The following is a 57671-nucleotide window of genomic DNA, read 5'->3' as shown; positions in this document are numbered from 1 at the left end:
TCGGTGTCCTCGATGCGGAAGACGAGCGTGCCCTGGTGGTGCTTGGCGAACGCCCAGTTGAACAGGGCGGTGCGGACCAGGCCCACATGGGGGTTACCGGTGGGCGAGGGGCAGAAACGTACGCGGACGGGTGCGCTAGCCACGCTTGACAACCTTGTTGGTGAGAGTGCCGATGCCTTCGATGGTGACGGCGACCTCGTCGCCGACGGTGAGCGGCCCGACGCCTGCCGGGGTGCCCGTGAGGATCACGTCGCCGGGGAGTAGCGTCATGGCCTCGGAGATGTTGACGATCAGATCCTCGATCGGGTGGATCATCTCGCTGGTGCGGCCGAGCTGGCGCTGCTCGCCGTTGACCGTGAGCTGGATGGTCAGGTCGGCGGCCGTGTCGAGGGCCAGGTCCGTCTCCACCCAGGGGCCCAGCGGGCAGGAGGAGTCGAATCCCTTGGCCCGGGCCCACTGCTTCTCGCGCTTCTGGACGTCACGGGCGGTGATGTCGTTGGCACAGGTGAAGCCGAAGATCACGTCCTTGACGCGCTCACGCGGGACCTCCCGGCACATGCGGCCGATGACGACGGCCAGTTCGGCCTCGTGGTGGAGGTCCTCGGTGAAGGACGGGTACTGGATCTCGTCGCCGGGGCCGATCACCGAGGTGGACGGCTTGAAGAAGGCGAACGGGGCGTCGGGCACCTCGTTGCCGAGTTCGCGGGCGTGCTCGGCGTAGTTGCGGCCGAAGGCCACGACCTTGTTGGGGAGCACCGGCGGCAGCAGCCTGACCTTGCTCAACGGGACCTTGGTGCCGGAGAGCTCGAAGTCCGCGAACGGGATGCCCTTGATGATGTCGAGGACGAGCTCGTCCGGCTTGTCGCCCTCGACCGCGCCGAAGGCGACGTTCCCGTCGATGGAGAATCTGGCGATGCGCACGGGATGCTGCGCCCCTCACTTGAGCCGGCTGGAGTCTGACGCTCCAGGCTAACGCGGGGAGGGGCGGGCGCCTCGCGCATTAAGGCCGTGCGCGGGCGCTTTGAGTGATCCGGGGCCGGTGCGCGTACTACCCGGCGACGGAGGCCGTGGCGGGGGCCTCCATGAGGATGGTGCGCCTGGGGTTCGCGGTCTGGGTGGGGAGATCGACGGAGTGCTCCTGCTCCGGAACCTGAAGCGCGTCGGCGTCCTTGAGGTGCGCCAGCGTGGTGCGCCGCGGGTTGGCTATGTTGTGGAACATCATCGTCGTCTTCACGGTTCTACGTGACCCTGTCATGTCGGGGCGCCGGTGGAGCCTGGTCTCGCGCGGGCGCGGGGTTGTCAAAGTCTTACATCATGTAAAGCGTCAGGCTAAACACGCGGTTCCCCTCCGCAGTCGTGAAGACCCCTTGATCGGCATGTGAGTTTGCTCACGACTCCGAGGGCAAAATGGGCAATCCGGGCGGGCACTGCACCCCCACGAAACGGACATCAAGCACCTGAAGCCATCATTCCGCTCCTGATCATCGCGACTGGGACACCTCCCGCACCCGAGCGGCTCGCGGGCATAAGTCCGTTATGGCCCGGATCCGTTTCTACGGCAGGTAATCTCGCCCTCACGTGGTGTCACGTATGTCACGGCTCGGCCTACGGACCTTGTTGGAGATCCTGCACTGTGCTGGAATTCCACGGACCGCCGCAGGATCGAGCCGGCGCACAGGGGGCGCACCGAGCGCCTGGTGGCGGCGAGAAGGGGGAGCCAGCGCCGGTCACTCACGACCACCGGGGAGCGTATTCAGGACGCTTCCCATGACGCCGACACCGTGTCCGTCCGTTCACGCGGAGGGGCGCCTGGTCCAGAGGTTGCGACGCTAGTGCAGGGACGTTTCAAGAGGGATGGCAGCGCTTCGGCGGAGCCGGAGCACGGCGGGACCGACCGAGGTCCCTCGACCCAGCACGCCCAGAACCAGGGGCCGACCCCGTCCGTCGACGGCGGTGAGCGCTCCGGGCGCCCCGCCGTGTCGGCGTCCCCGGGGACGGCGAACCCTTCCGCGCCGGCCGCGAAGAAGGCCCCCAAGGGCGGTGGCTCCGGCACGCGAATAGCCCTGCGCAACTGGCGCATCTCCACGCGACTGGTGGCGCTGCTGACGCTCCCCGTCGTCGCGGCCACCTCGCTGGGTGCCCTGCGCATCAGCGACAACATGGACGACATCCAGCAGCTCGACAACATGAAGCTGCTGACGGACATGACCAAGCGGGCCACCGAGCTCGCCGCGGCGCTCCAGGAGGAGCGCGACCAGTCCGCCGGTCCGCTCGCACACGGCGCCAAGGCGACCGACTACACGGTCAAGGGCTACCGGGACAAGACGGACCGGGCCCGGGACAGCTTCATCGAGGCGTCCGAGGAGATCGACGACAACAGCAAGGACGGCAACCTCAAGGGCGTCCGCGAGAACCTCGTCCAGCTCGTCGGCGACCTGGGCTCCATCGCGAAGATCCGCAACACCGCCTACGAGGCCAAGGACAACTCCACGCAGACCGTGGAGGCCTACCACCGTCTGATCACCAACCTGCTCGGTCTCTCGCAGGACATGGCGGAGGCGACCAGCAACCCGGAGATGATCCAGAGCACGCGTGCCCTGGCGGCCTTCTCCACCGCCAAGGAGTACGCGTCCATCCAGCGCGCGGTCCTCGCGGCGGCACTGCCCGCCAACAACGACAGCGTCGGTGACCTCTCCGAGAACGACCGGCTCTACGCCGAGTCGGCGCTGACGAGCCAGCGGTCCGAACTGAAGAGCTTCCGGAGCATCTACGGCACCCAGGGCGCCGCCGACCTCCTCAAGTCCATCGAATCGGGCAACCCGACGATCACGGCCAGCGACAAGTACGCCAACCGCGCGCTCGGCAACCCCAACGCCCTCGACGACCTGGAGAAGCGCTCCTACCGGGACTGGGTCGACGACAGCACCACCAAGATCCAGCAGATGCGCGCCATCGAGACGACGCTGCTGGAGGACATGGAGCAGAAGGCCCGCGAGCTGCGCAACGAGTCGGAGCGCGAGGCGATCATCTCCGGTGCGCTGATCCTGCTCGTGCTCGGTGTCTCGCTGGTCGGTGCCTTCGTCGTGGCCCGCTCCATGATCCGCTCGCTGCGCCGCCTGGAGGAGACCGCCACCAAGGTCGCCCAGGACCGGCTGCCCGAGCTGGTCAAGCAGCTCTCCGAGTCGGACCCGCAGGACGTCGACACCTCCGTCGAGTCGGTCGGTGTGCACTCCCGGGACGAGATCGGCCAGGTGGCCGCGGCCTTCGACGACGTGCACCGCGAGGCGGTCCGCCTCGCCGCCGAGCAGGCGTTGCTGCGAGGCAACGTCAACGCGATGTTCACCAACCTCTCGCGCCGCTCGCAGGGCCTCATCCAGCGTCAGCTCTCGCTCATCTCCGAACTGGAGTCCCGCGAGGCCGACCCGGACCAGCTGTCCTCGCTCTTCAAGCTCGACCACCTCGCGACGCGCATGCGCCGTAACGGTGAGAACCTCCTCGTCCTCGCCGGTGAGGAGCCCGGCCGTCGCTGGACCCGCCCGGTCCCGCTGGTCGACGTGCTCCGTGCCGCCGCGTCCGAGGTGGAGCAGTACGAGCGCATCGAGCTGTCCTCGGTGCCGACCACCGAAGTGGCCGGCCGCGTGGTCAACGACCTCGTGCACCTGCTCGCCGAGCTGCTGGAGAACGCCACCTCGTTCTCCTCCCCGCAGACCAAGGTCAAGGTCACCGGTCACGCGCTGCCCGACGGCCGCGTCCTGATCGAGATCCACGACACCGGCATCGGCCTCTCCCCCGAGGACCTCGCCGCGATCAACGAGCGGCTCGCCTCGCCGCCCACCGTGGACGTCTCCGTCTCCCGCCGCATGGGCCTCTTCGTGGTCGGCCGGCTGTCGCAGCGGCACGGCATCCGCATCCAGCTGCGCCCCTCCGACTCCGGCGGTACGACCGCGCTGGTCATGCTGCCCGTCGATGTCGCCCAGGGCGGCAAGAAGCCCGCTCCGGGCAAGCCCGGTCCGGGCGGTCCCGGTGGTTCCGGTGGTCCGGCCGCCGCGCAGGCCGCCGCCGGTGCGGCTGCCGCCCGTCGCCAGGCCCAGGCCGGTGGCGGCTCCCTCGGCGCGGGTGCGCCGGGTGGCGGCGCCCTCGGTGCCGGCGCGTCCGGCGGAGGCCGGCTCGGTGCCGGTCAGGGACCGCGGGCCGCGCTGCCGGGACGTGACGGCGGCGGGCTTCCGGGCGGACCGGGTGCACCGCGTGGACCGCAGGGTCAGGGCGGCATGCCGCCGCAGGGCCGGCCGTCCCCCGCGGGTGCCGGCGCCGGCTTCGGTGGCCAGGCCCCGGGTGCTCCGCAGGGTCTCCAGGCCGCCGGTACGGGTCAGGACCCGTTCGGCGCGGGCCAGGACGCCTTCGGCGGCTCCCGTGGCGCGACTCCCGGCCGCGAGCAGTCCCGGCCGGGTGGACCGTCCGCGCCGCAGTCCCCGCCCCCGGGTGCCGAGAAGGGCCGACGTGGCCGCCAGCCGCAGCTTCCGCCGCGCGGTGGCCCGCGTGCCGAGCTGCCCGGCGGCAGCCAGCCCTCCCGCCCCAGCTGGAGCGACGAGAACGCGCAGCCGCCGGTGCCCCGTGCCTCGCTCGACGCCCCGCGCGGGCACGACGAGGACCCCGCACAGCAGACTTCCCGGATGCCGCGGGTCGACGACCGTCAGGGCCACGGCTCGACGGCCGCCACCTCGGAGTTCGCCCGCCCGGACTTCGACGCCCAGGCTCCGGGTGCGTACAACCCGCAGAGCACGGGCCAGTTCCCGGGCCCCGGCACGAACGAACCGCAGGGCACGGGCCAGTTCGTCCGCTCGGACGTCTTCGGCGCCCCGAACGGCCAGAACACCCCGTCGCAGCCGGGCCGGCCGACCGCTCCGCAGGCGTACGACGCCGGCTCGACCGGCCAGCACGCCCTGCCCGGCCGCCAGAACCCCGAATCCACCGGGCAGTTCGAGCGGCCCCAGGCCAACGGCACGTATGGCGGCGGTTCCGGCTTCGGTGCCCCGCAGCCCCCGGCCCCGGCCCCGGCGCGTCCGCAGCAGCGGCCCGCCCGGCAGGAGCCCGAGGCGCTGCCGCCGGCGACGGGTCCCGGTGACGGGCGTACGCCGCTGTACGACACGCTGGAGACCAACTGGTTCCACGGCGGCCCGCAGGGACGCCAGCCCGGTGCCAACGGCAACGGCTCGGCTCCGGCTTCCGCTCCGCAGGAGCCGCAGGCTCCCGCGGCTCCGCCGCAGCCCTCCTCCGCTCCCCAGCGGACCTCATCGACCGCCTGGCGCAGCTCGCCGAACGACGACCTCGTCCGGCAGGCGGAACGCGTCCGGCAGCCGGCCGCGGGCGGTGTCACCACCTCCGGCCTGCCGCGCCGGGTCCCCAGGGCGAACCTCGTCCCGGGTACGGCTCAGCAGCAACAGCACCAAGCCGGTCCGCAGGTCTCGCGTGCGCCTGACGACGTACGCGGCCGGCTGACCAATCTCCGTCGGGGTATCGCGCAGGGTCGTGAGGTCCGCAACGGCCAGACCGGCAGCTTCCCGAACCCCACTCACCAGCAGGAGCGTTAGTTGAGCCAGATGAGCCAGGCGGCACAGAACCTCAACTGGTTGATCACCAACTTCGTGGACAACACCCCCGGGGTGTCCCACACCGTCGTCGTATCCGCCGACGGTCTGCTGCTGGCGATGTCGGAAGGCTTCCCGCGCGACCGTGCCGACCAGCTGGCGGCCGTCGCGTCGGGCCTGACCTCGCTGACCGCAGGGGCCTCGCGGATCTTCGACGGCGGCAACGTGGCACAGACCGTGGTCGAGATGGAGCGGGGATTCCTCTTCCTCATGTCCGTCTCGGACGGTTCGTCCCTCGCCGTCCTGGCACACCCCGAATGCGACATCGGCCTTGTCGGCTACGAGATGGCGCTGCTGGTCGACCGGGCGGGCGCGGTGCTCACACCGGACCTGCGCGCCGAACTCCAAGGCAGTCTGCTCCACTGATCAGCCCCGGATCCACCCGTCTCACCAAATCACCGTCCGGCCGCCACAATCCCCGCACTGGCCCCCACCCAGACGGCTTGACTGACCGACTTGCTGTCCCCGCCCGGAGGATTCATGACCCCGCCCACCGCCTCTCATGATCCGTACGCGGAGCCGTACGAGGATGAGGGCGACCAGCCGCTGGTACGTCCGTACGCGATGACCGGCGGCCGGACCCGGCCGCGCTACCAGCTGGCCATCGAGGCCCTGATCAGCACCACGGCCGACCCGGCAGCGCTCATGGGGCTCCTCCCGGAGCACCAGCGCATCTGCCACCTGTGCCGTGAGGTGAAGTCGGTCGCCGAGGTGTCGGCGCTGCTGTCCATGCCGCTGGGTGTGGCCAGGATCCTCGTCGCGGACCTCGCGGAGGCCGGCCTGGTCGCCATCCACCAGCCGGGCGGCGACGAGAACAACGGCGGCGCTCCGGACGTGACGCTGCTCGAAAGGGTGCTCAGTGGACTTCGCAAGCTCTGAACCAGGCCGGGCGACCACCTCCGCGAAGATCGTGGTGGCGGGTGGCTTCGGCGTGGGCAAGACCACGTTCGTCGGCGCGGTCTCGGAGATCAACCCGCTGCGTACCGAGGCCGTGATGACGTCCGCGAGCGCGGGCATCGACGACCTCACTCACACCGGGGACAAGACCACCACCACGGTGGCCATGGACTTCGGTCGTATCACCCTGGACCAGGACCTGATCCTGTACCTCTTCGGTACGCCCGGCCAGGACCGCTTCTGGTTCATGTGGGACGACCTGGTGCGCGGCGCCATCGGCGCCGTCGTCCTGGTGGACACCCGCCGTCTCGCCGACTGCTTCCCCGCGGTCGACTACTTCGAGAACAGCGGGCTCCCGTTCGTCATCGCCCTCAACGGCTTCGACGGACACCAGCCCTACACACCCGACGAGGTGCGCGAGGCGCTGCAGATCGGCCCGGACGCGCCGATCATCACCACCGACGCCCGCCACCGGGCCGATGCCAAGAGTGCGCTGATCACGCTGGTGGAGCACGCGCTGATGGCGCGGCTGCGGTAGATCAAGTCCGTAGCGTCATACGGCAGTTGTCGTAGATGTACCGGAGCCGACTGTGGCCTTTGACACGGTCGGCTCCCTTGTTCATAACGTTTCGGCAGAGGAATCAGGTGGTACGGCCACTCGTCGCGGTCAAGCGGTGTCGCTGCGCGTACGAAAGCCCCGTCTTTTGACGGGGCTCGCTCTTTATGACCGTTTTATCTAGGGCTTACATCACTCGGAATCCTCCTCTTCCACTGTTTGGAAGAGCGCAGGCCGACGTGCTGGAATGCGAGAACTGCCCAATAGTCAAAGACGTACTCAGCAGTACTGCGTACTCCATGGCGAACTGGGCTCTGAGACACAGCGGCACATACGTAGGTGCCGACCCCGCCGGAAGGTTGTTGGTCGAGTGAGGCGAAGCAAGAGCAGTCCCGAGCCGTCGGCCCGGGGCAACTTCACCCCGCCGCCGCGCGGAGCGGCGCCCGCCCCTGTGCCCGGATCGGAACCAACGGCGGCGCCCGCGCCCAGCGGCGGCCGTCTCTCGCCGCGCAACTGGCGCGTGCCGACCCGGCTGAACGCGATCCTGCTCATACCCGTGCTGGTCGGCCTCGTCATGGGCGGCTTCCAGGTGAAGAGCTCGATCGACACCTGGCAGGAGGCCGAGGACGCGGAGAACACCGCGCGTCTGGTCGCCGCCGCACTGACCTACGGCGATGCCCTGCTGGAGGAGCGCGACTCGACCGCCGCTCCCCTGCTCCAGGGCAAGGGCGAGGACGACCCGGCGGTCGTGGCCGCCCGCAAGAAGACCGACGAGGCCGCCGACGCCTTCGACGCTGCCGCCCAGAACATGCCGGACCGGCCCAACCTCGTGCGCCGTCTGGAGCGCTTCCGTGAGGTCGAGCCCGAACTGACGGACCTCCGTGCGGCCGCCTACACCAGCAAGCTCAACGGCGTGGAGACCGAAGAGGGCTACGTCAACACCGAGCACCGGCTGCTGGAGTTCTCCAACGAGCTGGGCCTGGGCACCGGCAACATCACCAGCTACGGCCGTACCGTCTACGCCATCTCGCTGACCAAGGGCGCGCTCTCCCTGCAGCGCTCCATCGGCATGCACATGCTGGTCAAGCCCGGCCCCAAGGCGACGGACCTCGCCAAGCAGCGCGTGGCGCTCACCTCGTACGCCTACCTGGAGGGCATCGCCATCCAGGAGTACCAGAGCGGTGGCACCGAGGCGGACATCCAGAAGCTCCAGGACGCCACGGCGCAGGTCAAGGCCGACGGCGCCGCCATGTCCGCGGCGGCCAAGCAGAAGAACCCCGACTACGTGGCGCCGCCCGCCGACCCGACCAAGACGGTCAGCCTGCTGGCCCAGCTCAGCTCCACGGACACCAGCGAGCGGGCGGAGCTCGCCCAGCAGGGCATCACCGCCCAGAACTGGTGGGCGGCCAACACCCTCCGGTACAACGCCTACCGCGACATCGAGATGGACCTCGCCAACACCGCGGTGAACGAGGCCTCCGTCATCTCCGACGACGCCAAGCGTGACGCGCTGATCACCGGTGCCGCCGTCGTGGTCGCCCTGCTCGCCGCGTTCATCCTGGCCGGCATGGTCGCCCGCCAGATGTCCCGTGCGATGCGCCAGCTGCGCAACGCCGCCTTCGGTATCGCCGAGCAGCGCCTGCCGATGCTGGTCGACCAGCTCTCGCGCACCGACCCGGGCCGCGTGGACACCCGTGTCCAGCCCATCCCGATCAACACGCGCGACGAGATCGGCGAGGTCGCCCGCGCCTTCGACCAGGTCCACCGCGAGGCAGTCCGGCTCGCCGCCGAGCAGGCTCTGCTGCGGGGCAACATCAACGCGATCTTCACCAACCTGTCGCGCCGCAACCAGTCGCTGATCGAGGGCCAGCTGACCCTGATCACCGACCTGGAGAACAACGAGGCCGACCCGGACCAGCTGGAGAACCTCTTCAAGCTGGACCACCTCGCGACCCGTATGCGCCGCAACGGCGAGAACCTCCTGGTCCTCGCCGGCGAGGAGCCCGGCCGCCGCTGGGACCAGCCGGTCCCGCTGGTCGACGTGCTGCGCGCCGCCTCCTCCGAGGTGGAGCAGTACGAGCGCATCGAGCTCTCCGGCGTCCCGGAGGCCGAGATCCACGGCCGCGCCGTGACCGACCTCGTGCACCTGCTCGCCGAGCTCCTCGAGAACGCGACGACGTTCTCCTCCCCGCAGACCAAGGTTCGCGTGACCGCCACCCGTCTCCCCGACGGTCGGGTCATGATCGAGATCCACGACAAGGGCATCGGCCTCACCGCCGAGGACTTCGCCGACATCAACCACAAGCTGGCCAACCCGCCGACCGTGGACGCCGCGATATCCCAGCGCATGGGCCTGTTCGTGGTCGGCCGACTGTCCGACCGGCACGGCATCCGCGTCCAGCTCCGCCCCTCCGGCGAGCAGGCCGGCACCACCTCGCTGGTCATGCTGCCGGACGCGATCACGCACGGCGGTGGCGGCGAGCAGCAGCCGGCGCAGGACGAGTTCACCGTCTCGCAGATCATCCCGGAGCAGCACTTCCAGGGTGAGAACTTCAACCAGCCGCAGCTGCGCACGGCCGCCGAGCTGGGCTTCGACGACAGCCGCTACACCGAGGTCCCGGACGACCTGCGCGACCTGGACCCGGTCGGCCGCTCGCTGATGCGCGAGGAGCGCCGGGCGGCCCTGGAGGCCCAGAACCACGGCCAGCCGCCCGCCCTGGAGAACCCCGAGGCACCGGCGTACGACGACTTCACCGGTCAGCCGGCCTACGACGGCCGGGGCGGCTTCCCCGAGCAGTCCGGCGGGTACGACCAGCAGCCGGCCCAGCCGACGTACGAGGAACAGCGGCAGACGCAGTACGGGGAGCAGCAGCGCCCGTCGTACGACGACAGCTACTACGCGCCGAACGGCGGCCTGTCGCAGAACGACACCTTCTCGTCCCAGGGCGGCTACCCCGAGCCCTCCTATCCGGAGCCGGTCCGCGAGGAGCCCGCCACGGCGAGCGCCTCCGCCCCGGAGAGCTTCCCCGCCTTCGAGCAGCGGCGTCACCAGGACGACTGGCCGCAGCAGAACGGCTACCGCAGCGGCTACCAGGACCAGTACGCTCCGGAAACGGAATCCGCGCAGGCCGATGACGCGAGCGAGCGTGACCGCGTAGGCTTCGACCGTCCGGGACCGGCCTCCTCCGCCGCCCACGCCATGACCGACGCCGGGCTCCCCCGTCGCGGATCCGCCGCGAGCGGCACCAACGGCGCTCGGCCGGCGCGGCAGCAGGAATCACCGGCCCCCACGCCGGAGAGCAACGGCGACAGCAGCTGGCGTTCGGCGAACGACGACCGCTGGCAGCAGGCCGCGCAGCTCCGGAAGCCCAAGGCGGGCGGGGTCACCTCCTCCGGTCTGCCGAGGCGGGTACCCAAGGCCAACCTGGTCGAGGGAGCCGCCGAGACCACCCCCCAGGGAGGTCCACAGATCTCCCGCGCTCCCGAGGACGTCCGGGGCAGGCTGAGCAACCTGCGCCGCGGTGTCCAGCGGGGACGCAGCGCGGGAAGTGAAACGAACGGCCAGGCCACTAGGAATCAACACAGTGGTCCTGACAGCACCTACAACCAGGAGCGTTAGTGTGAGCCCGATGAGCCAGGCGGCACAGAACCTGAACTGGTTGATCACCAACTTCGTGGACAACACCCCCGGGGTGTCGCACACGGTGGTGGTCTCCGCCGACGGACTCCTTCTGGCGATGTCCGAAGGGTTTCCGCGCGACCGCGCCGACCAGCTCGCGGCCGTCGCCTCCGGTCTGACCTCGCTGACCGCGGGTGCCTCGCGGATCTTCGAGGGCGGCAGCGTGAACCAGACGGTTGTGGAGATGGAGCGCGGATTCCTCTTCATCATGTCCGTCTCCGACGGTTCCTCGCTCGCAGTACTCGCACATCCCGAGGCGGACATCGGTCTCATCGGGTACGAGATGGCGCTTCTGGTGGATCGTGCCGGTACGGTCCTCACGCCGGATCTGCGTGCGGAGCTCCAGGGCAGCCTGCTCAACTAACAGACAGTCGGTGCGTTTTGGCGTCCCGTAGCCGTAAGGTTTCGGGACGCGGCTCCACATGATGGGTGCCAGGCACAGTCGGAGGAGGAGAGAGAGTGGCAACACCCCCAGGCGGTTCATCGTCGGGTAATTGGTCGTACGGCCCCGGCCAGGGCCAGAACGACGGTTCCCAGAACCCGAACCGTTACAACTTCCCCTCCACGCCCAGCCAGCGTCAGCCGTACGCGCCCCAGGGTCCCGGACCCTCGCCGTACGACCAGCCGCCGGCACCGCGCATCCAGCCCGTGCAGCCGCAGCGACGTGCCCCTGAGCCGGCGCCCGCCGGGGCAGCGAACAACCCCCTGGTGCGCCCGTACGCCATGACCGGCGGCCGGACGCGCCCTCGCTACCAGCTCGCCATCGAGGCGCTGGTGCACACCACCGCGCAGCCGCATCAGATGCAGGGCCAGCTGCCCGAGCATCAGCGGATCTGCAACCTCTGCCGTGAGATCAAGTCGGTCGCCGAGGTCTCGGCCCTGCTGACGATCCCTCTCGGCGTGGCCAGGATCCTCGTCGCCGACTTGGCGGAGGCGGGACTGGTCGCGATCCATCAGCCCGGCGGCGACGAGAACGCCGGCGGCCAGCCAGACGTGACACTGCTCGAAAGGGTGCTCAGTGGACTTCGCAAGCTCTAGCGGCGGTCCTTCCCGCTCCACCACCTCGGCGAAGATTGTGGTGGCGGGCGGCTTCGGCGTGGGTAAGACCACGTTCGTCGGCGCCGTCTCGGAGATCAACCCGCTGCGCACAGAGGCCGTGATGACGTCAGCTTCGGCGGGCATCGACGACCTCACTCACACCGGGGACAAGACGACCACGACGGTCGCCATGGACTTCGGACGCATCACCCTGGACCAGGACCTGATCCTGTACCTCTTCGGTACACCCGGCCAGGACCGCTTCTGGTTCATGTGGGACGACCTCGTGCGCGGCGCCATCGGCGCGATCGTCCTGGTGGACACCCGCCGTCTCGCCGACTGCTTCCCCGCGGTCGACTACTTCGAGAACAGCGGCCTGCCCTTCGTCATCGCCCTGAACGGCTTCGACGGCAATCAGCCGTACAACCCGGACGAGGTCCGTGAGGCTCTCCAGATCGGTCCGGACACCCCGATCATCACGACGGACGCCCGCCACCGCGCGGACGCGAAGTCGGCGCTGATCACGCTGGTGGAGCACGCGCTGATGGCGCGGCTGCGGTAGTCCCGCGGCTTCGGCACGTTTTGGTTGCGGCCCCCGTTCCTCCTGTGGGAGGGATGGGGGCCGCAAGTCGTTTCGGGAGGGGATTCGAGGGTGATCGCGGAGACGGCCGCATTACGGCTGGGCACGACGGTGGCGAACACCGCGGCGCAGATCTGGCTCGGGGGCAGGCGGCGGGAGCAGGAGCGCCGGCTGTCCATCGAGGAGCTGGCCCGGGTGCGGGTGCCCGGGGTGAAGTTCTCGCGGAGTGTGAAGCGGCAGTTCGAGCAGATCGCCGACGCGGTCTTCGACCGTCTGGAGCCGTTCCTGGAACACGAGTTCAGGGGCCTGGAGGAGTCCGGGCGGCAGGCCGTGATCGACGCCGTGTGCGACACGTTCGCGGCGGCGGACCTCTCCGACGAGGCACTGCTCGCGGCGGACGCCCAGCCGGCCGAGCTGATCCGGCGGATCACCCGGGCGGGGCGGGCCCCGGTGGGGCTGGGCGAGGCGGAAGGCCGGTTGTACGAGCGGCTGTTCAGCGAGTGCGTGGAGTACTACGTCCGGATCGTGCGCGGGCTGCCGGTGTTCGAGGAGCGGGCGGCGGCGGAGCTGCTGGTGCGGACCTCCACCCTGGGCGGTGAGGTGGCCCGCGTCCTCGAACGGCTCCCGGACCGCTCCCTGTTCGCCCCGGACGGCTCGGACCAGGACACGGCGTTCCGGCGCCGCTATCTGGAGCTGGTCAGCGAGAGCCTGGACGAGGTGGAGCTGTTCCGGCGCGCCTCCGACCGCGCGGCCGCCCAGGTACGGCTGTCGGTGGCGTACGTCAGCCTGCGCGCCACCGGGGACGACGGCGCGTGGCGGCGTACGGCGCGCTCGCTGCCCCGGCTGCGGGCCGACATGAGCGACTGGGAGACCGCGGACGTCGAGGGCTCCGGGATGCGCGTGGAGGCCGCCTTGCGCGGTTCCTCCCGGGTCCTGCTGCGCGGCGAGGCGGGCTCGGGCAAGACCACGCTGCTGCGCTGGCTGGCGGTCACGGCGGCCCGGGGCGCCTTCACGGGCGAGCTGACGGACTGGAACGGCCTCACGCCGGTGTTCGTGAAGCTGCGGGAGTACAGCGGCCGTACGCTGCCCGCGCCGGAGGCCATGCTCGACGGTGTGGCCTCGCCGTTGACCGGGATCATGCCCAGGGGCTGGGTGGAGCGCCGGCTCGACAGCGGCCGGGCGCTGCTGCTGATCGACGGCGTGGACGAGCTGCTCGACCGGGAGCGGCGGGCGGTGCGGGACTGGCTGCGGCGGCTGCTGTCGACGTACGCCGAGGTGCGGGTGGTGGTCACCTCCCGGCCTGCCGCCGCGGGCGCGGACTGGCTGCGGCGGGAGGACTTCGCGGCGCTGCATCTGGACCGGATGACGCCGCCGGACCTCGCGGCGTTCGTCCGGCAGTGGCATCAGGCGGTGCGGGAGCTGGGCGACGAGTTGCCGTGCGCCGTGGACGAACTCCCGCAGTACGAGCAGTCGTTGCTGACGAGCCTGAAGGACCGGGCACATCTTCAGTCGCTGGCGGGGACGCCGTTGCTGGCGGCGATGCTGTGCGCGATGCATCTGAACCGGGGGCGTCAACTGCCCCGGGACCGGATGGAGTTGTACCGCAGCGCCTTGCACACGCTGGTCCACGACCGGGACGCCAACCGCAATGTGCCGAGCGCGGCGGACAGCGCGCTGAGCCTGGGCGACAAGCTGATCCTGCTGCGGGACCTGGCGTGGCGGCTGTCGGACAACAACCGCAGCGAGATCTCGCTGGAGCAGGCGGCGGTCCATGTGGGTGCGCGGCTCAGGGCGATGCGGCATCTGGAGCCGATGGACGGGGAACCGGTGCTGCGGCAGTTGCGGGACCGCTCGGGGCTGCTCCGCTCCCCCGCGCAGGAGCGGCTGAACTTCGTGCACCGGACGTTCCAGGAGTACCTCGCCGCGGAGGAGGCCGCCGAGGAGGACCGGATGGGGAACCTGGTCGGGCGGGCGCATCTGGACCTGTGGCGGGAGACCGTGATCATGGCGGCGGGACACGCGAACGCCCGTCAGCGGGAGGAGCTGATCGGCGGGATCCTGGACCGCGCGGAGGAGGAACCTCGGCACGCGCGGGCGTTGCGGTTGGTGGCGGCGTCGTGTCAGGAGACGTTGCCGTCGGTTTCGGAGGCGCTGGCGGAGCGGTTGGAGAACGCGGTCGCGCGGTTGCTTCCCGCCCGCCGGAGCACTGATCCGCCCGCACTGGCGGCGGTGGGGCCGAGTCTGCTGCGCAGGCTGCCGCGGTCGTGCGGGGAGCTCACCGCGAAGGCCGCCGCGCAGACCGTCCGGACCGCCGCGCTGATCGGCGGCGAGGAGGCGCTGCAGGTGCTGGAGGGGTACCGCGGTGACGCCCGTGGGGAGGTGATCGACGCGCTCATCGATGCCTGGGCCTATTTCGACGCGGCGACCTATGCGGAACGCGTGCTGGCCGAGCTGCCGTTGACGGACCGCCTGCTCACCCTCACGCACTCCGGGCAGTTGGAACCCGCCTCGCGACTGCCCGGGGTGACCTATGTGTCCATCAAGTACCCGTTCTCGGACTTCGCCGCCCTGGAGGGGTTCGCCACGCTGGAGTCGCTGCGGACCTACTCGCTCCGGGGCACACCCGGCCTTTCCCCGCTGCGTGCGCACCCCCGGCTCTTCGATCTGACGCTCTGGGGCGAGGCCTCACTGAAGGAGATCGAGGTTCTGCGCGAGCTGCGGGAGCTGGAGAGCCTGACCGTGAGCGCCTACTGCGTCTCGGATCTGAGGGAGCTCGACCTCGGACCGGACGTGACCTTCCTCGCCCTGCCCGACCTGACCCCGGCCGTCGATCTCACGCCGCTGGCGGAGTTCACCGACGTCTTCTACCTCCAACTGCTGTCCGCCGGCACCGCCTGCCTGCCCGCGCATGTGGAGGTCCTCAACGGCCTGGAGAAGCTGCGGACCCTCGACCTCCACGGCATCGATGTCGCGGCCTGGCTGCGCGCCACACCGCTCCCGCCCCAGCTCGGACGACTGGTGCTGCGGGAGTGTGTGCTTCCCGAAGAAGCCAGCGCGCTGGACCTTCCCGACACGGAGGTCGTGTTCGAGTGATCCGACACGCTCACGGCCCCGCCCTCCACACCGGAGGACGGGGCCGTGAGCGTGTCGAACCGCTCAGCGCCAGCTGTGCGGCGCCCGGAAGCCAGGCTCGCGCTCCAGGCGGCGCCAGCCCGCCTTCGCTCGGCCGCGGTGGGCCGGGGCGGGGTCGGACGGCTGGGCGGCGGCGCGGGCCAGGAGGATCGCCGTGATGGCGGCGACTTCCTCGGGCTCGGCGTGGCCCTTCTCGACGCGGATGTCAGGGGTGTTCATAGGTCACAGTCTCCGTGAGAGAGGTTTCCGCGGGGGTACCGCGAAGGATCCGCTGGGTTACTGCGGGGGGTTGCCGTGCTTGCGGGACGGCAGGTCGGCGTGCTTGTTCTGGAGCATCGCCAGGGACCTGGCGAGCACCTCGCGGGTCTCGGCGGGGTCGATCACGTCGTCCACGAGGCCACGCTCGGCCGCGTAGTACGGATGCATGAGCTCGGACTTGTACTCCTTGACCATGCGGGCCCGCATGGCCTCGGGGTCCTCGGCCTCGGCGATCTGCCGGCGGAAGATGACGTTGGCCGCACCCTCCGCGCCCATCACGGCGATCTCGTTCGTCGGCCAGGCGTAGGTGAGGTCGGCGCCGATGGACTGGCTGTCCATGACGATGTAGGCACCTCCGTACGCCTTGCGCAGGATCAGCGAGATCCTCGGCACGGTCGCGTTGCAGTAGGCGTAGAGGAGCTTCGCGCCGTGCCGGATGATTCCGCCGTGTTCCTGGTCGACGCCCGGGAGGAACCCGGGAACGTCCAGGAAGGTGATGATCGGGATGTTAAAAGCGTCACACATCTGGACAAAGCGCGCAGCTTTTTCCGATGCCTCGATGTCCAGGACGCCGGCGAGGGACTGGGGCTGGTTGGCGACGATGCCCACCACCTGGCCGTCCACCCGGGCGAGCGCGCAGATGATGTTCCGCGCCCAGCGCTCGTGGACCTCCAGGTACTCGCCGTCGTCGACGATCTCCTCGATGACCTTGGCCATGTCGTACGGGCGGTTGCCGTCCGCCGGGACCAGGTCCAGCAGCACGTCCGACCGGCGGTCGGCGGCGTCCGTGGCCTCCACGCGGGGCGGGTTCTCGCGGTTGTTCTGCGGGAGGAGCGAGAGGAGGTAGCGGACCTCCGCGATGCACGTCTCCTCGTCGTCGTACGCGAAGTGGCAGACGCCGGAGGTCTCGGCGTGCACGTCCGCGCCGCCGAGGCCGTTCTGGGTGATCTCCTCGCCCGTCACCGCCTTGACCACGTCCGGGCCGGTGATGAACATCTGGGACGTCTCACGGACCATGAACACGAAGTCCGTCAGGGCCGGGCTGTAGGCCGCGCCGCCCGCGCACGGGCCGAGCATCACGCTGATCTGCGGGATGACGCCGGAGGCCTTGGTGTTGCGCTGGAAGATGCCGCCGTAGCCGGCGAGCGCCGAGACGCCCTCCTGGATACGGGCGCCCGCGCCGTCGTTCAGGGAGACCAGCGGGGCACCGGCCGCGATGGCCATGTCCATGATCTTGTGGATCTTCGTGGCGTGGGCCTCGCCCAGCGCGCCGCCGAAGATGCGGAAGTCATGGGCGTAGACGAAGACCGTGCGGCCCTCCACCGTGCCCCAGCCGGTGATGACACCGTCGGTGTACGGCTTCTTGGCCTCCAGGCCGAAGCCCTGGGCCCGGTGCCGGCGCAGCTGCTCGACCTCCCGGAAGGAACCCGGGTCCAGGAGCAGCTCGATCCGCTCCCGGGCGGTCAGCTTGCCCTTGGCGTGCTGCGCCGTGGTCGCCTTCTCGCTCGGGCCGGCCAGCGCCTGCGCACGGATCTCGTGCAGCTCGGCCGTCCGCCCGCGGGCGTCGATCGGCTCACCCGGTGCCTCATCCAAAACGGTCATGTAGCGACCTTACGAAGGACACCGAGGAAAGCGAGCCGTTGACTCCGTACAGTCCTCGGACCCTTTTCCTGGTACCCCTGAACAGAACCATCACGGCATGCAGCCATTCCGACTGCTCAGAGGGCTTCCGCGTTGTGGAGGTCGCACAAAGCCGTCAGCCGAGAGCCACCTCACATCGATGGGTGGCACATACCATCCCCGGAGTGACGCGGAGCCTCAGCCGGCGTCCCGTCGAGAGGATCTCGACCGAGTCGTCCGCGTGCCGGATCCGGCGTACCGGGTGGTCCCAGGTGATCTCCAGCGGAGCGCCCGTGCGCGGCGGCTCGCTCACGCAGAGCGTAGCGGTACGGCCCCGGCGGCGGAGCAGCACACTCGCGCCGGCCGAGACGGTGAGCGGGCCGGCCGTGCCCGGCTGCCAGAAGTTGGCCGCGGTGAGCCCCAGGGAGGGGACGCGCACCGCCTGGCACGCGGGGTCGTTGGCGAGGACCGACAGCCGGCGGCTCTGCGTGGCCCGGACCGCGACCTCGCGCCGGCCGGCGCCGGGCATGAGCAGGTAGACGTAGGTCGCGTCCGTGGGGTCCGTGCCGTGGTCCAGCCAGAGAGTCTGCCAGCGGCGGGTGCGGCGCTCGGTCGTACTGGTGGTGTTGATGTCGGCCCAGGCCCCGGTGCGGTCCTCGCGCAGGGTGCGCAGATCGCCGTACGGCACCACCCAGCCGCCGTGGCCCTCCAGGTGTGCCCAGCCCGGGCCGCGTACGAAGGTCTGGGTGCCGCCCTCCCCCAGGTTCCGGTTGTCGACGACGGTCTCGACCGGGACGCCGTCGGCGCAGCTGATGCCGGCCCCGAGGCAGATCACGGCGTCCTCGACGCAGAACCACGACTTGCGGGCTTCGAGCGTCGACCCCAGGCCCTTCAGGTGCTGCCCGATCGCCGCGTACTCGCCGTCGGTCGTGCCGCCGACCCAGCGCACGTCGGGCTTGGGCTCACCCCATTCGCCGCCGGCCTTGTCCGGGAGGCGTTTGGTGGAGACGGTCGTGCCCGGGAGGCGGTACCAGTCGACGGTCGGCCAGTACCAGTCCGTGTACTGATCGGCCCGGCCGCCCAGACCCTTGGCCCACCAGGAGAGCATCCCGGCGCCGGTGTGCCAGCCGCGCGGGTTCTCGCCGTTGCCGCACTCGTAGTACGCGATGCGGTCGCCGGCCATGGCGATGTTCGCGACGAAGCGGGGGCGGCGGTGCACGGCCCGGTCCATGGCCGCGAAGAGGTGGTGGCCGGTCGGTTCGGGCGCGGCGGGGACCGGTGACCCGGCGACGGCGTGCAGCCGGGCGAGGTCGGCGACACCGAACTGACGTGCCGTCAAGATCGGGGTGACCGTGTCCCGTTCGATCCATCCCTTGATACGGCCGTACCAGCGCTCGCGTTCCGCCGCGCTCGCGCCGCCCGCGAGCAGGGCGATCGCGGCGATGATCCCCTGCCCGTGGTAGTGGTCGCTGCGCATCACCTGCCGGTCGTCACTTCTGAGGTAACCGCGGCTGATGGCACGACCGTTGACGCTGTCCATCACCAACCCGTCGTGAATGAGGGGCGCGTAGGCGCGCTCCACGCTGTCGAGGACGATCTGCCGGTTCGGGTCGGTCACCTCCCACTCGGATCCGGCGAGCAGGGCGAAGAGCCGGCCGAGGCCGTCCAGGAGGACCTGGCCGTAGGTGCCGGAGTAGGCGACCCAGGTGTGCTGGACGAACGAGCCGTCGGCGTAGAGGCCGTCGCCCTTCGTGACGTACGGGAAGACCGGGGAGAGCGCGTCACGGGCGAGCGCGATCTTCGCCGGGGCCCGGCCGAGGATGCCGCGCAGGGCGACACCGCGGCACAGGTCGACGCGGTTGGCGCCGGTGGAGGTGCCGGAGTAGTCGGTCAGCGTCGCGTCCGGGATGAAGTGGTCGACGGCCGCACAGGCGGCGGCGATCCGCGCCTCGCCGAGGTGGCCGTACAGGGCGGCCGTGATGTCCGTCAGCAGGCGGGGGCTGCCGATCTGCCATTCCCACCAGTTGCCGTAGCGGGTGGTGGAGGGGTTGTAGATCGTGCCGGAGAGGTGGTCGAGGCCGCGCAGGATGTCGGCGAGGAGGGCCGGGTCGGCCGTGGAGCCGGTGCCGGACTGGACGTAGGCCTGGGTCATCGTCCACAGGCGGCCGTAGCTCTGGGTGATGCCGGCGGGCGGGTCGTAGGGATGGCCGGGCCACAGGGAGGTGGGGGTGGGGGCCATGGTGGCCCGGAAGCCGCGCGCGAGGGTGCCGGTCTCGGCGAGGCGGGCCGCGTACGGCTGCGCCGCCGGGTCGTAGCCGGTGCCCAGGGCGATGTCGAGCCAGCGCAGGCGGAGGGTGTCGTAGGCGTCCGCGGAGGCGGCGCGGGCGGTGGGAGCGGGCGCGGCCAGGAGCGCCGCCGCGAGCAGGACGGCTCGGCGGGTGGGTCTCGTGAGCCCTGTGCGCTGAGAGGTCATGTCATGGGCATCTACCACCTCACCGTAGTCACGCCAACACTTTGCGGATGATGTTGAATCCTGAACGGAATAGGTCTACGGTCGGTCGCGTTGATGTAGTTCAAGATTCAACATCACTGATATCGCTGATGCGACATCGCCTCATCACCCCGAAGGAGCACGTCATGGCGAACACCGACCTGACCGGCGACTACACGATCGACGCGGCCCACTCCACGATCGGCTTCACCGTCCGGCACGCCATGGTCACCAACGTCAAGGGCAAGTTCCTCGACTTCAGCGGCTCGCTGCGCCTGGACGGCGGGGACCCGGCCGCCTCCTCGGCGTCGATCGACGTCAAGATGGACAGCATCGACACCGGCTCCGCGGACCGTGACGGCCATCTGAAGAGCGCGGACTTCTTCAAGACCGACGAGTTCCCGACGATGACCTTCCGCTCGACCTCGGCCGAGGCCGTCGGCGGCGACGACTACCGCATCACCGGCGACCTGACGATCCTCGGCACCACCAAACCGCTCACCATCGACCTGGAGTTCAACGGCTCCGCGAAGGACCCCTTCGGCAACGAGCGCGTCGGCTTCGAGGGCAAGGCGTCGATCCTGCGCTCCGAGTGGGGCCTGACCTGGAACGCCGCGCTGGAGACGGGCGGCGTGCTGGTCTCCGACAAGATCAAGCTGAACTTCGACATCTCGGCGATCAGGAACGCGTGACGCCTGCGACCGGGCGCCGGTGAGCCACGTGCTCACCGGCGCTTCGTCAGTTCCCGGAGGATCGCGGCGACCTGGGCCTCCCGGGCCTGCGGGGTCCGGGCGCGCAGAAGGCCCAGCATGACCTGGTAGCGGTCGGTCCTGCCCAGCCTCTCGAAGGCCGCCCCGGCCCGGGGGTTCTCCGCCAGCGCGGCGGTCAGCTCGTCCGGGACCCGCGCGTTGCTCTGCGACTCGTACGCCGCCTCCCAGCGTCCGTCCGCCTTGGCGGCGTCCACTTCGGCGAGGCCCGAGGGACGCATCCGGCCCTCGGCGTCCAGTTCCGCCACCCGCCGCACATTGACCATCGACCAGAGGCTGCCGGGCCGGCGCGGGGTGATCCGCTGCGTGTAGTACGACGCGTCGAGCGCCTTGCGCTGCCCGGTGATCCAGCCGTGACACAGGGCCACGTCGTTGACCTCGGCGGCGCTGACGGAGGGGATCCCGGAGCCCTTCTTGGCCACCTTGACCCACACGCCGGGGTGCGGGGCGGGGTGCTCGGACAGCCAGACGTCGAGGGCGGCGGCGGACTCGAAGGCGAAGGGCTGCGCGGCGTCGGGTGGAGTCATACGGGCACGCTAGGCGGGAAAGAGGCCGGATTCCGTCCTATTTGGGCCCCGCACCGTATGAGTCGAGAAGGGCTTCGGCCTGTTCGCGGGCGTGTGCGACGGGGTCCGGGAAGACGTGCAGGCCGTGGGCGACGAGGGCTCCCTCGTGCAGGAGCATGAGGGCCCGGCCCAGGCGGTCGGCGTCGCCCGCCCGGTCCGCGGGATCCTCGGCGTCTTCGGTGATGCTCCGGGCGAGGCCCGTGAACAGGGCGAGCATCCACTGCTTCTGGCCCGTGATGACCGGGTGGGCCGGGTGGGCGGGGTCACTGATCTCAGCGTGCGCGTTGACCATGCTGCATCCCTTGGAGCCCTGCTCCGCCGACCATGCGCGGGAAGCGTCGAACACGGCCAGGGCGCGTGCCCGAGGTGTCGCGTGCGCCGCGTCGAGGTGGTCGTCGACGTACCGCGCGAGGAACGCCCTCCAGCGTTCGTCGCGGCCCGCCAGGTACTCCACGACGATCCGCTCCTTGGAGCCGAAGCGGTCGTAGAGGGTCTTCTTGGTCACCCCCGCCTCGGCGGCGATGAGATCCACCCCGACGGCGTGGATCCCGCGCTCGTAGAACAGCCGCTCGGCGGCCTCCAGGACGCGCCGCGCGGCACGCGTCATCGTGACGCGCCGTGACTGTTCCGTGGTGCCCTGTGGTCCCATACCCCAAGAGTATACCGATCTGTATAGTGGAGGTCCGGAGTCAGGTATACCGATCTGTCTAGTGGGGGTAGATCCCCGTGAACGCTCTCCTCTCGATCGCCTTCGTCCTGTGCTGGAGTTCCGGGTTCATCGGGGCCAAGCTCGGCGCGGGAAGCGCGGCCGCGGTCACGATCCTGATGTGGCGGTTCCTGCCGCTCGCCGTGATCCTGGCCGTCGTCGCCGCCACGGTGGGGCGCGCGTCGTGGCGGGGCCTCACCGCGCGGGACGCCGCACGGCAGACCGCGATCGGCGTGCTGTCGCAGAGCGGCTATCTGCTCACCGTCTACTACGCCATCCAGCTCGGGGTCTCCAGCGGCACCACGGCCCTGATCGACGGGGTCCAGCCGCTCGTCGCCGGATCACTGGCCGGGCCGCTGCTGCGACAGTACGTCTCGCGTCGGCAGTGGCTCGGCCTGTGCCTGGGGGTGACCGGCGTCGCCGTCGTCACCACGGCCGACGCCGCGGCCGCGACCGGAGTCGCCCCCTGGGCCTATCTCGTCCCGTTCCTCGGCATGCTCTCGCTGGTGGCGGCCACCTTCCTGGAGAGCCGCTCGCCCGCACCGGTCGCGCCCGGGGTGGCGATGACCGTCCACTGCGCCACCAGCGCCGTGCTGTTCACCGTGTTCGCCATGTGCACGGGAGCGGCCGAGCCGCCCGCCGAGGCCGGGTTCTGGGCCGCGATCGCCTGGCTCGTCGTCCTGTCCACCTTCGGCGGGTACGGGCTGTACTGGATCATCCTGCGCCGCTCCGGAGTCACCCAGGTCAACGCGCTGATGTTCCTGATGGCTCCGGTCACGGCGGTCTGGGGTGCGCTCATGTTCGGTGAGCCGTTCGGTGTGCAGACCGCCCTCGGCCTGACCGTCGGCCTCGTCGCCGTCGCCGTCGTGCGGCGCGAGGGCGGCCCGTCCCGGAGCCGCGCCGGGACACGGCGCGGCCCTGATGCGGACACCGTGAAAACCGTTGGACCCGCTCGCCGGGCCCCGCATAACCTGCCCCCGTGTCCAGCCCCGAAGCCTCCAGACTCCGGCCACCGGCTCTCCGGTGGCTGCTCGTGACGTCGGACTGAATCAGCGTTCGCTTCCCCTTCCGGGCTCACTCCGCTGCCGGACGGCCGTTCCACGTGCCGTTTTCCACTTCGACTTCGGGTTGCGGAGTTTCTTCATGCCGTTCGCTCTCTTTCTGCTGGGCGTCGCCGTGTTCGCACAGGGGACGTCCGAGTTCATGCTGTCCGGGCTGGTGCCGGACATCGCCCGGGATCTGGGGGTCTCCGTGCCCGCGGCCGGTGCCCTGACCTCGGCCTTCGCCGTGGGGATGGTGGTGGGGGCGCCCCTCATGGCCGCTCTGGCCCGGCGGTGGTCGCGGCGAGGCGCGCTGCTGGGCTTCCTGGCCGTGTTCCTCGTCGTCCACGTCGTGGGGGCGGTGACCGACAGCTTCGGGGTGCTGGTCGCCACCCGCGTCGTCGGGGCGCTCGCCAACGCCGGGTTCCTGGCCGTGGCACTCGTCGCGGCCGCCCGGATGGTCGCGCCGGAGGCCAAGGGGCGGGCCACGTCGACGCTGCTCGGCGGGGTCACCCTGGCCTGTGTGGCGGGGGTGCCGGCAGGGGCGCTGCTCGGCCAGCTCTGGGGCTGGCGTGCGGCGTTCTGGGCCGTGGCGCTGGTGCCCCTGCCCGCCGTGGCGGCCGTCGCGTGGTCCGTCCCCGGCGGTGCGGCGGACTCGACGCGTCCCGCGCTGCGCGGTGAACTGCGCTCGCTGCGCAGCCCTCGGCTCCGGGTCACGCTCCTCCTGGGCGCCCTCGTGAACGGCGCGACCTTCTGTACCTTCACCTACCTCGCACCCCTGGTCACCCAGGTGACGGGGCTGGAGCGCGGGTGGGTGCCGGTCGTGCTCGCGTTGTTCGGCGCGGGGTCGTTCGCGGGGGTCTGGGTCGGCGGACGGTTCGCCGACCGGTGGCCCGGGGCCGTGCTGACCGGGGGCGGGAGCGCGCTGTGCCTCGGCTGGACCGCCCTCGCGCTCGGCGCCGGGACCCCGGCCGTGGCGCTCGGGCTCGTCTTCGCGCAGGGCGCCCTCTCCTTCGGGGTGGGGTCCACGCTCGTCTCCCAGGCCCTCTACGCCGCGCCCGGCGCCCCCACACTGGCCGGGGGCTTCGCCACGGCCGCGTTCAACGTGGGCGCCGCGCTGGGTCCATGGCTCGGCGGCACGGCCATCGGCGCCGGCCTCGGCTACCGGTCGCCCCTGTGGGTCAGCGCCGCGCTGGTCGCGCTGTCCCTGGGGGTGGCGGGCCTCGCGGACGATCTGGGCGGGCGGCGGCATCGGGGCGAGGGGAGGGGGCGCAGGCGGGCTGCCTCGTCCGCGTGACCGCCACGCCCCGACCCGGCTCCCGGTCCGGAAGAAGGGGCTGCCTCCCACCCCCGGCCGGCGGCGAAATCGGGGGGCGCGAGCAGGTCGCGCCCGGGCATCATTCGCACCATGACCGCCACGCCCCGTCCCGGCTCCGGCTCCGGCTCCTCATGGGTCACCATCGCCTCGTACGAGGTCGGCAAGGGGTGCCTCCACCCCCTCGCCGCCGCCCGCGCCTGACTGCGTGAGCGTGGCATCGACTGGATGCCGTTCGAGGCGGGCGAGATCCGCTGGGACCGGATGTGCGCTCCGGGTCCCGGCGGACACTGGCGGGCGTGGATCACGGTCCATGTCGAGGGCCGTGCCCTGTGGCGGCTCGGGCTGCATCCCGGTCAGGCGACCGCTGTCGTCAACGGCCCCTCGCCGCCCGGCTGGTGGCACGCCGCCGGGGAGCGGTACGCGCGGGGGCGCTCGGCCGTGAGGCGCGTGTCCTGATTCGGGTGTGGCCGGAATTTGCCCCTTGCCGGTGCATGCACAGGATCCACATAATCCAGCAACAGAATTGACCGGCGCATGTCACGCGGAGGCGTTCCCATCAACGCCCTCCCCTGTTCGGCATGCCCTGACGTATCAGCGCTCTCCACGTTCGCATGTCCAACCCCCCACGGAAGGCATCACGTTGAAGAAGCTCCTCACCGCGCTCAAGAGATGCGCGGCCCTCGGCGCAGCCGCTCTCGCGATCGCCAGCCTTCAGCCCGTCTCGGCCGCGCAGGCCGCCGACTCGCGTGTCGTCGGCGGAACCCGCGCCACGCAGGGCGAGTTCCCGTTCATGGTCCGGCTCTCCATGGGCTGTGGCGGCGCGCTCTACACCCAGCAGATCGTGCTCACCGCCGCACACTGTGTGAGCGGCTCCGGGAACAACACGAGCATCACGGCCACCGCCGGTGTCGTGGACCTCCAGTCCACCAGCGGCCGTGTCCAGGTCCGTTCCACCAAGGTGCTGCAGGCCCCCGGCTACAACGGCAACGGCAAGGACTGGGCGCTCATCAAGCTCGCCCAGCCCATCAACCTGCCGACGCTGAAGATCGCCACCACCACGCAGTACAACACCGGCACCTTCACCGTCGCCGGCTGGGGCGCGGCCACCGAGGGCGGCGGCCAGCAGCGCTACATGCTCAAGGCCAACGTGCCGTTCGTCAGCGACGCCCAGTGCCGTGCCTACAGCGGCTACAGCGGGCTCATCGGGAACGAGGAGATCTGCGCCGGCCTCCCGTCGGGCGGCGTCGACACCTGCCAGGGCGACTCCGGCGGCCCGATGTTCCGCCGCGACGCGAGCAACGCCTGGATCCAGGTCGGCATCGTCAGCTGGGGCATAGGCTGCGCCCGGCCGAACGCGCCGGGCGTCTACACCGAGGTCTCGACCTTCGCCTCCGCGATCGCCTCGGCCGCGTCCTCTCTCTGACCTGAGCGGTCCGCATCACGCCTGCGGCACGGGCCCGGTGTCCTCGGACGCCGGGCCCGTGCCGTCCTCCCGGCACCGGTCTCAGAAACCCCCGCCGTCGAAGCCTCCCCCGCCGAAGTCCCCGCCGCCGAACCCGCCGCCGAAGTCCCCGGCGTCGAAGTCGGATCCGGACACGTCGCCGCCCTCGTAGCCGCCGTCGCCGTAGCCGTAGCCCGCGCCGTAGTCGGCCGCGTAGGCCGGCCCGGCCATCATGCTGCCCAGCATCGTGCCGATGAGGAGACCGGGGAGGATGCCGCCGCCGAAGTAGCCGCCTGCCCAGGGGCCGTAGGCCGGGCCCGCGTCCCAGTACGGGCGGCGGCCGTACTCCGTGTCGACCTCGCGGATCACGGGGTCGCGGCCTTCGGACAGCCGGGTGCGGTCTGCCGCGCAGACCGGGACCTCGCGGGCGGCGCCGCCGGGCGGCGTCCAGGTCTCGTCGGCCACCGCCGTGCCGTGCCGCGGATCGAAGAAGCACGGCGGGCGGCGCTCCGGAAGAGGACGGTCCTGGCGTCGGGCGGCCAGCCGGGCGAGGGAGAAGCGGCCGTCCGCCAGGGCCTGGGTGACAGCCTTGACCTCCTCCGGCCTGCGGGCGGAGTCCATGAACCGCTTCGCCTGCTCGTAGGCGTCCAGGGCACTCTCGTAGTCCGCACGCATCGCGTCGTCGGCGCCGGGTTCCGCCGGGTGGAAGTCCAGGCGGTCCAGCTCTTCGCCGAAGGCGGTGATGTCCTCGTCGACCACGACCCGCAGCTTCTCCAGCGCCGCCCGCTGCTCCGCCTCGTGGCGCCGCCGGGTGCGCCGGACCAGGGCGTACGCGCCCGCGCCGCCCGCCACCACCACCGCGCCGGCGGCGATCAGCCCGGAGGCGTCCACACCACTGCCGCTGCCGCCGTCGCTCCAGCTCGCGGGGGCCGTGCCGCCCACGTTGCGCAGGGCGGAGTCGACGAAGTCGTTCAGCTGGGCCTTGGGATCGTCCGTGCCGCGCACGGCCGTGACCAGGTTGTTCACCGCGTCCTTGGACATCACCACGGGGTCGGCCGCCGCGCCGAACTCATCGCCGCTGCGGATGGCGTACAGGCCGGTGATGCCGGTCTCGGTGCGGAGGTTGCGGAAGACCTCGTCCGACTCCCCGGCCGGGAGGACGGCCACGAAGACGGGCTTGTCGGCGTCCTCGATCTTGTCGGCGAGCGCCTCGGCGTCCGCGGACGACAGCAGGTCCGAAGCGGCGGGGTCCACGTAGACGGGATCCTCGCGCAACGCCTCGGCGACCTTCGAGAGGTCGGTGGCCGCATGTGCGCCGGGCGCGCCGGCCGTGAGCACCGCGACCGTCGCGGCGACCGGCACGATCAGCAAGCGCATGAGGCCCCGGAAGAGCGGAGTCCTCATACCATCGACGCTACCTGATGGGCGGCGAAAAGGGGGCGGTCCCGGTGGCCGGAATCCCACCGGGACCGGCATCGGCACCGGCCGCGACACCCCGCCATGTGCGCTACGACGGGTTCAGGACGCCTCGATCCGCTTGTCGTCGCTGTCGCCGCCGCGCTGGAGGAACTGCAGACGCCGGTTGCGCAGTCCCGTCACCAGCTGATTGCGCCGGTAGTCACGCGCGGGCGAGGGCCCCTCGGTCGGGAGCTCCTTGCGCTGGGCGGCGATGTCGACGATGAGGGACTCGTACGCCGCCAGTTCCTCCCGGCCGAGATCCGTGCGGACATAGCTGGTCAGGACGAAGAGCCGCAGGATCTCACCGATCACGTCCCGCTCGCCGTGCCGTTTCACGACGGCCGACGCATGACGGACCCAGTCCCGGTCACCCATGCGCCGCATGAGCAGGACGGCCATCAGCGCCTGCCCCGGCTGCTCGATGAAGTCCTCCTGGCCGAGGGCCTCGGCCGTCAGCCGGGAGAGCTTGCCGCTGACCAGGACCTGGGAGAGCAGGGCGTACGAGGCGAGGACGGGAGAGAGCAGTGCCAGCCTGCTCATCAGCTCGTCGAACTCTCCGTCCGACACCTCCTGCCCGTCCACGAGGGCCTCGCGGATCTCCTGCCGCTCCAGGGCCTCCGAGAGCGCCTCCCGGATGCCCCGCCCGGTGTCCAGCCGCGTCCACTCGTCGGCCATCAGAGCGGCCCGCACGCCGTAGCCGTTCAGGGTCAGCCGCAGCGCCTGGCGTTTGAGATCCAGGTCCCGGACGAGTTCGCTGCTGCGGAGCACGTCGGCGAGGAGGTCGAGCCACTCGACGAACACCTCGAAGTCGGAGCGATGGGCGTCCCCGGCCTGACGGTTGTCCTGGACCATGGTGCGAACGGCGTCGGCCTGGTCCTGCAACTCGTCCAGCACCAGGTTGAGTTCCCCCTGGATCTCGGGCGGCGGCGTGGTCGGCGTGTACGCGAGGTCCGTGGGCCAGAACTCGTCCAGCAGTGACTCCGTGTCGTCCTGCGCCCGCCAGCCCTCTCTTGCCGCCAACGCCGAGAACGGGTCGTTGGCGCCGTCCCCGAGGCGTTCGCGCAGCTCCCGGAAACCGTCCATGACCTTGCGCAGCAGCGAGGCGTCGTTGCGGCGCAGCGCGGCCGCGTGCCGGATCACCTGGGCGTAGTCCAGGGGGTTTTCCAGCACCAGTGTCCGCAGTTCCTGGGAGACCTCCATGCGGTACGCCGCCAGCAGGGGACGGACCATGGGCTGGCAGAAGTAGATCAGACCGTCGCGCTGGCAGAGGATCCGCTTGGCGATGAGCGCGTCCAGGACGGCGGCCGAGGGCTCGAACCAGCCCAGCCCCTTGAAGTAGTCCAGCAGGAACTGTTCGGCCTCCATGCGGGGCAGGGCGTCCTTGCCCTCCAGGGTGAGCTGCTCGTTCAGACAGGACAGGATGTCCTGGAGCTCGCGGAAGTCGAGTTCGAACCGGCGGTCGACGCTCGGGTCGTCACGGCCCAGCAGCAGCCCGAGGTACGACTCCAGGATGGCGGTGCTGTTGGCTCCGGCCGTCCAGTCGCCCTGTCCGGCGGTGGCGACCAGGGCGGCCAGCATGGCGGGCGTGCGGGGCAGCTTGCCGCGGCTGAGCAGGTCGAGCATCGCGGTCACGTCGGAGTCGCTCTCCTCCGGGCGCAGCAGACGCACCAGGGCCCGCAGTTCGCGACGGCCGAAGGGCCCGATGTAGCGGACGCGGCACGTCCAGCCCTCGCGGCTCATCTCGTCGCTGAGCCGCTGCCTGGCGGTGGTCCGGGAGCCGAGGATGTACATGTTCTCGGGGTGCTGCGCCATGAACCTGAGCAGGTTGCGCAGCCGCTTCTCGGACAGCGGGGCGACGTTGTCCACGGCCAGCGCGAGGCGGGGCAGGGCGTCCCGCTTCCCGGTGGGGATCCCGGCCAACGCCAGCTGATGGCGCACCTCCCGGTCGACGCCGTTCGCGCCGCTCTCCACCGCGGTGAAGTCGATGACCACGGGGGCGTACTGGGCGTCCAGGCGGTAGGCCGTGTACGTCAGCCACTGGAGCGTGCTCGTCAGGCCGCTGTACTCGTCGCCGACGATGACGAAGTGGCGGTGCTCGGACAGGCTCGCCACCAGGTCGTCGGGCGTGATCCTGCCCTCTTCCAGGTCCGTCAGCGCCAGGTACTGGTCGACCGGCAGATGCAGCATGACCGGCGGGACCAGCAGGCGGTCCATGTCCATCTGCCACCGGTCCGGGGCCAGGATCAGGCTCCGCTCCCGTATGGCGTCCAGGAGCCCCTCCGCGGCCAGGTCCGCGGCGGTGCGGGTGACGACCCCCTCCTCCGGCGAGGCGGCGGCGACCTGCCGGGAGGGCTCGGCGAAGTCGATGACCTGGCGGCCGTCCGCCACCACGTTGCGGCCCTCGTCGAAGGCGTCCCTGCTGTCGAAGTAGCTGCGCACGTGGACGGTGAAGGCGTGCGGGGCGGGCGCACGGTCGACGTCGACGACGCTGTAGGCGTTGAGGTAGTCGCGCGACTGGTAGAGCGAACCGGCCATACTGTGCATGAGGGCGCCCGTCTTGCCGACGAGGCCGATCGGGTCGACGACGTGGACGTGTCCGGTGCACAGGACGTCGAACCGGCCCAGCTCCCTGTGTACGTCGCCGCGGTCGAACTCCGCCAGCCACTCCGGCGGATGGTGCATCACGGCGATCTTCACGTCGGCGTCGCCGAGCGTGTCCGTGGCCTGGGTCATCTGCCGGTCCCCCACGATGAGGTGGGCCCGGTCCGCGTCGTCCCCCGCCCCGGTCGCCCGCCAGGCCGAGGTGAGGCACGCGACCGCGACCGCGCTGCCGCCCGCGGTGAAGCGGTGCACGGTGACCAGCGGGGAGATCCGCTCCACGTCCGTGCCCGTGTAGTAGTCGTCCACGAACTCGACCCACGGCGCCATGCGGTCCAGGTAGGCCGACAGGTTCTCGGCGTCCAGGAGCCTGTTGACCGCGTCCCGGCTGGTCAGCCCGGACAGCAGGCCGTTCTCCTGGAACTGGTCGATCCTGCTGATGTCGACGTCGTGGTTCCCGGGCGCGAGGATCATGCGGTCGCGGTCGAGTCCGAGCAGTTCCTGGAGCGGATCGAGCAGGGCCTCACGGGCGAAGGCGAACTGCTCCGGCCGGGCGCTGAACGCGAGGTCACCGCTGAAGATCACCGCATCGACCGGTGTCCGTTCGTGGAAGTCCCGCACATCCTTCAGGAAGGCCTTGAGCAGTTTGTTCTGGTCGGATTCCCAGTCCGCCCTCGCGTGCAAGTCACTGATGTGGACGATCCGCATAAAACACCCCCGCATCCCTGGCAACGCACCTCACCAGCTTACGCGCGACACCTGCGGAGAAACCGCTCATCAGGCCCAACCCCCCTGACCCGTCGGCCACTTGAGGGCGACACCCGGCCGAGCAGTGCATACGATGCCTTCCTGCCGCCGTGCGCCGCACGGCCGGCCGGCCGCAGTGGAGGCAGGGGGCGGGCATGCTCGGCAAGCGCAGAGCCGCGGACATGAAGGTGTCGCAACTGACCGAGCTGGACCGGTCACGCGGCCGGGCCGATCTGCTGTGGGAGCTGTTCCGGCAGGCGGAGAGCGAGGTGAGCGCGGCGATCGAGTGGTACCTCGCCCGGCGCCGGGGGCCGTCCCTGTGGTCACGCTCGCTGCGCGCCCTGGCAGCCCTCCTGGGCATCGTCGGCACCCTCACACCGCTGGTGCACGCGGCGGACCCGAACGTCGTGCAGCCCGAGTGGGGTTTCGTCTTCCTGGCCGGTGGCGCGGGCTGTGTCCTGTTCGACCGGATCTTCGGCTTCTCCGCGTCCTGGACGCGGTACATCCGTACCGAGATGGCCTTGCAGCAGGTCCTGAAGAAGGCCCAGGCCGACTGGGCCCAGGCCTTCCTGAGGACGACGGACTCCCCCAGCGACAAGGAACAGGCCGCACTGCTCGCGGTGGTGGAGCGGCTGCGGACGGAGGCTCAGCGCATCATGGAGGACGAGAGCGCGGCCTGGATCGGCTACCTGGCGGACGGCGTCGAGGAACTGACCCGGTCCACGACGCACAACGCCGGTCAGCGGCCGGGGGCGACAGGGCTGTTCCGCCTGGACCGGCCGTCCGCGCGCGACCGGGGCGGCGAGGTCGCGCACCGGCCGCGCGACACGGCCCTGTGACCCGCCGCCCGCCGAGCCGCCGGGCTATTCGGCCGGCGTCACCCCGGCCCGCAACAGGCCGTACGTGTACGCGTCCTCCAGCGCCTGCCAGGACGCCGCGATGACGTTCTCGGCGACGCCGACCGTGGACCACTCCCCCGCCCCGTCGGACGTGGAGATCAGGACGCGGGTCGTGGACTGGGTGCCGTGGACGCCCTCCAGGATGCGGACCTTGTAGTCGACGAGGTCCAGCTTGGCGAGCTGCGGGTAGATCTTCTCCAGCGCCACGCGCAGCGCGCGGTCGAGGGCGTTGACCGGGCCGTTGCCCTCGGCCGTGGCGACGATGCGCTCGCCCTTGGCGAAGAGCTTGACCGTGGCCTCGTTGGCGTGGGTGCCGTCGGGGCGGTCCTCGACGATCGCGCGCCAGGACTCGACGCCGAAGTACTTCAGCGGCCTGCCCTCGACCTCGGCGCGCAGGAGGAGTTCGAAGCTCGCGTCCGCCGCCTCGTACGTGTAGCCCTTGAGCTCGCGCTCCTTGACCCGCTCGACCACCCGGCCGACCAGTTCGCGGTCGCCGCCCAGGTCGACGCCGAGCTCCTTGCCCTTGAGCTCGATCGAGGCGCGGCCCGCCATGTCGGAGACCAGCATCCGCATGGTGTTGCCGACCTGCTCGGGGTCGATGTGCTGGTACAGGTCCGGGTCGACCTTGATCGCGGAGGCGTGCAGTCCGGCCTTGTGCGCGAAGGCGGAGACGCCGACGTAGGGCTGGTGCGTGGACGGGGTGAGGTTGACGACCTCGGCGATGGCGTGCGAGATGCGGGTCATCTCGCGCAGGTGGCCGTCGGGGAGGACCTTCTTGCCGTACTTCAGCTCCAGGGCCGCCACCACCGGGAACAGGTTGGCGTTGCCGACGCGCTCGCCGTATCCGTTGGCCGTGCACTGGACGTGGGTCGCGCCCGCGTCGACCGCGGCGAGGGTGTTGGCGACCGCGCAGCCGGTGTCGTCCTGGGCGTGGATGCCGAGCCGGGCGCCGGTGTCGGCGAGGACCGTGGAGACGACCGCCTGGACCTGGGCGGGGAGCATGCCGCCGTTGGTGTCGCAGAGGATGACGACGTCGGCGCCGGCCTCCGAGGCCGTACGGACGACGGATTTCGCGTACTCGGGGTTGGCGCGGTAGCCGTCGAAGAAGTGCTCGCAGTCGACGAAGACGCGGCGGCCCTGCCCGCTCAGGTACGACACCGTGTCGCGGACCATCTCCAAGTTCTCGTCGAGCGTGGTGCGCAGGGCGAGCTCGACGTGCCGGTCGTGGGACTTCGCGACCAGGGTGATCACCGGGGCGCCGGACTCCAGCAGCGCCTTGACCTGGGGGTCCTCGCTCGCCTTGGCGCCGGCGCGCCGGGTCGCGCCGAAGGCGACCAGCTGGGCGTGCCGGAAGTCGATCTCCTGCTGGGCACGAGCGAAGAACTCGGTGTCCCGCGGGTTGGCACCGGGCCAGCCGCCCTCGATGAAGCCGACGCCGAAGTCGTCCAGGTGCCGTGCGATGGCCAGCTTGTCGGCGACGGTGAGGTTGATGCCCTCCCGCTGGGCGCCGTCGCGCAGGGTGGTGTCGAAGACGTGGAACGAGTCGTCGAGCTCGCTGGTTACCGTCATGGTCGTAAGGCTCCTGTGTTGGATCTCGGTCTACCGGAATGACCGGTTCCACCGCCCCCACCTATGGTCCCTCACGCTCTCCGCCCGGCTGCGGGTGGGCCGGGAAACAGAAAAACCTCTCGCGGGTGCGAGAGGTCTGCGCGCGGGTCGAGGACGACGGTGTCCACCCGTACCTGGTCGTACGTGGTGGTCACTGCGGACCGGCGCGCCTGCTGCCAATAATCATGGCGAACGAGAGCACGGAGGCAGTCTGGCACAGACCGCCCCCGGCCTCACCCTCCGTCTCAGGATGCGAGCGGTGCGTTGATCACCGCAGACGGCGCAGGAAGCCGTCGCTCACGCCGTTGGTGTCGCCGGTGACCAGTTGGGCGGAGCTGGAACCGATGCCCAGGAGCTTGTCGTCGCCGCCGAACGAGGTGGCGTAGACGTTGTCGTCGGTGACGGGACCGCCGGTGACCGCCTCGCTGGCGAGGACGGAGGCGCCGGTGCGCAGATCCCGTACGTAGATGTTGTCCTGGCCGTCCGCCGCCCTGAATCCGTAGGCGACGTAACGGCCGTTGCCGCTGATCTCGGCGCCGGCGATGACCGCGGGGCCGCCCGGGCCGTCGTGGGCGATGCCTCGGGTGGTGTCATTGCGCAGGTCGCGCACATAGGTGCTGGTGTTGACCGCGGTGGCGTCCGGGAGCAGGTCGTCGCCGCGGTAGGTGAAGGCGACGGAGCGGCCGTCCGCCGAGAGCGAGGGGTCCAGGCCGTAGTGCTGGGCGGGCGTGCCCTGCGGGGTGACGTCGACCCGTTCCTCGGTGCCGGTGCGGCGGTCGTGCACCAGCAGGGCGCCGCCCCCGCCACGCGGGCCGAACTGCTCGTAGGCCACGTAGCGCCCGTCCGCGCTCATGTCCAGGTGGTACGAGCCCCACTCCGGGTGGTCCCGGTTGGTGATCCGCTCCACGGTGCCGCCGCGGCGGTCGGTGACGTACACGGCGGGGTAGATGACCGTCTGGCCGGACTCCATCCGGATGGGGCGGGCGTTGAAGGCGACGTACCGGCCGTCGTCGGAGATCGCGGCGCCGCCGTGCGCATAGGCCGAGCCGCCGTCGGGTGTCGTGCTGACCCGCTCGGTGCGGTGGGTGACCCGGTCGTGGACGTAGACGTCCTGGGCCCAGTACTCCTTGGGGGCCGGCCAGTCGGTGAGGTTGTCGGCGGTCGAGACGAGCACGACGTACCGCCCGTTGGCGCTGATGGCCATGGGCTGGGTGCCGCCGTCAGCCTGCGTACCGTCGGACCTGACGCTGATCCGCTCCAACCGGCCCGTGCGCAGGTCGCGGACGAAGCTGTCCTCCACGCCGTTCGTGTCGCCGGGCACGAGGTTCGGCGCGTTGGAGGAGAACGCGGCGTAGCGGCCGTTCGCGCTCAGCCGGGGACCTGCGGCGTAGTCGGTGCCCTGTTCTCCCGTGCCGGAGACGGTGATCCGCTCGGTGGACGGGACTCGGGGCGCGGCGCTCACCGACGTGGCCGTGAACGCCATCGTCGCGGCGACGAGGGCCGTGGCGAGCGCGGTGCGTGTGCTGGCGTACAAGATCTGTTCCCCCTGTGGTGGTGCTGGTTCTCGGTCCGAGAGCTCCCTCTGAGGCAAACGCACCAGGCGGTACAGGGTCAATCCGCAATATTGCGTACAACCAGGACGTCAGCTCAGGAGTCCGCGAGGAGGCTTTCGTCGAGGAACTCCCTTACGTGGCCGAGAACTTGTGCCCGGTCCGTGCCCCGCAGCCCGATCGCCACATGGATGGAGAAGCCGTCGAGCAGGGCCCGCAGCCGCGCCGCGAACCGGTCCGGGTCGATCCGCCGGAACTCGCCCCTGGACACGCCCTCCGCCAGCAGGGCCACCAGGTCGCGGTGCCAGGCGCCCTCGATCGCGGCCTGGCGGTCGCGGGCCTCGCCGTCGGCGTTCTGCGAGCGGTTCCAGACCTCCAGCCACAGCGTCCAGTGCGGGTCGCGGTGGCCCGCGGGGACGTACAGGTCGACGTACGCCTCGATCCGTGCGCGGACCGAGGCGGAGGCCCGCGTCAGCAGCCGGCCGCGCTCGGCGCCGAGGCGGCCCTCGCTCCACTCCAGGGTGCGCAGCAGCAGTTCGTCCTTGGAGTGGAAGTAGTAGAGGAGATGACCGCTGCTCATGCCGACCTCACGGCCGAGCGCGGCCATGGTCAGTTTCTCCAGGCCGCGCTCGGCGATCATCTCCATGGCTGCGGCGAGGACGTCCTCGCGGGGCGGGGCGGGGGTACGGCGGCGAGCTCCCGGGGTGGTCATACGGCGGTCACCCGCACGGCGTCGGGCAGGAAGTGCGTCTCGAACGGGCCGGAGCAGTCGGCGAACAACGTCGCCACCTGTGCCCCGCACCCCGGACACACCCAGTTCGGCCCCTCCAGCCCGGGCGGGCCGCAGCAGCCGATCTCCTCCAGGGCGGGGTTGGGCGCCAGGAATCCGACGGTGTCCTCGTGGTGGACCACCAGCGTGTTCCGGGGTCCGGCCGACATCAGGAACCCGTCGCCGTCGGGGTCCGACATGCTGACCTCCGGGATCGCCGCGCCCGCCCACTCCGGGTCCGGGTGCACGACGAACGGTGCCCCGGACGGCTCGGGGTCCACCGAGTAGGTGCCGCGCGGCACGGTGGACGGGGCGCGCCGCGAGCCGTCGGCGTTCTTCCGCCCTTCGTGCTCAGGGCGTGCGGGCAGCTCGGGCAGCAGGCGCAGCGGGTCGCTGAGCCGACGTCCGCAGGCGGTGCAGAGCAGCAGTACGTTCACCCGTACGTTCTACCTGACCACGGCCTTCGGCTGCTGCTGGGTGATGCAGTGGATGCCGCCGCCGCCCGCGAAGACCGTCCGGGCGTCGACGAGCGTCACCGTCCGCTCCGGGAACAGCCGGCGGAAGATGCCGGCCGCGATCTCGTCGCGCGGGTCGTCGAAGCCGCACAGCACGACGCCGCCGTTGCAGAGGTAGTGGTTGATGTAGGAGTAGTCGGCCCAGTGGCCGTCCGCCTCCAGCACGGTCGGGGCGGGCACCTCGACGACCTCCAGACGCCGTCCGCGCGCGTCCGTCTGTCCCTTCAGCAGGCCGACGGTCTCCTTGGTCACCTCGTGGTCGGGGTGCGCCGGGTCCGGCTGCACATGGGCGACGACCACGCCGGGCCGGGCGAACGCGGCGACGATGTCGACGTGGCCGAGGGTGCCGAAGCCGTACGGGGGGTAGTCCCCGGTCAGGCCGCGCGGCAGCCAGATCGCCTTGCGGGTGCCGAGCATCGAGTGGATCTCGGTCTCCACCTGCTCCCGCGTCCAGTGCGGGTTGCGCTCCGGACCGAGCTGGACGGTCTCGGTGAGCAGGACCGTCCCCTCGCCGTCGACATGGATCGCACCGCCCTCGTTCACCAGCTTCGAGGCGTACGTCCGCGTCGAGCCGGCCAGGTCGCCGACATGCGCGGCGATCTTCGCGTCGTGCTCCCAGCTGGCCCAGTCCTGCGCGCCCCAGCCGTTGAACGTCCAGTCGACGGCCGCGAGTTCACCGGCGCCGCCGGTCAGGAAGGTGGGGCCGATGTCCCGCATCCAGGCGTCGTCGAGGTCCCGTTCGACGGTCTCCACGCCCGGCCCGAGCAGCGTCCGGGCCTCCTCGGACTGTCCCGGGCCGCACACCACCGTCACCGGTTCGAAGCGGCGCACGGCACGGGCCACCGACGCCCAGGCCAGGCGGGCGGCCACGAGATCGGCGGGGTCCTCGAAGGTCACGTTCGGCCCCGGCCAGGCCATCCACGTGCGCTCGTGCGGGGCCCACTCGGCGGGCATACGGAAGCCGTCGGAGGCAGCAGACATGGGGTGTCCTTAGAGGAAGTAGAGGCGGTTGAGGGAGACCGAGTCGGCCGACTCGGAGCGCAGCGGATCGCCGTCGAGGGTGACCAGGCCGGTGCGCTGGTCGACGTCGACGGCTCCGGTACGGGAGTTGCGGCGCAGGTCGGCGGGCCCGATGCCGCGCGTGCCGCGCACGGCGACCCTGCGGCGCCGGGTGGGCATCGTGTCGCGCCCCTGGTCGACGGCGGCCTGCGCCACGAAGGCGACGGAGATGTCGGCGGGGGTGGCGCCGTACGCCCCGAACTGCGGGCCCAGGACGAGGGGTTCGCAGGTGTCGGTGGCGGCGTTCGGGTCTCCGGTCACGCCGTACGCCGGGAAGCCGGACTTGAGCACCAGCTGCGGCTTGGCGCCGAAGAACTCCGGCCGCCACAGCACGATGTCGGCCAGCTTGCCGACCTCGATCGAGCCGACCTCGTGGGCGAGTCCGTGGGCGATGGCCGGGTTGATGGTCAGCTTGGCCATGTAGCGCAGGACGCGCTCGTTGTCGTGCTCCTCGGGGGCGCCGAACTCGGCCTTCATCTTCCCGGCCATCGCGAACGTACGGCGGACCGTCTCGCCGGCCCGGCCCATGCCCTGCGCGTCGGAGGAGGTGATGCCGATCGCGCCCAGGTCGTGCAGCACGTCCTCGGCGCCCATGGTCCCGGCGCGGATGCGGTCGCGGGCCATGGCGGCGTCGCCGGGGAGGTCGGTCTTCAGGTCGTGTACCGAGACGATCATGCCGTAGTGCTCGGCGACCGCGTCCCGGCCGAAGGGCAGGGTGGGGTTGGTGGAGGAGCCGATGACGTTCGGGACGCCGGCCATCTTCAGCACGTTCGGGACGTGTCCGCCGCCACAGCCCTCGATGTGGAAGGCGTGGATGGTGCGGCCCTCCAGGACGCGGAGGGTGTCCTCGACGGACAGGCACTCGTTCAGCCCGTCGCTGTGCAGGGCCACCTGGACGTCGTGTTCCTCGGCGACGCGCAGTGCCGTGTCCAACGCCCGGGTATGGGCGCCCATGTCCTCGTGCACCTTGAAGCCGCAGGCGCCGCCCTCGGCGAGGGCCTCGACCAGGGGGGCGGAGTCGGACGACGAACCGCGTCCCAGGAAGCCGATGTTGACCGGCCAGGCGTCGAAGGCGCCGAACGCGTGCCGCAGCGCCCACGGCGAGTTGACGCCGACGCCCCACACCGGCCCGAACTCCTGCCCGATGATCGTGGTCACGCCGGACGCGAGCGACGCCTCCATGACGCGCGGCGACAGCAGGTGGACATGGGTGTCGACGGCCCCCGCCGTGGCGATGAGCCCCTCGCCGGACACGATCGAGGTGCCGGTGCCGACCACGACGTCGACCCCGTCGAGGGTGTCGGGGTTGCCGGCCCGCCCGATCGAGCAGATCCGGCCCTCCCTGATGCCGATGGAGACCTTCCGGATCCCGAGCGCCGCGTCGATCACCACCACGTTGCTGATGACGACGTCACAGGTGTCCCGGACGGCGGCCGCCTTGAGGTGCAGTCCGTCCCGGGCGGTCTTGCCGAACCCGGCGAGGAACTCGTCGCCGTACCGCTGGGAGTCCGACTCGACGCGGACGGTCAGGCCGGAGTCGCCGAGGCGGACGCGGTCGCCGGCGCGCGGGCCGTGGGTGGCGGCGTACTCGTACGGGGTGAGGCGGCGGGCCTCCGCGGGGTGACCTCCGGGGCGGCTCATCGCTCGGCCTCCTGCTCCTGATCAGGTGTTTCCGGTACGCCGAGATAGCCGCAGGCGGCGGCGCGGCGCAGTGCCTCCTCGCGGGCGCCGGGCGCGTCCAGCGCCCCGTCGACGAGCCCCGCGAAGCCGATCGCGATCCGGTCACCGCCGATCGGCACGAGCCCGACCTCGGCGCTCTCCCCCGGCCCGAAGCGCGTCGAGGACCCGGCCGGCACGGCGAGTCGCATGCCGTAGGCCGCGCCCCGGTCGAAGTCGAGCCGCGGGTTGGCCTCGAAGAAGTGGAAGTGCGAGGTGACGGAGACGGGCACGGTGGCGGTGTTGGTGACCGCCAGGCGTACGGCCGCCTCGGGCTCGGCGTGCTCGGGACCCGGCAGCAACGCGCCCGGGGCTCGATCGCCGAGGCTCCCGCCGATCGGATCGCCGACGACCGCGAGCCGCGAGCCGTCGTCGAAGACCGCCTCGACATGCACTTCGGTGACGACGTCCGCGACACCCGGCAGCACGTCGTCCGGGCCGAGCACCGACCGGGCGCGCTCGATGGCCTCGGCCAGCCGGGCGCCGTCGCGGGCGGCCTCGCACACGGTGTCCGCGATCAGCGCGGTCGCCTCCGGCACATTGAGCGCCAGACCGCGGGCGCGCCGGGCCCGGGCCAGCTCCGCGGCTCCGAACAGCAGCAGCCGGTCACGCTCCGTGGGAGTCAGTCTCACGACGCGACACCTCCTTGCCTTCCCCAGACTTAGAGCATCACTCTAAACATCAGATCCCATAAGTCAAAGGGTTGACGCCGGGCCCTCGCACATCCCAGATTGAACGGCACTCAAACTGAGGGAGACCTGCCATGCCGATGGAACAGCACGGAGTCGACACCATCCCCGAGGGGGAACGCACCAGCGGCCCACGGGACCTCGTCTCGATCCTGCTGGGCTCGAACCTCTGCCTCGGAGTGATCGTCTTCGGCTGGCTGCCGCCGTCGTTCGGCCTGGACTGGTGGGCGTCGGTGAGCTCGATCGTGGTCGGCACGGTGGCCGGCACGGCCCTGACCGCCCCGCTCGCCCTGATCTCCCTGCGCACCGCGACGAACCTGTCCACCTCCTCCGGCGCCCAGTTCGGCGTGCGCGGCCGGCTGGTCGGCTCGGTGGTCGGCCTCCTGCTCGCCCTCGGCTACACGGCCCTGACCGTGTGGATCGGCGGCGACGTGATGGTGGGCGTGCTGGGCCGGCTGTTCGGGCTGCCGGCGAGCGGGGTGTCGTACGGCGTGGTCTACGCGCTGCTCGCCGCGGCGACCGTCACGGGCGCGGTGTACGGCTACCGGGTGCTGCTCGCCCTGTCCCGCGTGCTCGCGGTCGGCATGACGGCCCTGCTGGCCCTCGGCGTCGTCGCCTACGCCCCGCACTTCACGACCGCCGCGCTGCCGGAGACGGGCGGCCGGCTGCTGGGCGGCTTCTGGCCGACCTGGCTGCTGGCGACGGTGGCCGCGGGCCTGTCCGGCCCGATCGCCTTCATCACCCTGCTCGGCGACTACACCCGCTACATCTCCCCGGCCCGCCACACCTCACGCCGGGTACTGCACGCGACCTGGCTCGGTCTGCTCCTGGGTCTGCTGGTCCCCCAGCTGTTCGGCACCTTCACGGCGTACGCGGCCCGGGCGGCCCTCGACTACGCCGGACCGCTGGTCTCCGCCTCGCCCGGCTGGTACCTGGTCCCGCTCCTGCTGGCCGCCTCCGCCGGTTCGGTCGGCAACGCGGGGCTGATGCTCTACTCCATGGGCCTGGACCTGGACGCCATCCTTCCGCGCGCCTCCCGCGCCCGGGCCACCTACGCCGTCGCGGTCGTCGCGACCGCCTGCGTCTTCGTCGGCCACTACGCCTCCAGCGCCCAGGACGCGATGACGTCCTTCGTGCTGCTGCTGACGGCGATCGGCACCCCCTGGGCGGTCATCACCCTGATCGGCTTCGCCCGGTGTCGTGGCGTGTACGACGCGGAGGCCCTCCAGGTCTTCAACCGCCGGGCGCGGGGCGGGATCTACTGGTACCGGGCCGGCTGGAACATCCCGGCGACCGCGGCCTGGGCGATGGGCGCCACGGTCGGCCTGCTGGCCGTCTCCCTCCCGTCGTACGAGGGGCCGCTGCTGGGGCTGACGGGCAAGGTGGACTGCAGCTTCCTGCTGTCGGGGCTGGTGGGGGGCGTGGCGTACATGCTGCTGACGCTCGGCGAGTCCGCTCCGGCACCCGAAAGGGCCGCCACGGACACGGAGTCGGTGGCGGCCCTGACGGTCACGGCCGAGAACTAGCCCAGCCGGTGCATCCAGCCGTGCCGGTCGTCGGCCTTGCCGCGCTGGATGTCGAGGAGGGCCTGGCGGAGCCGCAGCGTGACCTCGCCGGGCTCGCCGTCGCCCTGCTGCCACTGCGCGCCCGTTCGCTTCACGGTGCCGACCGGGGTGATCACCGCCGCCGTACCGCAGGCGAAGACCTCGGTGAGGGTGCCGTTCTCCGAGTCGCGCTGCCACTGGTCGACGGAGACACGGCCCTCCTCGGCGTCGTAGCCGAGGTCACGGGCGACGGCGAGGAGGGAGTCGCGGGTGACGCCCTCCAGGATGGAGCCGGTGAGGGAGGGCGTGACGATCACCGGCTTCTCATGGGACTCAGCGCCGTACACGAAGTACAGGTTCATGCCGCCGAGCTCCTCGACCCACTTGCGCTCGACCGCGTCGAGGTAGCAGACCTGGGCGCAGCCCTCGGCGGCGGCCTCGGCCTGGGCCAGCAGGGACGCGGCGTAGTTGCCGCCCGTCTTGGCGTCGCCCATGCCGCCCGGCACGGCGCGGACGTGGTCCTCGGAGACCCAGATGGACACGGGCTTCACGCCACCGGGGAAGTAGGCGCCGGCCGGGGAGGCGATGACGATGAAGAGGTACTCGCTGGCGGGCTTCACGCCCAGGCCGACCTCCGTCGCGAACATGAACGGACGCAGGTAGAGGGACTCCTCGCCGCCGTGCGCCGGGACCCATGCCTGGTCCTGGCTCACCAGTGCGTCGCACGCCTCGATGAACGTCTCGACCGGCAGCTCCGGCATGCCGAGGCGGCGGGCGGAGGACTGGAAGCGCAGGGCGTTCTTCTCCGGACGGAACGTGGCGACCGAGCCGTCGGGCTGGCGGTACGCCTTGAGGCCCTCGAAGATCTCCTGCGCGTAGTGCAGGACCATCGTGGCCGGGTCGAGGGAGAGCGGCGCGTACGGCACGAGCTGGCCGTCGTGCCAGCCGCGGCCCTCGGTCCACTTGATCGTCACCATGTGGTCGGTGAAGTGGCGGCCGAACCCCGGGTTGGCCAGTATCGCCTCGCGGTCCGCGGCGGCGAGAGGGCTGGCGGACGGCTTGAGCTCGATCGTGGGCGTCGTCATGAGTGGATGTCCTTCACCGGTTTGATTGTGGCGGGCCGCGCTTACGCCAGTACTGCCAGTGGCCAGTGCTAGGACGTCCGAGCATTCCGTCGATCCGCGGCTCCGCGTTCGATTATCGCAAGGCGGAGCCGTGGAAGAAATCGGCCTGATCGGCTTGATCGGCGTGAATCGCGACCCAGGGATGATGGTGACACCCGGCGGCGGACATGGGGAAGCCGCCGGGTGCGGAGTGACCCGGCGGCTTCGAAAGGTACTTCGAGTGGCGCGACGGGCGTCAGCCGGCTACTCGTACGGCCAGCGCGTCACCGATCTGAGACGTGCTGCGGGCGGGCTTCCCGGTGCGCTCGGCGAGGTCGGCGGAGACCGCCTCGTCGATACGGGCGGCCTCGGCGTCGTAGCCGAGGTGGCGCAGGAGCAGGGCGACGGACAGCACCGTGGCGGTGGGGTCGGCCTTGCCCTGGCCGGCGATGTCGGGCGCGGAACCGTGGACCGGCTCGAACATCGAGGGGAACTCGCCGGAGGGGTTGATGTTCCCGCTCGCGGCGACGCCGATGCCGCCGGAGACGGCCGCGGCGAGGTCGGTGATGATGTCACCGAAGAGGTTGTCGGTGACGATGACGTCGAACCGGGCCGGGTCGGTGACCAGGTAGATCGTCGCGGCGTCGACGTGGATGTAGTCGGTGGTGACCTCGGGGAACTCCTCGGCCACCTTGTTGAAGACGTTCGTCCACAGGTGCCCGGCGAAGGCCAGCACGTTGTTCTTGTGGACCAGCGTGAGCTTCTTGCGCGGCCGGGCCTGGGCACGGGCGAAGGCGTCCCGGACGACGCGCTCGACACCGAAGGCCGTGTTCACGGAGACCTCGGTGGCGACCTCGTGCTCGGTGCCCTTGCGGATGGTGCCGCCGTTGCCCGTGTACGGACCCTCGGTGCCCTCACGGACGACGACGAAGTCGATCTCGGGCTGGCCGGCGAGCGGGGTGGCGACGCCCGGCAGGAGCTTCGACGGACGCAGGTTGACGTGGTGGTCGAAGAGGAAGCGGAGCTTCAGCAGGAAGCCGCGCTCCAGGACACCGGACGGGACCGACGGGTCACCGATCGCACCGAGCAGGATGGCGTCGTGCTGCTTCAGGGCGTCGACGTCCGCGTCGGTGAGGGTCTCACCCGTGGCGTGGTAGCGCCTGGCGCCGAAGTCGAACTCCTTGGTCTCCAGCTTCACATCCTGCGGAAGGACGGCGGAGAGGACCTTCAGACCTTCGGCCACGACCTCCTGGCCGATGCCGTCACCGGGAATCACTGCGAGATTGAGGCTGCGAGACATGTCGGCACCCTACTCCTCGTCCCATGGGATGACACACGATGTCCGCCATACGGACGGCCGGACGGTGGACGGCGCTTGCGCTTCGACTGCCGTTCACCCGTACGCAGGGCGCGTGTTGGCCTCCGCTGGGAACTTCCCTTTCATGGACCTTCCCGACTTCGGCATCCCCCCGCAGCTCGCCCGCAGGATGAGCATGGCGGAACAGCACGAGTACCTCCGTACGAGACTGTCCCGGCGCCGCACGCTGGTGACGGCGGGCGCGGTCGCGGGGGGTCTGCTGACCGGCTGTTCTGGGTCGGGCGCGAGGCCGGGGGCGCCCGGTACGACGGCCTCCGTGTCGGCGCCCGCGTCCACCCTCACCAAGGTGCCGGGCTCCGCCGTCGCCCCCTTCGGCCGCCATCTCGCCTTCGGCGCCGACCCCAGGTCCCAGATGCGGATCTCCTGGCAGGTGCCGGCCGCGGTGCGGAAGCCATACATCCGGGTGGGCCTGCGCCCCGACGACCTGAGCCGCAGGATCGAGGCCGAGGTCCGCGATCTGCGCACGCCGGAACTGCGGGGCATCCGCGCGGCGCTGGAGCAGTACTACCTCCACGCGGCGCTGGACGGCCTGCGCCCCGGCACGACGTACTACTACGGCGTGGGCCACGAGGGCTTCGACCCGGCCTCCCCCCACAACCGCTCGACGATCGCCAACTTCCGGACCGCCCCGGCGACCCCGGAGACCTTCACCTTCACGGCCTTCGGCGACCAGGGCGTCAGCGAGGCCGCGTCCGCCAACGAACACGTCCTGCTGCGCCAGAACCCCGCCTTCCACCTGCACGCCGGCGACATCTGCTACGCCAACGCCAAGGGCCTGGGCAAGGAGTCGGACGCCTACGACCCCGGCTTCTGGGACCTGTATCTGAAGCAGACCGAGTCGGTGTCCAGGTCGGTGCCGTGGATGGTGACGACCGGCAACCACGACATGGAGGCCTGGTACTCGCCGGACGGCTACGGCGGCCAGCTGGCCCGCTGGTCCCTGCCGGAGAGCGGCTTCGACCCCCGCAAGGCCCCGGGCGCGTACTCCTTCACCTACGGCAACGTCGGCTTCGTGGCGCTGGACGCGAACGACGTGTCGTACGAGATCCCCGCCAACCGGGGGCACACGGAGGGCCGCCAGACGAAGTGGCTGGACGAGCGGCTCGGTGAGCTGCGGGCGGCGAAGGACGTCGACTTCGTCGTCGTCTACTTCCACCACTGCGCCTACTCGACGTCCTCGCACGCCTCCGACGGGGGTGTGCGGGCCGAGTGGGTCCCGCTGTTCGCCCGGCACCAGGTGGACCTGGTGATCAACGGGCACAACCACGTCTACGAGCGGACGGACGCCATCAAGAACGGTGAGGTGGGCAGGCAGGTACCGATCGGCGCGTCCACGGACCCGACGCGGGACGGCATCGTCTATGTCACGGCCGGCGGGGGCGGCAAGGAGCTGTACGGCTTCCCGGCGGGCGTCGAGGAGAGCTACGAGGGGCATGTGAGCGCGCGCGAGTCCGTCGCCACCTTCAAGTGGACCAGGTCACGCGAAACCAAGGCGGAGAGCGTGGAGTGGTCACGGGTGCGCTACCGGGGCTTCTCCTTCCTCTCGGTGGAGGCGGAGAGCGGCGCCAGGCCCCGGCTGAAGGTGTCGGCGCTGGCGCAGAGCGGGGAGCGCATCGACCACTTCGAGGTGCGGCGCGGCAGCTGAGCGCTACGCCGCCTGGTGACCGGTGGCGCCGCCGTTGTCCCTGCGGTCGAGGGCGCGCTGGAGCGCCGCGGCGGCGTTCTTCCGGTCGGACTCGGTGGTACGGGAGAGGTGACGGACTCGACGGCGGGCGGTCGTCTCGGCCATGGGAAATCGACTCCTTCGAAATCCGGGAGTGCTGAAAAGGGGTTACGAGACGCCGGATGGGGCGGGGAGCGGTGCCGCAGGGGTTGCCTGCACGGGGCCCGGCTCACGACCGCCATTCGCTTGATCGAGCGAGACGTTCGGCTTCTACAAAGCTAAGGGAGGACGGCGCGTCTGTCTCCACAATTACTCGGACTTCCTACTATCTGAGACGGTGGAGTAGGTCACACGCCACTGACCTGGACTTTTACCGTCTGCCCGTCAGAGTACGTCCCCGTCCCGCCAGTCGAAGACCAGCTCGAAGGCCGGGTCGAGCGGACCGGCGAGGGCGGGCCGTACGAACGTCGTGCCTTCCTCGTCCGGCAGATGCATGACGCCCCCGGGGCCCAGCGCGCAGACCCGCCCGCTCCACCTCTCCCAGCCACGGGCGGCGTACAGCGCGGCGCCCTCGTCGCTCGCGGACAGCATCCCGGCGTCGTACGCCCGGTCGATCACCCGCTCCAGCTCCGCCATCACCCGGCCGCCGAGCCCCGTCCGGCGCGCGTCGGACCGTACGGCGACCGCCTCGACGTACCCGACCCGCAGCCACCGGTCCCGGTGCCGCACCCGCCGCATGACCACCGAACCGTGCCCGACGAGCCGCCCCGCGTCGTCGTGGACGAGCGCGTGGATGCCGCCGAGCCCGTGGTCCCAGTCCTCGTCGGAGAAGTCCCCGTCGAAGGCGCCCTCCAACAGGGCACGGATCGCACGCAGTTCGGCGGGGCCGAGGTCGGCGGTATGTGCGGTGCGCGGCGTGTGGGCGGGTACGGTCGGTGTCATTCGTCCAGTATCCGCACGGGGGCTGATCGCCCACTCGGCTGATCCTCCGCGCGGCACGGGACATCCGGTGACCGCGAGGGAACGGTGAGGTCATGAACGACACGGCGAGAGTCTTCCTCGAGGGCGGTCCGGACGATCTGCCCGACCGGATCGTGCCGACCCCTCTGCCCGGCCCGGACGTGAAGATCAAGCTCCGCGGTGGATACGAGCACTTCCGGCCGACGGCGCGGCAGGCGGACACGCTTGAGGGGAAGCTGCCCGTGTACGTGTGGTGGGAGCGGACGGAGATCGCCGAGTAGCTCAGCCCAGCGCGGCCGCCACCGTTTCCCGGAAGCCCCGCGGATCCTCCACCCACGGCAGGTGCCCGGCGTCGGGCAGGATCACCCGCGTCACGTTCGGCAGCGCCCGCTCCAGCGAGTCCACCGCCCGGCGCGGCCGGATGTCCCGCTCGCCGTCCACGATGAGGACGGGCAGGTCCAGGGCCCGGCAGGCGGCGTACAGCTCGGGGGTGTCCAGGACCCGCCGGTTCTCCGCGGTCACGGCGGCGTTGCACTCGGTGTTGATGCCGAGCCACGGGTCGGCCATCCGCTCGGCGTGCTCCGGCGCCCGCCGGCGGTCCTCGAACTCCGCGGACCACTGGAGCACCGCGCCTTCCCGGTCGCCTGCGGGCAACTCCCGCCAGCGGGCGAGGCGTTCGGGGTCCTCGCCCAGTCTCGCGAGGAGGTTCTCCTGGTAGGCGGGGCGCCACTCGGACGTCGGGCCGATGCCGGTCCCGGCCACGTAGACGAGCAGGCTCACCCGCTCCGGGTGCGCCAGTGCGTAGGCGAGCGCGAGTTGCGCGCCCCAGGAGTGCCCGAGCAGCGCCATCCGCTCCAGCCCGAAGCGCTGTCGCACGGCGTCGAGGTCGGCCACGAACCGGTCGGTCGTCCACGGGCCCGCGCACGGCTCGGAGCGGCCGCATCCACGTTGGTCCCAGCGGACCGTCGTGGCGAGGTCGCCGAGCAGCTCGGCCACGTCCTCGAACATGTCCCAGAGCCCGGGCCCGCCGTGGCACAGCACCAGTGGCTCGCCCCGGCCGGACGTGCTCGTCCACAGCCGTACGCCGTCGTCCGTCGTCACCGTCATGGCCGCATTGTCGCAACACGAACGGCCGGGTCCGCTCAAGACCCGGCCGTTTCCCGCGCGTTGGGGTGTCAGCCCATGTGCGGGTACGCGTAGTCGGTCGGCGCGACCAGCGTCTCCTTGATGGCGCGGGTCAGCGTCCAGCGCATCAGGTTCTGCGGGGCGCCGGCCTTGTCGTTGGTGCCGGAGGCGCGGCCACCGCCGAAGGGCTGCTGGCCGACGACGGCGCCGGTCGACTTGTCGTTGATGTAGAAGTTTCCGGCCGCGTAGCGCAGCTTCTCCATCGTGTACGCGGCCGCCGCGCGGTCGCCGGAGATGACCGAGCCGGTCAGCGCGTAGGCGGACACCGACTCCATCTGCTCCAGCATCTCGTCGTAGCGGTCGTCCTCGTAGACGTGCACGGCGAGGAACGGGCCGAAGTACTCGGTGGTGAAGACCTCGTTCTGCGGGTCGGTGCACTCGACGACGGTCGGGCGGACGAAGTAGCCGACCGAGTCGTCGTAGGAGCCGCCCGCGACGATCGTGCAGGTCGGGTCGGACTTCGCACGGTCGATCGCGGCCTTGTTCTTGGCGAAGGCACGCTCGTCGATGACGGCGCCGACGAAGTTCGACAGGTCGGTGACGTCACCCATGGTGATGTAGTCGACCTCGGCGGCGAACTCCTCCTTGAAGCCGGAGTTCCAGATCGACGCCGGGATGTACGCCCGGGAGGTCGCCGAGCACTTCTGGCCCTGGTACTCGAAGGCACCGCGGGTCAGGGCCGTCTTCAGGACGGCCGTGTCGGCGCTCGGGTGGGCGACGACGAAGTCCTTGCCGCCGGTCTCGCCGACGATGCGCGGGTAGGAGCGGTACTTCTCGATGTTGTTGCCGACCGTCTTCCACAGATACTGGAAGGTCTTGGTCGAGCCGGTGAAGTGGATGCCCGCGAGGTCGCGGTGCTCCAGGGCCACCTGCGAGACCTCGATGCCGTCACCGGTGACGAGGTTGATGACGCCCTTGGGCAGGCCCGCCTCCTCCAGCAGCTGGAGCAGCAGCACGGCGGCGTGGGTCTGCGTCGGGGACGGCTTCCACACCACGACGTTGCCCATCAGGGCCGGGGCGGTGGGCAGGTTGCCCGCGATGGCCGTGAAGTTGAACGGCGTGATCGCGTAGACGAAGCCCTCCAGCGGGCGGTGGTCCAGGCGGTTCCAGACGCCCGGGGAGTTCGCCGGAGGCTGCTCGGCGAGCAGGTCACGGGCGTACTTGACGTTGAAGCGCCAGAAGTCGATCAGCTCGCAGGGCGTGTCGATCTCGGCCTGCTGGGCGGTCTTGGACTGCCCCAGCATGGTGGAGGCGGCCAGCGTCTCGCGCCACGGGCCGGACAGCAGCTCGGCGGCGCGCAGGATGATCGCCGCGCGGTCGTCGAAGGCCATCGCGCGCCAGGCCGGCGCGGCGGCGAGGGCCGCGTCGACGGCGTCCTGGGCGTCCTGCCGGGTGGCGTTGCCGTAGCTGCCGAGGCGGGCCTTGTGGTTGTGCGGCTGCACGACGTCGAAGCGCTCGCCGCCGCCCATCCGCCGTTCGCCGCCGATGGTGCACGGCAGGTCGATCGGGTTCTCGGCCAGCTCCTTGAGCTTGACCTCCAGCCGGGCACGCTCGGGCGAGCCGGGGGCGTAGCCGTGCACCGGCTCGTTGACGGGGGTGGGGACCTGGGTCACAGCGTCCATGAGCTACCTCTTCCGAGTGAATCCCTGGCTTCAGCCCGAGGGAACGAAGCCTTTGCGTATGTTGGGCGGCGGTCAGGGCTTGACCGTCACGAGCCCGCTGCGGCGGGCTGGTGAGAAGCCCCCACGGGGGCGGAGTCACGGGTTCCGTAACTCTCTTCCGGAACCGGGTCGGCTCAGCCGACCGATGGGCGGTAGCTGCCGTTACCCAGGATGCGTCCGGGTCCCGACAGCTACCGCTCACCCTTTGCTGACCAGCGAGCGGGCGAAGAACCGGAGGTTCGCCGGCTTCTCCGCGAGCCGGCGCATGAAGTAGCCGTACCAGTCGGTGCCGTAGGCGGTGTAGACGCGCATGCGGTGGCCCTCCGCGGCCAGCCGCAGGTGCTCGTCGCTCCTGATCCCGTACAGCATCTGGAACTCGTACTCGTCGAGCTTTCGGCCGACGCGGTGCGCGAGCTCCTGGGCGATGGCGATCAGGCGCGGGTCGTGGGAGCCGATCATCGGGTACCCGGCGCCCTCCATCAGAATCCCGAGGACCCGGACGTACGCCTTGTCGATCTCGTGTTTCTGCTGGTAGGCGACCTCGGCGGGCTCCTTGTAGGCGCCCTTGACGAGCCGTACGCGGCTGCCGTTCTCCGCGAGGCGGCGGGCGTCGGCCTCGGTGCGGAAGAGGTAGGCCTGGATGACGCAGCCGGTCTGCGGGAAGTCCTTCCGCAGCTCCTCGTGGATGGCGAACATCGAGTCGAGGGTGGTGTGGTCCTCCGCGTCCAGCGTGACCGTCGTACCGATGGCGGCGGCGGCCTCGACGACCGGGCGGACGTTCGCGAGAGCGAGGTCGTGGCCCCCGTCCAGCGCCTGCCCGAACATGGACAGCTTGACGGACATCTCGGCCCTGGTGCCCAGCTCCAGCTCCGTCAGCCGGGCGACGAGCTCCAGATAGGCGTCCCGGGCGGCTGCCGCCTGCTCGGGCGTGGTGATGTCCTCGCCGACGACGTCCATCGTCAGCTCCAGGCCGCTGGAGGTCAGGTTCCGGATGATCGGCACGATCTCGTCGACCGTCTCACCGGGGATGAAGCGGTCGACGACCTGCTTGGTCACCGGGGCCGCCGAGACCAGGCGTCGCATCCGGTCGCTGCGCGACGCGGCAAGAATCACGGGACCCAGCACGGGGCACCTCCACAAACCAGCAGATAGAACCACCGTGAAACCTAAGGATCCCTCCGATCGTCGACCATCGACAGCTGTCACGCATCCGTGCCGCAGATCTCAGACAGATGTATGAAGGACATTGGGAAATGCGGGAGAATGCCCGGGTGACGTCCGAATACAAGGGTGACTTCCAGGAGCTGGTCGACGAGATCTCGGAGCTGCTGGGGGTGCCGGCGACGCTGGAGAACCGGGACTTCGAGCTGATCGTCTTCGGTGCCTACGACAGCGAGGACGAGCTCGACGCCTCCGCCCTGGACCCCGTCCGCGCCCGCTCGATCCTGACGCGTCGCTCCACGGCGGCCGTACGGACGTGGTTCGAGGGCTTCGGCATCACCCGGGCGACCGGTCCGGTGCGGATCCCGCCGACCCCGGAGGCCGGGGTGTACCGGGGGCGCATCTGCCTGCCGGTACGCCATCGGGGGGTCGTGCTCGGTTACGTCTGGCTCCTGGACGACGATCCGGGCCCGACCGAGCAGCAGCTCACCGCCGCGATGGAGGTGACCGCGCGGATCGGCGCACTGCTCGCGGACGAGGCGCAGCACGGGGCGGATCTGAGCCGGGAACTGCGGGCCGTGCTGATCGCGGAACCGGGCTGGCAGGGGGACATGGCGGTGTCGGCGCTGCGCACGGCCCTCGGCGCCCGCGGCGACGGCCCGCACACCGTGGTGTGCGTCGCCCCCTGGCCCTCGGCCGACCCCGACGACGCCCCGTCCGTGCGCACGGTGCCGCACGCGACGGCGCTGTGCACGGTGCCGTGGGGCGGGGGTACCTCCCACGGCCTCAAGGGTGCGGGGGAGGCCGGGCAGAGTCTGGCCGTCCTGGTGCGGCTGCGCTCGGCGGAGGTGCGCACGCCGGCCCAGGCGGCGGCGTCGAGGCTGCTCAAGGACGAGGGGGTGGGGGCGGCGGCCGGCATCGGCGCGCCCCGCGCCGGCCTCGGTGAACTGCCCGCCGCCTGGCAGGAGGCCTCGGCCGCGGCCCGTGCCGCCCTGGCCGAGCCCCGGCTGGGCCCGATCGCGCAGTGGGCGCACATCGGCCCGTACCGCCTGCTGACGTCCCTGCCCCCACAGGCGGCCCGTGACCCGGCGGTCGCCCTCCTCCTCTCCCCCGCCCACCACGAACTCGCCCGCACCGCCGAGACCTACCTCGACCGCGCGGGCCAGGCCGGCCGCACCGCCGCCGAACTGGGCATCCACCGCCAGACCCTGTACTACCGCCTCTCCCGCGTCGAACAGCTGACGGGACTGGACCTGGACGACGGGGAGGATCGGTTGTTGCTGCACATGGCGTTGAAGGGGGCGCGGCTGTAGCCGCGTCGGACCGCCCGGTCAGCGGCCCGTGAGGGTGGTGAGGGCGTCGTGGAGCGTCGCCTCGTCCAAAGGGCCGTCGCTCCAGCGGGCGGCGATGTGGCCGTCGGGGCGGACGAGCAGCGCTCCCCGCGGGCGCAGGCCCCAGGAGGCCGCGTGCTCCTCGGGAAGGCGCTCGACGCGCAGCGGCCAGGGCGGGACGGCGTGCGGTTCCCCGTCGGTGGCGGCCGGGGTGAGCAGGGTGAACCATTCACCGAGGGCGTCGAGCGTGGAGCGGTGGCCCGAGAGCCAGAGGTGGGGCAGGCGGTGGCCCGGGCTCGCCGTGGGCACGTAGTGCGCGCCGTTCCCGGAGGGTCCGGGCGGGGCGCTGCCGTCGGTGAGGACGGCGGCGGAGCGGTAGGAGACGCCGAGGACGAGTCCGAGTTGCGCGAAGTACCGTTCCGACCAGGGCGGTTCGATCCGCTCCGCCGCCTGGTCCGCGTCGGTCCGGAGCTGCTCGCGGCGCACGTCCGCCACCAGGAACATGAGCTTGGAGTTCTCCACGGCCTGTCCGAGGGTCCGGTGGGCGACGGGGTGCCGTTCCGTCTCGTACGTGTCCAGCAGGCCCGGCCCGGCCCACCCGCGCAGGACGCCCGCCAGTTTCCAGCAGAGGTTGTGCACATCGGCGAGGCCGACGTTCATGCCCAGGCCGCCGGCGGGCGGGATCGCGTGCGCGGCATCGCCGGCCAGCAGGATCCGGCCGTGCCGGAAGCGCTCGGCGACGAACGCGTTCACCCCCCAGTGCTGCACCCGCAGCACCTCGACCGGCACGTCGGCGCCGAGGGAGCGGGAGACGAGGCCGGACCAGTCGGCACCCGCCGCGTCCTCGGGCGTGGGCGCGATCCAGGCCCAGCCTCCCTCGGGGTACAGCGGGAGGAACGATCCGTGCGAGGTGAGGTAGACCCCGGCGGGCTGCCGCGCCGACCAGGAGCCCAGATCGGCGTCGAACACGACGGTCGTGAGGCGGCCCACCGAACCGGGACCCGCGGTGCCGATGCCCAACCGCCCGCGGACGGTGGAGTTCGCGCCGTCGGCGGCGAGTACGTAGCGGGCCCGGACGCGTGTCTCCTCACCGCTGCGGTGGTCGGCGAGCACGGCCACGACGCCCTCGTCCTCCTCCGCCATGCCGACGAGTTCGACACCGAACCGCACTTCCGAGGCGGCCGCGCCGAGCAGGCCGGGCTCCAGCCGGTCCTGGGAGGTGAGGACGCCGACCACGGGACTCTCGGGCACCGGCGCGTGGACCCCGATCATCGCCGCGGTGGCGAAGTCGGGGGCGTGCAGGGTGTCCCGGAAGCGGATGCGGCCGTACTCCGGCGCGAACGCGGCGGCCGTGATCTCCTCGGCCAGACCGAGCCGACGGAAGATCTCCATGGACCGCACGTTGACCAGCCGGGAGCGTGGAAAGGGCGACAACTCACGGCGTTTCTCGACCAGCAGGGCCCGTACGCCCCAGCGTTCGAGCAGTGCCCGGGCGGTGAGCCCGACCGGCCCGCCGCCGACGACCAGAACCTCCACCTCGGCGCCTTCTCCAGGCGTGTCGAGCCGCATGAGATCCATCATCCGGGCCTGACGGCCGACCGCAACGCCCACGCGACCGCCCACGGCGTCCCCGCACTTCGGTGGCCCGGAGTATTGGAAATGATTGTCATCATGCTACGGTTCGCAGCAACCGCTCTCTTGACCGCCCCTTTACCCGGAGGGTTCCGTGCGCCTGCCCGCTCGCCGCCTGCTCCCCGCCACCGCCCTCACCGCGGCCTCCGCACTGCTCACCGGCTGCTTCGCCGGGGCGGAGTCCACCGCGGACGCGGGTGCGGGCGGCCAGCGCGTCCGTGTCGCGATGATGCAGCCCCCGCGCTCCGGGCTGTCGCCGCTGTCCGACGACGCGTTCAAGCTGTCGCGCTGGTCGACGGCCGAGACCCTGGTGAAGCTGGACGAGGACGGCGAGGCCCGGCCCGCGCTCGCCACCAGGTGGCAGCAGTCCGGACGCACCTGGACGTTCGAGATACGCGACGGCGTCACCTTCCACGACGGTACGAAGCTCACCCCCGAAGCCGTCGTCACCTCCCTCACCAAGGCCGCCACCGCCTCCCCCAAGCCCCGCATCCTGGACGGCGTGGACCTGACCGCGCAGGCCGCCGGCGACACGGTCACCGTCACGACCGCCACCGCGGACCCCCTGGTTCCGCAGCGGCTGAGCTCCCCGCAGCTGTCGGTCCTGGCGGCCAAGGCGTACCGGGGGAAGACGGTCGATCCGGTCGGCGCGGGCACCGGCCCCTTCGAGCTGACGAAGGTCAACGGCACCGCCTCCGCCACCCTGGACCGCTACGACGCCTACTGGGGCGGCAAGGCCAAGTCCGCGGGAATCGACGTGACGTTCGTTCCCGACGGCACCGCCCGCGCGGCGGCGCTGCGCAGCGGCGAGGCCGACATCGTCGAGGCGATACCCGTCTCGCAGGCCGCGGTGCTCGACCAGGACCTGATCACCGAGGTCCCGATGCCGCGCACCAACACGCTCTACCTGAACACCGCGAAGGGCGCCTTCAAGGACGCCTCGCTGCGGGCGGCGGCACGCGAGGCGATCGACGCCGAGGCCCTGGTGAAGGGCGTGTACGAGGGTCGCGCCGATGTGGCGGAGGGGCTGCTCGGGCCCGCCCTGCCGTGGGCCGCCGAACTGCGGAAACCCGTCACGCGCCCCACGAAGGCCGCGAAGCCGGCCGGCGCGGCGATCACCATCGGTACGTACACCGACCGCTCCGAGATGCCCGAGGTCGCGGCCACGCTGCAACAGCAGCTCCAGAAGGCCGGGTTCAAGGTGAAGCTCGACGTGCGCGAGTACACCAACATCGAGGCCGACGCCCTCGCGGGCAAGTTCGACGCGTTCGTCCTCTCCCGCGCCACCGTCCTCGACTCCGGTGACCCGGCCGCCTATCTCTACAGTGACTTCGCCACCGACGGCACGTTCAACCTGTCGCAGTTCGCCGACAAGAAGGTCGACGCGGCCCTGACGAGGGCCGCCGACGCCAAGGTCGGCGACGCCCGCCGCAAGGCGGTCATCGAGGCCGAGGCCGCCGTACTCGCCCAGGACGCGGCCGTACCGATGCTCCACGAGCGGGTGATCCAGGGCGACGCCGAAAGTGTCGTGAACGCCGCGCACGACCCGCGCGAGCGCGAGCTCGTCACCTTGAACACCTACGTCAAGTGAGGCTTGCCGCAAGGAAGTCGATCAGCCCCGCCGGGCTGACCCGCCTGGTCTGTCTCGTCGCCGTCCTGGCCACCGTCGGCCTGCTGCCCTGGCTCTCGCACCGGGACCCGGCGCTCACCGTGCTGCGCGCCCGGTCGGCCGAGCAGGAGCCGACCGAGGAGGCCCTGTCCGCGATCCGCGAGGACCTCGGGCTGGACGCCGGCCCCCTCTCCCTGCTGCGGAGCTGGGCCTACGACCTGCTGCGCGGCGACTTCGGCACCTCCTGGGTGTCCGGGACCGACGTCCTGCCGTCCGTCGTCGCCGGCCTCCAGGTGTCGCTGGGCCTGATGGGCGCGGCGCTCGGCGTGGCGGTCGTGCTGGCCGCCGCACTGGTGGCGCCGGTGCTGGTACGGGGACGCGGCTCGGCCGGCGCCTTCGCCGCCATGCTGGCCGCCCTCCCCGAGTTCCTGCTGGCCACCGTCGTGCTGCTGGTGTGCGGGGTGTGGCTGGGCTGGCTGCCGACGGCCGGCTGGGCGGGCCCCGAGTACCTGGTGCTGCCCGCGCTCGCACTCGGCGTCCCGGCGGGCGGCCTGCTCGGCCGGCTGGTCGCGGACGCGCTGCCCGCCGTCCTCGACGAGCGGTGGGTGGAGCTGTGGCGGGGCGCGGGAGTGCGTCGTACGACGATCTCGGCGGCCGCCCTCAAGCGCGTACTGCCGCCGCTGGTACCGCAGTTCGGGATGGTCGCCGTCGGTCTGACCGGCGGCGCGGTCGCGGTGGAGATGGTCTTCGCGGTGCCCGGCATCGGACGTACGGCGCTCGGCGCGGCCAAGTCGCAGGACCTGCCGCTGCTCCAGGGGTCGGTGCTGGCCCTGCTGCTGCTCGGCCTGGTCGCGGGCGCGTCGGCGGCGTTCACGCGGCGCCGGCTGCTGGGGCCCGCGCTGCGTGACGCCGGGCTGACACTGCCCCCGGCACGTCCGGTCCGTACACACCCGGCGATTCCGTTGACTCTGTTCACACTCCTCACCGTGACCATCGGCTGGGGCCTGCTGCGCGACCCGTACACCGTGCGCACCGCCGCCCGCCTCGCCGCCCCCACCTGGGCCCACCCGCTCGGTACCGACGCCCTCGGCCGCGACGTGCTGGCCCGGCTCGGGCACGGCGCCGCCTCGACCGTCGGCACCGCCGCCGCCATCTGCGCGCTGAGCCTGCTGGTCGCGCTCGCCCTGGGCTTCCTGCCCGGCATCGCGGCGGGCGCTGCGGACATCGCCAACGCGCTGCCCCCGGTGATCGTCGGCATCCTGGTCGCCGCCGCGGCCGGTCCCGGCACCGGCGGCGCGGCCCTCGCGGTCGCACTGATCTCCTGGCCGGCGCTGTCCGCACACGCCGCGGCGCTGGTGCAGGAGGTGCGGGCGTCGGCGTTCCTGACCGCCCAACGGGCCATGGGCGCCACCCCGTTCTGGATCCTCACCCGGCACGTCCTGCCGTCCGTCGCCGCCCCGGTGGCCCGGCACGCCCTGCTGCGCCTGCCCGGCATCGCCCTCGCCCTGGCCTCCCTGGGCTTCCTGGGCCTGGGCGCCCAGCCGCCCGCCCCCGAGTGGGGCCTGCTGCTCGACGAGTCCCGCCCCTACGTCGAACGCGCCCCCTGGGCAGCCCTCGCCCCGGCGGTCGCGCTCGCCCTGCTGGCGGGGCTGGCGGTGTCGGGCGCGGCGGCCGTACAGGGGCGCAGGGCACGGCGGGTCGCGCCGACGGCGAAGACGCGGGGATCGAAGAAGAGGGAGAAGAAGAAGGAGGCCCCCGTTGCCGTCTGATGTGCCCGATGCGCTCCTCTCGGTGCGCGACCTGCGGATCGCCTTCGACGGCGTCGAGGTGGTGCGTGGCCTGTCCTTCGACGTCCGCCCGCGCGAAACCCTCGCGATCGTCGGCGAGTCGGGCGCGGGCAAGTCCCTCACCGCCCGGGCGCTGCTGGGCATGCTGCCGCGGGGCGCGACGACGAGCGGCGCGATCGAGCCGGACCTGTCGGCCCACCGCGGCCGCCGGATCTCCCTCGTCCCGCAGGACGCCCTCTCCGCCCTCTCTCCCGTGCACCCGGTGGGTGACCAACTCGCCGCCGCCGTACGCTCGGTGGCCCGCGTCTCCCGCCGGGAGGCACGAGCCAGGGCGGTCGCCGCGCTCGACCGGGTCGGCATCCCGGACGCCGCCCGCACCGCACGCGCGTATCCCCATGAGTACTCCGGGGGCATGCGGCAGCGCGCCGTCATCGCCATGGCGACGGTCAACGAACCCGACATCGTCGTCGCCGACGAGCCCACCACCGCCCTGGACGAGGAGCGCCGCGACCAGGTGCTGCGGGTGCTCGCCGAGCGGCGGGAGGCCGTGGGGGCCGCGCTCGTCCTGGTCACCCACGACATGGACGTCGTCCGGGAGCACGCGGACCGTGTGCTGGTCATGTACGCCGGACGCCTCACCGAGCTCGGCCGGGCGCACGAGGTGCTGGCGCGTCCCCGGGCCCCGTACACGGCGGGTCTGCTGGCCTCCCTCCCCCAGCACGCACGCCCGGGCCGCCGCCTCCCCGCCCTGCGCGGCACCCCGCCCGCCCCGGGCGCCCTCCCGACGGGCTGCGCCTTCGCCCCGCGCTGCCCCCTCGCGGCGGACGCCTGCCGTACGGCGGATCCGGAGCCGCAGGAGGTGGAGGGACGTCTGGTGGCCTGCCACAGTTGGCCCGAACTCCCCGAGACGGCACAGGAGTTGTTCCATGGGTGACGCCCTGCTCGACGTCCGCGACCTGGTCGTCCGCTACGGCGGCGTGACGGCCGTCGACCGTGTCTCCTTCACTCTGGCCCCCGGCGAGACCCTCGCCCTCAACGGCCCCTCCGGCTGCGGCAAGTCCTCCACCGCCCTGGCGGTGCTGCAGCTGCGCCGCCCGGACGCCGGTGAAGTCCTCTTCGAAGGACGGGAGTTGACGACCCTCACCGAACGCGAGCTGCGTCCGCTCCGGCCGCGCATGCAGCCCGTCTTCCAGGACCCGTACGGGTCACTGAGCCCTCGCCACCGGATCCGCGACGCGGTGGCGGAACCGCTGAGGATCCAGGGCCGCTGGACCGGCGCCGACGGCCCGGCCCGCGTCGCCGAACTGCTCGACCG

General features: G+C 71.3%; 48 protein-coding genes (2 of these 48 running past the window's edge). 23 read left to right on the top strand and 25 right to left on the bottom strand.

The features are described 5' to 3' along the window. From gltX to ACFU95_RS17375, 3 genes are all read right to left on the bottom strand, one after another. Positions 1-152 carry the beginning of a glutamate--tRNA ligase gene (gene gltX, locus ACFU95_RS17385; protein ID WP_383828054.1) on the bottom strand. The gene continues 1333 nt to the left of window position 1, outside the view, so 152 of the gene's 1485 nt are visible here — the first part of the coding sequence; the start codon lies at positions 150-152; its stop codon lies off the left edge, out of view. Continuing rightward, positions 136-921, bottom strand: a complete 786-nt coding sequence (locus ACFU95_RS17380) for a fumarylacetoacetate hydrolase family protein (RefSeq protein ID WP_383828052.1) — start codon at positions 919-921, stop codon at positions 136-138. Before ACFU95_RS17380 ends, gltX begins: the two co-directional genes overlap by 17 nt. Before the next feature lie 127 nt (positions 922-1048). Further along, on the bottom strand, positions 1049-1234 hold the full coding sequence (locus ACFU95_RS17375) for a hypothetical protein (protein ID WP_383828050.1): 186 nt from the start codon (positions 1232-1234) through the stop codon (positions 1049-1051). Positions 1235-1832: 598 nt separating this feature from the next. Between ACFU95_RS17375 and ACFU95_RS17370 the strand changes: the two genes are divergently transcribed. The 9 genes from ACFU95_RS17370 (at position 1833) to ACFU95_RS17330 (ending at position 15488) form a co-directional block, all read left to right on the top strand. Then, the gene (locus ACFU95_RS17370; protein ID WP_383828048.1) at positions 1833-5588 is read left to right on the top strand and encodes a nitrate- and nitrite sensing domain-containing protein; all 3756 of its coding nucleotides are present in this window, start codon (positions 1833-1835) and stop codon (positions 5586-5588) included. A gap of 9 nt (positions 5589-5597) precedes the next feature. Then, a complete protein-coding gene (locus ACFU95_RS17365) occupies positions 5598-6011 on the top strand; it encodes a roadblock/LC7 domain-containing protein (protein ID WP_048580707.1) in 414 nt (137 codons plus the stop codon). A 114-nt stretch (positions 6012-6125) separates the two neighbouring features. Next, positions 6126-6524 carry a DUF742 domain-containing protein gene (locus ACFU95_RS17360; protein ID WP_003997626.1) on the top strand — a complete coding sequence of 133 codons (399 nt, stop codon included), beginning with the start codon at positions 6126-6128 and terminating at the stop codon, positions 6522-6524. Beyond that, the gene (locus tag ACFU95_RS17355) at positions 6505-7080 is read left to right on the top strand and encodes an ATP/GTP-binding protein (protein ID WP_030051303.1); all 576 of its coding nucleotides are present in this window, start codon (positions 6505-6507) and stop codon (positions 7078-7080) included. Before ACFU95_RS17360 ends, ACFU95_RS17355 begins: the two co-directional genes overlap by 20 nt. Positions 7081-7468: 388 nt before the next feature. After that, positions 7469-10717, top strand: a complete 3249-nt coding sequence (locus ACFU95_RS17350; protein WP_383828045.1) for a nitrate- and nitrite sensing domain-containing protein — start codon at positions 7469-7471, stop codon at positions 10715-10717. A 10-nt stretch (positions 10718-10727) separates the two neighbouring features. After that, a complete protein-coding gene (locus ACFU95_RS17345) occupies positions 10728-11141 on the top strand; it encodes a roadblock/LC7 domain-containing protein (RefSeq protein ID WP_005479603.1) in 414 nt (137 codons plus the stop codon). 95 nt (positions 11142-11236) lie between these two features. Then, positions 11237-11815, top strand: a complete 579-nt coding sequence (locus ACFU95_RS17340; RefSeq protein WP_383828042.1) for a DUF742 domain-containing protein — start codon at positions 11237-11239, stop codon at positions 11813-11815. Next, entirely contained in the window at positions 11796-12377 is a 582-nt protein-coding gene (locus tag ACFU95_RS17335; protein WP_026248371.1) for an ATP/GTP-binding protein, read from the top strand. The genes ACFU95_RS17340 and ACFU95_RS17335 overlap by 20 nt, the downstream gene beginning before the upstream one ends. Before the next feature lie 90 nt (positions 12378-12467). After that, complete coding sequence (locus ACFU95_RS17330; RefSeq protein ID WP_383828040.1) at positions 12468-15488, top strand: NACHT domain-containing protein; 3021 nt, start codon at positions 12468-12470, stop codon at positions 15486-15488. A 63-nt stretch (positions 15489-15551) separates the two neighbouring features. Here ACFU95_RS17330 and ACFU95_RS17325 read toward each other — a convergent pair whose 3' ends face one another. From ACFU95_RS17325 to ACFU95_RS17315, 3 genes are all read right to left on the bottom strand, one after another. Continuing rightward, positions 15552-15746, bottom strand: coding sequence for an acyl-CoA carboxylase subunit epsilon (locus ACFU95_RS17325; RefSeq protein WP_383828038.1), 195 nt, complete (start codon positions 15744-15746; stop codon positions 15552-15554). A gap of 57 nt (positions 15747-15803) precedes the next feature. Beyond that, positions 15804-17387 carry an acyl-CoA carboxylase subunit beta gene (locus ACFU95_RS17320; protein ID WP_383828036.1) on the bottom strand — a complete coding sequence of 528 codons (1584 nt, stop codon included), beginning with the start codon at positions 17385-17387 and terminating at the stop codon, positions 15804-15806. 154 nt (positions 17388-17541) lie between these two features. After that, complete coding sequence (locus ACFU95_RS17315) at positions 17542-19878, bottom strand: polysaccharide lyase 8 family protein (protein WP_383828034.1); 2337 nt, start codon at positions 19876-19878, stop codon at positions 17542-17544. A 164-nt stretch (positions 19879-20042) separates the two neighbouring features. On the opposite strand from ACFU95_RS17315, the gene ACFU95_RS17310 reads away from it, so the two are divergent. Further along, a complete protein-coding gene (locus ACFU95_RS17310) occupies positions 20043-20588 on the top strand; it encodes a YceI family protein (RefSeq protein ID WP_383828032.1) in 546 nt (181 codons plus the stop codon). Positions 20589-20620: 32 nt separating this feature from the next. Here the strand turns inward: ACFU95_RS17310 and ACFU95_RS17305 are convergent, their stop codons facing one another. Then, positions 20621-21190 carry a YdeI family protein gene (locus ACFU95_RS17305; RefSeq protein ID WP_383828030.1) on the bottom strand — a complete coding sequence of 190 codons (570 nt, stop codon included), beginning with the start codon at positions 21188-21190 and terminating at the stop codon, positions 20621-20623. 37 nt (positions 21191-21227) lie between these two features. Next, a complete protein-coding gene (locus ACFU95_RS17300) occupies positions 21228-21878 on the bottom strand; it encodes a TetR/AcrR family transcriptional regulator (RefSeq protein WP_383828028.1) in 651 nt (216 codons plus the stop codon). Between the two features lie 77 nt (positions 21879-21955). On the opposite strand from ACFU95_RS17300, the gene ACFU95_RS17295 reads away from it, so the two are divergent. The 4 genes from ACFU95_RS17295 (at position 21956) to ACFU95_RS17280 (ending at position 25716) form a co-directional block, all read left to right on the top strand. Beyond that, positions 21956-22972: a DMT family transporter gene (locus ACFU95_RS17295; RefSeq protein ID WP_383828026.1), complete on the top strand. Its 1017-nt coding sequence runs from the start codon at positions 21956-21958 to the stop codon at positions 22970-22972. A 106-nt stretch (positions 22973-23078) separates the two neighbouring features. Then, positions 23079-24272 (top strand): Cmx/CmrA family chloramphenicol efflux MFS transporter, encoded by a 1194-nt coding sequence (locus ACFU95_RS17290; protein WP_383828024.1) that lies wholly within the window; start codon positions 23079-23081, stop codon positions 24270-24272. Positions 24273-24518: 246 nt separating this feature from the next. Further along, a complete protein-coding gene (locus ACFU95_RS17285; RefSeq protein WP_383828022.1) occupies positions 24519-24749 on the top strand; it encodes a hypothetical protein in 231 nt (76 codons plus the stop codon). 184 nt (positions 24750-24933) lie between these two features. Next, entirely contained in the window at positions 24934-25716 is a 783-nt protein-coding gene (locus ACFU95_RS17280) for a S1 family peptidase (RefSeq protein ID WP_383828020.1), read from the top strand. A gap of 81 nt (positions 25717-25797) precedes the next feature. On the opposite strand, the gene ACFU95_RS17275 is transcribed toward ACFU95_RS17280, so the two are convergent. Together ACFU95_RS17275 and ACFU95_RS17270 are read right to left on the bottom strand one after the other, a co-directional pair. After that, positions 25798-27138, bottom strand: a complete 1341-nt coding sequence (locus ACFU95_RS17275; protein WP_383828018.1) for a hypothetical protein — start codon at positions 27136-27138, stop codon at positions 25798-25800. Positions 27139-27252: 114 nt separating this feature from the next. Further along, complete coding sequence (locus ACFU95_RS17270; RefSeq protein WP_383828016.1) at positions 27253-30498, bottom strand: metallophosphoesterase; 3246 nt, start codon at positions 30496-30498, stop codon at positions 27253-27255. A 194-nt stretch (positions 30499-30692) separates the two neighbouring features. Here ACFU95_RS17270 and ACFU95_RS17265 point away from each other — a divergent pair, with 194 nt between their 5' ends. Beyond that, positions 30693-31376, top strand: coding sequence for an SLATT domain-containing protein (locus ACFU95_RS17265; protein ID WP_383828014.1), 684 nt, complete (start codon positions 30693-30695; stop codon positions 31374-31376). Between the two features lie 24 nt (positions 31377-31400). Here the strand turns inward: ACFU95_RS17265 and cimA are convergent, their stop codons facing one another. The 7 genes from cimA to ureA all read right to left on the bottom strand — a co-directional run bounded on the left by cimA (position 31401) and on the right by ureA (position 39285). Further along, complete coding sequence (cimA, locus tag ACFU95_RS17260; RefSeq protein ID WP_383828012.1) at positions 31401-33005, bottom strand: citramalate synthase; 1605 nt, start codon at positions 33003-33005, stop codon at positions 31401-31403. Positions 33006-33312: 307 nt separating this feature from the next. Then, positions 33313-34578, bottom strand: coding sequence for a TolB family protein (locus ACFU95_RS17255; RefSeq protein ID WP_383828010.1), 1266 nt, complete (start codon positions 34576-34578; stop codon positions 33313-33315). Positions 34579-34691: 113 nt separating this feature from the next. Then, positions 34692-35306, bottom strand: coding sequence for a TetR/AcrR family transcriptional regulator (locus tag ACFU95_RS17250; RefSeq protein WP_383828008.1), 615 nt, complete (start codon positions 35304-35306; stop codon positions 34692-34694). Next, positions 35303-35800 carry a hypothetical protein gene (locus ACFU95_RS17245; protein ID WP_383828006.1) on the bottom strand — a complete coding sequence of 166 codons (498 nt, stop codon included), beginning with the start codon at positions 35798-35800 and terminating at the stop codon, positions 35303-35305. Before ACFU95_RS17245 ends, ACFU95_RS17250 begins: the two co-directional genes overlap by 4 nt. Before the next feature lie 9 nt (positions 35801-35809). Then, the gene (locus ACFU95_RS17240) at positions 35810-36859 is read right to left on the bottom strand and encodes an agmatine/peptidylarginine deiminase (protein WP_383828004.1); all 1050 of its coding nucleotides are present in this window, start codon (positions 36857-36859) and stop codon (positions 35810-35812) included. 9 nt (positions 36860-36868) lie between these two features. Further along, on the bottom strand, positions 36869-38578 hold the full coding sequence (locus ACFU95_RS17235) for an urease subunit alpha (RefSeq protein WP_383828002.1): 1710 nt from the start codon (positions 38576-38578) through the stop codon (positions 36869-36871). Beyond that, positions 38575-39285 (bottom strand): urease subunit gamma, encoded by a 711-nt coding sequence (gene ureA / locus ACFU95_RS17230; protein ID WP_383828000.1) that lies wholly within the window; start codon positions 39283-39285, stop codon positions 38575-38577. Before ureA ends, ACFU95_RS17235 begins: the two co-directional genes overlap by 4 nt. A 131-nt stretch (positions 39286-39416) precedes the next feature. Between ureA and ACFU95_RS17225 the strand changes: the two genes are divergently transcribed. Next, a complete protein-coding gene (locus tag ACFU95_RS17225; protein WP_383827998.1) occupies positions 39417-40868 on the top strand; it encodes a cytosine permease in 1452 nt (483 codons plus the stop codon). On the opposite strand, the gene ACFU95_RS17220 is transcribed toward ACFU95_RS17225, so the two are convergent. Both ACFU95_RS17220 and ACFU95_RS17215 read right to left on the bottom strand, forming a co-directional pair. Further along, positions 40865-41971: a branched-chain amino acid aminotransferase gene (locus ACFU95_RS17220; protein ID WP_383827996.1), complete on the bottom strand. Its 1107-nt coding sequence runs from the start codon at positions 41969-41971 to the stop codon at positions 40865-40867. The genes ACFU95_RS17225 and ACFU95_RS17220 overlap by 4 nt on opposite strands. A 274-nt stretch (positions 41972-42245) precedes the next feature. Beyond that, positions 42246-43289, bottom strand: a complete 1044-nt coding sequence (locus ACFU95_RS17215) for a 3-isopropylmalate dehydrogenase (RefSeq protein ID WP_383827995.1) — start codon at positions 43287-43289, stop codon at positions 42246-42248. A gap of 142 nt (positions 43290-43431) precedes the next feature. Here ACFU95_RS17215 and ACFU95_RS17210 point away from each other — a divergent pair, with 142 nt between their 5' ends. Continuing rightward, complete coding sequence (locus ACFU95_RS17210; RefSeq protein ID WP_383827993.1) at positions 43432-45012, top strand: purple acid phosphatase family protein; 1581 nt, start codon at positions 43432-43434, stop codon at positions 45010-45012. A 3-nt stretch (positions 45013-45015) separates the two neighbouring features. Here the strand turns inward: ACFU95_RS17210 and ACFU95_RS17205 are convergent, their stop codons facing one another. After that, on the bottom strand, positions 45016-45156 hold the full coding sequence (locus ACFU95_RS17205) for a hypothetical protein (protein WP_383827991.1): 141 nt from the start codon (positions 45154-45156) through the stop codon (positions 45016-45018). A 258-nt stretch (positions 45157-45414) separates the two neighbouring features. Continuing rightward, entirely contained in the window at positions 45415-45972 is a 558-nt protein-coding gene (locus ACFU95_RS17200) for a GNAT family N-acetyltransferase (RefSeq protein ID WP_383827989.1), read from the bottom strand. Positions 45973-46064: 92 nt separating this feature from the next. Here ACFU95_RS17200 and ACFU95_RS17195 point away from each other — a divergent pair, with 92 nt between their 5' ends. After that, complete coding sequence (locus ACFU95_RS17195) at positions 46065-46271, top strand: DUF5988 family protein (RefSeq protein ID WP_383827987.1); 207 nt, start codon at positions 46065-46067, stop codon at positions 46269-46271. Position 46272: 1 nt separating this feature from the next. On the opposite strand, the gene ACFU95_RS17190 is transcribed toward ACFU95_RS17195, so the two are convergent. The 3 genes from ACFU95_RS17190 to ACFU95_RS17180 all read right to left on the bottom strand — a co-directional run bounded on the left by ACFU95_RS17190 (position 46273) and on the right by ACFU95_RS17180 (position 49961). Then, a complete protein-coding gene (locus ACFU95_RS17190) occupies positions 46273-47097 on the bottom strand; it encodes an alpha/beta fold hydrolase (protein WP_383827985.1) in 825 nt (274 codons plus the stop codon). A gap of 68 nt (positions 47098-47165) precedes the next feature. Continuing rightward, the gene (gene pruA, locus ACFU95_RS17185) at positions 47166-48797 is read right to left on the bottom strand and encodes an L-glutamate gamma-semialdehyde dehydrogenase (RefSeq protein ID WP_383827983.1); all 1632 of its coding nucleotides are present in this window, start codon (positions 48795-48797) and stop codon (positions 47166-47168) included. Between the two features lie 237 nt (positions 48798-49034). Continuing rightward, positions 49035-49961, bottom strand: coding sequence for a proline dehydrogenase family protein (locus ACFU95_RS17180; protein ID WP_383827981.1), 927 nt, complete (start codon positions 49959-49961; stop codon positions 49035-49037). A gap of 128 nt (positions 49962-50089) precedes the next feature. Here ACFU95_RS17180 and ACFU95_RS17175 point away from each other — a divergent pair, with 128 nt between their 5' ends. Then, the gene (locus tag ACFU95_RS17175; RefSeq protein ID WP_383827979.1) at positions 50090-51310 is read left to right on the top strand and encodes a PucR family transcriptional regulator; all 1221 of its coding nucleotides are present in this window, start codon (positions 50090-50092) and stop codon (positions 51308-51310) included. 18 nt (positions 51311-51328) lie between these two features. Here ACFU95_RS17175 and ACFU95_RS17170 read toward each other — a convergent pair whose 3' ends face one another. Further along, positions 51329-52897, bottom strand: coding sequence for an FAD-dependent monooxygenase (locus ACFU95_RS17170; protein ID WP_383827977.1), 1569 nt, complete (start codon positions 52895-52897; stop codon positions 51329-51331). Positions 52898-53054: 157 nt separating this feature from the next. Here ACFU95_RS17170 and ACFU95_RS17165 point away from each other — a divergent pair, with 157 nt between their 5' ends. The 4 genes in view from ACFU95_RS17165 to ACFU95_RS17150 are tightly spaced (each overlapping or abutting the next) and all read left to right on the top strand, a layout consistent with a single transcriptional unit that may run on beyond the window. Beyond that, positions 53055-54551, top strand: coding sequence for an ABC transporter substrate-binding protein (locus tag ACFU95_RS17165; protein ID WP_383827975.1), 1497 nt, complete (start codon positions 53055-53057; stop codon positions 54549-54551). Next, positions 54548-56338: an ABC transporter permease subunit gene (locus ACFU95_RS17160; protein ID WP_383827973.1), complete on the top strand. Its 1791-nt coding sequence runs from the start codon at positions 54548-54550 to the stop codon at positions 56336-56338. The genes ACFU95_RS17165 and ACFU95_RS17160 overlap by 4 nt, the downstream gene beginning before the upstream one ends. Beyond that, positions 56328-57290: an ABC transporter ATP-binding protein gene (locus tag ACFU95_RS17155; protein ID WP_383827971.1), complete on the top strand. Its 963-nt coding sequence runs from the start codon at positions 56328-56330 to the stop codon at positions 57288-57290. Before ACFU95_RS17160 ends, ACFU95_RS17155 begins: the two co-directional genes overlap by 11 nt. After that, a protein-coding gene (locus ACFU95_RS17150; RefSeq protein WP_383827969.1) for an ATP-binding cassette domain-containing protein crosses the window boundary here: on the top strand, positions 57283-57671 show its 5' portion. It continues 292 nt past the right edge of the window; 389 of the gene's 681 nt are visible here — the first part of the coding sequence; it begins with the start codon at positions 57283-57285; the stop codon falls past the right edge of the window. Before ACFU95_RS17155 ends, ACFU95_RS17150 begins: the two co-directional genes overlap by 8 nt.

It is taken from the genome of Streptomyces sp. NPDC057623 (genome assembly GCF_042800355.1).
In the GTDB taxonomy this organism is placed as follows: domain Bacteria; phylum Actinomycetota; class Actinomycetes; order Streptomycetales; family Streptomycetaceae; genus Streptomyces.
Note: the sequence above shows the minus strand (reverse complement) of the source record. Positions and strands in the feature narration are given on the sequence as shown.

Excerpts from the sequence above, each read along its gene's own strand:
- ACFU95_RS17365 (WP_048580707.1), top strand. The coding sequence starts at position 5,598 with ATGAGCCAGGCGGCACAGAACCTCAACTGGTTGATCACCAACTTCGTG.
- ACFU95_RS17360 (WP_003997626.1), top strand. The coding sequence starts at position 6,126 with ATGACCCCGCCCACCGCCTCTCATGATCCGTACGCGGAGCCGTACGAG.
- ACFU95_RS17345 (WP_005479603.1), top strand. The coding sequence starts at position 10,728 with ATGAGCCAGGCGGCACAGAACCTGAACTGGTTGATCACCAACTTCGTG.
- ACFU95_RS17325 (WP_383828038.1), bottom strand. The coding sequence starts at position 15,746 with ATGAACACCCCTGACATCCGCGTCGAGAAGGGCCACGCCGAGCCCGAG.
- ACFU95_RS17320 (WP_383828036.1), bottom strand. The coding sequence starts at position 17,387 with ATGACCGTTTTGGATGAGGCACCGGGTGAGCCGATCGACGCCCGCGGG.
- ACFU95_RS17315 (WP_383828034.1), bottom strand. The coding sequence starts at position 19,878 with ATGACCTCTCAGCGCACAGGGCTCACGAGACCCACCCGCCGAGCCGTC.
- ACFU95_RS17310 (WP_383828032.1), top strand. The coding sequence starts at position 20,043 with ATGGCGAACACCGACCTGACCGGCGACTACACGATCGACGCGGCCCAC.
- ACFU95_RS17305 (WP_383828030.1), bottom strand. The coding sequence starts at position 21,190 with ATGACTCCACCCGACGCCGCGCAGCCCTTCGCCTTCGAGTCCGCCGCC.
- ACFU95_RS17300 (WP_383828028.1), bottom strand. The coding sequence starts at position 21,878 with ATGGGACCACAGGGCACCACGGAACAGTCACGGCGCGTCACGATGACG.
- ACFU95_RS17290 (WP_383828024.1), top strand. The coding sequence starts at position 23,079 with ATGCCGTTCGCTCTCTTTCTGCTGGGCGTCGCCGTGTTCGCACAGGGG.
- ACFU95_RS17285 (WP_383828022.1), top strand. The coding sequence starts at position 24,519 with ATGCCGTTCGAGGCGGGCGAGATCCGCTGGGACCGGATGTGCGCTCCG.
- ACFU95_RS17275 (WP_383828018.1), bottom strand. The coding sequence starts at position 27,138 with ATGAGGACTCCGCTCTTCCGGGGCCTCATGCGCTTGCTGATCGTGCCG.
- ACFU95_RS17270 (WP_383828016.1), bottom strand. The coding sequence starts at position 30,498 with ATGCGGATCGTCCACATCAGTGACTTGCACGCGAGGGCGGACTGGGAA.
- ACFU95_RS17265 (WP_383828014.1), top strand. The coding sequence starts at position 30,693 with ATGCTCGGCAAGCGCAGAGCCGCGGACATGAAGGTGTCGCAACTGACC.
- cimA (WP_383828012.1), bottom strand. The coding sequence starts at position 33,005 with ATGACGGTAACCAGCGAGCTCGACGACTCGTTCCACGTCTTCGACACC.
- ACFU95_RS17250 (WP_383828008.1), bottom strand. The coding sequence starts at position 35,306 with ATGACCACCCCGGGAGCTCGCCGCCGTACCCCCGCCCCGCCCCGCGAG.
- ACFU95_RS17240 (WP_383828004.1), bottom strand. The coding sequence starts at position 36,859 with ATGTCTGCTGCCTCCGACGGCTTCCGTATGCCCGCCGAGTGGGCCCCG.
- ACFU95_RS17235 (WP_383828002.1), bottom strand. The coding sequence starts at position 38,578 with ATGAGCCGCCCCGGAGGTCACCCCGCGGAGGCCCGCCGCCTCACCCCG.
- ACFU95_RS17225 (WP_383827998.1), top strand. The coding sequence starts at position 39,417 with ATGCCGATGGAACAGCACGGAGTCGACACCATCCCCGAGGGGGAACGC.
- ACFU95_RS17220 (WP_383827996.1), bottom strand. The coding sequence starts at position 41,971 with ATGACGACGCCCACGATCGAGCTCAAGCCGTCCGCCAGCCCTCTCGCC.
- ACFU95_RS17215 (WP_383827995.1), bottom strand. The coding sequence starts at position 43,289 with ATGTCTCGCAGCCTCAATCTCGCAGTGATTCCCGGTGACGGCATCGGC.
- ACFU95_RS17210 (WP_383827993.1), top strand. The coding sequence starts at position 43,432 with ATGGACCTTCCCGACTTCGGCATCCCCCCGCAGCTCGCCCGCAGGATG.
- ACFU95_RS17205 (WP_383827991.1), bottom strand. The coding sequence starts at position 45,156 with ATGGCCGAGACGACCGCCCGCCGTCGAGTCCGTCACCTCTCCCGTACC.
- ACFU95_RS17200 (WP_383827989.1), bottom strand. The coding sequence starts at position 45,972 with ATGACACCGACCGTACCCGCCCACACGCCGCGCACCGCACATACCGCC.
- ACFU95_RS17195 (WP_383827987.1), top strand. The coding sequence starts at position 46,065 with ATGAACGACACGGCGAGAGTCTTCCTCGAGGGCGGTCCGGACGATCTG.
- ACFU95_RS17190 (WP_383827985.1), bottom strand. The coding sequence starts at position 47,097 with ATGACGGTGACGACGGACGACGGCGTACGGCTGTGGACGAGCACGTCC.
- pruA (WP_383827983.1), bottom strand. The coding sequence starts at position 48,797 with ATGGACGCTGTGACCCAGGTCCCCACCCCCGTCAACGAGCCGGTGCAC.
- ACFU95_RS17175 (WP_383827979.1), top strand. The coding sequence starts at position 50,090 with ATGCGGGAGAATGCCCGGGTGACGTCCGAATACAAGGGTGACTTCCAG.
- ACFU95_RS17170 (WP_383827977.1), bottom strand. The coding sequence starts at position 52,897 with ATGCGGCTCGACACGCCTGGAGAAGGCGCCGAGGTGGAGGTTCTGGTC.